The organism is Paraburkholderia hiiakae (genome assembly GCF_904848665.1).
Taxonomy (GTDB): Bacteria; Pseudomonadota; Gammaproteobacteria; order Burkholderiales; family Burkholderiaceae; genus Paraburkholderia; species Paraburkholderia hiiakae.
Genome location: NZ_CAJHCQ010000016.1, coordinates 115343 through 172229 on the forward strand (window position 1 = coordinate 115343; position 56887 = coordinate 172229).

57 protein-coding genes, 2 pseudogenes and 2 riboswitches (2 of these 61 cut by a window edge) are annotated in these 56887 nt (G+C 60.2%); of the genes and pseudogenes, 41 read left to right on the forward strand and 18 right to left on the reverse strand.

Translation table 11 applies throughout. The annotated features are described in order from the left end of the window. Both JMY28_RS26825 and JMY28_RS26830 read left to right on the forward strand, forming a co-directional pair. On the forward strand, positions 1-371 hold the 3' portion of the coding sequence (locus tag JMY28_RS26825) for a LysR family transcriptional regulator (RefSeq protein ID WP_201698922.1). The gene continues 538 nt to the left of window position 1, outside the view; only the last 371 of its 909 coding nucleotides appear in the window; its start codon lies off the left edge, out of view; it ends in the stop codon at positions 369-371. Positions 372-545: 174 nt separating this feature from the next. Further along, on the forward strand, positions 546-1559 hold the full coding sequence (locus JMY28_RS26830) for an aldo/keto reductase (protein WP_201698923.1): 1014 nt from the start codon (positions 546-548) through the stop codon (positions 1557-1559). Between the two features lie 80 nt (positions 1560-1639). Here the strand turns inward: JMY28_RS26830 and JMY28_RS26835 are convergent, their stop codons facing one another. Then, positions 1640-2611 carry a LysR family transcriptional regulator gene (locus JMY28_RS26835; protein WP_201698924.1) on the reverse strand — a complete coding sequence of 324 codons (972 nt, stop codon included), beginning with the start codon at positions 2609-2611 and terminating at the stop codon, positions 1640-1642. A 208-nt stretch (positions 2612-2819) separates the two neighbouring features. Here JMY28_RS26835 and JMY28_RS26840 point away from each other — a divergent pair, with 208 nt between their 5' ends. The 11 genes from JMY28_RS26840 to JMY28_RS26885 all read left to right on the forward strand — a co-directional run bounded on the left by JMY28_RS26840 (position 2820) and on the right by JMY28_RS26885 (position 16089). Further along, on the forward strand, positions 2820-3671 hold the full coding sequence (locus tag JMY28_RS26840) for an aldo/keto reductase (protein ID WP_201698925.1): 852 nt from the start codon (positions 2820-2822) through the stop codon (positions 3669-3671). A gap of 108 nt (positions 3672-3779) precedes the next feature. Further along, positions 3780-3842, forward strand: a riboswitch (Fluoride riboswitch). A gap of 159 nt (positions 3843-4001) precedes the next feature. Continuing rightward, on the forward strand, positions 4002-5537 hold the full coding sequence (locus JMY28_RS26845) for a MutS-related protein (RefSeq protein WP_201698926.1): 1536 nt from the start codon (positions 4002-4004) through the stop codon (positions 5535-5537). Further along, positions 5534-7072: a MutS-related protein gene (locus tag JMY28_RS26850; RefSeq protein ID WP_201698927.1), complete on the forward strand. Its 1539-nt coding sequence runs from the start codon at positions 5534-5536 to the stop codon at positions 7070-7072. Before JMY28_RS26845 ends, JMY28_RS26850 begins: the two co-directional genes overlap by 4 nt. Before the next feature lie 204 nt (positions 7073-7276). Continuing rightward, the gene (locus JMY28_RS26855; RefSeq protein WP_201698928.1) at positions 7277-7606 is read left to right on the forward strand and encodes a DUF190 domain-containing protein; all 330 of its coding nucleotides are present in this window, start codon (positions 7277-7279) and stop codon (positions 7604-7606) included. A 316-nt stretch (positions 7607-7922) separates the two neighbouring features. After that, positions 7923-8291 (forward strand): DUF190 domain-containing protein, encoded by a 369-nt coding sequence (locus tag JMY28_RS26860; protein WP_201698929.1) that lies wholly within the window; start codon positions 7923-7925, stop codon positions 8289-8291. Positions 8292-8352: 61 nt separating this feature from the next. Beyond that, positions 8353-8423: riboswitch (Fluoride riboswitch) on the forward strand. 239 nt (positions 8424-8662) lie between these two features. Continuing rightward, entirely contained in the window at positions 8663-9610 is a 948-nt protein-coding gene (locus JMY28_RS26865) for a respiratory chain complex I subunit 1 family protein (protein ID WP_201698930.1), read from the forward strand. Positions 9611-9614: 4 nt separating this feature from the next. Further along, entirely contained in the window at positions 9615-10295 is a 681-nt protein-coding gene (locus JMY28_RS26870) for a hydrogenase (protein ID WP_201698931.1), read from the forward strand. Between the two features lie 2 nt (positions 10296-10297). Then, positions 10298-11776: a proton-conducting transporter transmembrane domain-containing protein gene (locus tag JMY28_RS39035; RefSeq protein ID WP_236597056.1), complete on the forward strand. Its 1479-nt coding sequence runs from the start codon at positions 10298-10300 to the stop codon at positions 11774-11776. Continuing rightward, a complete protein-coding gene (locus tag JMY28_RS26875) occupies positions 11773-13260 on the forward strand; it encodes a hydrogenase large subunit (protein WP_407945545.1) in 1488 nt (495 codons plus the stop codon). The genes JMY28_RS39035 and JMY28_RS26875 overlap by 4 nt, the downstream gene beginning before the upstream one ends. 35 nt (positions 13261-13295) lie before the next feature. Continuing rightward, complete coding sequence (gene nuoB, locus JMY28_RS26880; RefSeq protein WP_201698933.1) at positions 13296-14105, forward strand: NADH-quinone oxidoreductase subunit NuoB; 810 nt, start codon at positions 13296-13298, stop codon at positions 14103-14105. Between the two features lie 223 nt (positions 14106-14328). After that, positions 14329-16089: a proton-conducting transporter transmembrane domain-containing protein gene (locus JMY28_RS26885; protein ID WP_236597057.1), complete on the forward strand. Its 1761-nt coding sequence runs from the start codon at positions 14329-14331 to the stop codon at positions 16087-16089. A 126-nt stretch (positions 16090-16215) separates the two neighbouring features. Here the strand turns inward: JMY28_RS26885 and JMY28_RS39560 are convergent, their stop codons facing one another. Then, entirely contained in the window at positions 16216-16338 is a 123-nt protein-coding gene (locus JMY28_RS39560) for a hypothetical protein (RefSeq protein ID WP_407945544.1), read from the reverse strand. 50 nt (positions 16339-16388) lie between these two features. On the opposite strand from JMY28_RS39560, the gene JMY28_RS26890 reads away from it, so the two are divergent. After that, entirely contained in the window at positions 16389-17375 is a 987-nt protein-coding gene (locus JMY28_RS26890; protein ID WP_201698935.1) for an alpha/beta fold hydrolase, read from the forward strand. A gap of 62 nt (positions 17376-17437) precedes the next feature. On the opposite strand, the pseudogene JMY28_RS26895 reads toward JMY28_RS26890, so the two are convergent. Beyond that, positions 17438-17627, reverse strand: a pseudogene (locus tag JMY28_RS26895) (hypothetical protein). A 231-nt stretch (positions 17628-17858) separates the two neighbouring features. Here JMY28_RS26895 and JMY28_RS26900 point away from each other — a divergent pair. The 3 genes and pseudogenes from JMY28_RS26900 to JMY28_RS26910 all read left to right on the forward strand — a co-directional run. Continuing rightward, positions 17859-18010: pseudogene (locus tag JMY28_RS26900) on the forward strand (IS3 family transposase); the annotation flags it as partial. Positions 18011-18072: 62 nt separating this feature from the next. Then, positions 18073-18309: a hypothetical protein gene (locus tag JMY28_RS26905; protein WP_201698936.1), complete on the forward strand. Its 237-nt coding sequence runs from the start codon at positions 18073-18075 to the stop codon at positions 18307-18309. Between the two features lie 358 nt (positions 18310-18667). Next, positions 18668-18928: a hypothetical protein gene (locus JMY28_RS26910; RefSeq protein ID WP_201698937.1), complete on the forward strand. Its 261-nt coding sequence runs from the start codon at positions 18668-18670 to the stop codon at positions 18926-18928. Here JMY28_RS26910 and JMY28_RS26915 read toward each other — a convergent pair. After that, on the reverse strand, positions 18915-19397 hold the full coding sequence (locus JMY28_RS26915; protein WP_201698938.1) for a hypothetical protein: 483 nt from the start codon (positions 19395-19397) through the stop codon (positions 18915-18917). The genes JMY28_RS26910 and JMY28_RS26915 overlap by 14 nt on opposite strands. A 195-nt stretch (positions 19398-19592) precedes the next feature. Between JMY28_RS26915 and JMY28_RS26920 the strand changes: the two genes are divergently transcribed. Further along, a complete protein-coding gene (locus tag JMY28_RS26920) occupies positions 19593-19847 on the forward strand; it encodes a hypothetical protein (protein ID WP_201698939.1) in 255 nt (84 codons plus the stop codon). A 111-nt stretch (positions 19848-19958) separates the two neighbouring features. After that, positions 19959-20192 carry a hypothetical protein gene (locus JMY28_RS26925; protein WP_201698940.1) on the forward strand — a complete coding sequence of 78 codons (234 nt, stop codon included), beginning with the start codon at positions 19959-19961 and terminating at the stop codon, positions 20190-20192. 907 nt (positions 20193-21099) lie between these two features. On the opposite strand, the gene JMY28_RS26930 is transcribed toward JMY28_RS26925, so the two are convergent. Next, entirely contained in the window at positions 21100-21351 is a 252-nt protein-coding gene (locus JMY28_RS26930) for a DUF1488 family protein (protein WP_201699005.1), read from the reverse strand. Positions 21352-22251: 900 nt separating this feature from the next. Here JMY28_RS26930 and JMY28_RS26935 point away from each other — a divergent pair. Next, on the forward strand, positions 22252-22455 hold the full coding sequence (locus tag JMY28_RS26935) for a cold-shock protein (RefSeq protein WP_201698941.1): 204 nt from the start codon (positions 22252-22254) through the stop codon (positions 22453-22455). Positions 22456-22620: 165 nt separating this feature from the next. Next, complete coding sequence (locus tag JMY28_RS26940; protein WP_236597058.1) at positions 22621-23649, forward strand: S1 family peptidase; 1029 nt, start codon at positions 22621-22623, stop codon at positions 23647-23649. Between the two features lie 70 nt (positions 23650-23719). Here the strand turns inward: JMY28_RS26940 and JMY28_RS26945 are convergent, their stop codons facing one another. Both JMY28_RS26945 and JMY28_RS26950 read right to left on the reverse strand, forming a co-directional pair. Next, positions 23720-24016 carry a hypothetical protein gene (locus JMY28_RS26945; RefSeq protein WP_201698942.1) on the reverse strand — a complete coding sequence of 99 codons (297 nt, stop codon included), beginning with the start codon at positions 24014-24016 and terminating at the stop codon, positions 23720-23722. Positions 24017-26121: 2105 nt separating this feature from the next. Continuing rightward, a complete protein-coding gene (locus JMY28_RS26950) occupies positions 26122-26595 on the reverse strand; it encodes a PRC-barrel domain-containing protein (protein ID WP_201698943.1) in 474 nt (157 codons plus the stop codon). 345 nt (positions 26596-26940) lie between these two features. Here JMY28_RS26950 and JMY28_RS26955 point away from each other — a divergent pair, with 345 nt between their 5' ends. Continuing rightward, on the forward strand, positions 26941-28233 hold the full coding sequence (locus tag JMY28_RS26955) for an NRAMP family divalent metal transporter (RefSeq protein WP_201698944.1): 1293 nt from the start codon (positions 26941-26943) through the stop codon (positions 28231-28233). Positions 28234-28316: 83 nt separating this feature from the next. Here JMY28_RS26955 and JMY28_RS26960 read toward each other — a convergent pair whose 3' ends face one another. Next, positions 28317-30260 carry an AI-2E family transporter gene (locus JMY28_RS26960; RefSeq protein WP_201698945.1) on the reverse strand — a complete coding sequence of 648 codons (1944 nt, stop codon included), beginning with the start codon at positions 30258-30260 and terminating at the stop codon, positions 28317-28319. 235 nt (positions 30261-30495) lie between these two features. Between JMY28_RS26960 and JMY28_RS26965 the strand changes: the two genes are divergently transcribed. Next, positions 30496-32307: an ABC transporter ATP-binding protein gene (locus tag JMY28_RS26965; protein ID WP_201698946.1), complete on the forward strand. Its 1812-nt coding sequence runs from the start codon at positions 30496-30498 to the stop codon at positions 32305-32307. A 952-nt stretch (positions 32308-33259) separates the two neighbouring features. On the opposite strand, the gene JMY28_RS39045 is transcribed toward JMY28_RS26965, so the two are convergent. Next, positions 33260-33478: a hypothetical protein gene (locus JMY28_RS39045; RefSeq protein ID WP_236597063.1), complete on the reverse strand. Its 219-nt coding sequence runs from the start codon at positions 33476-33478 to the stop codon at positions 33260-33262. Between the two features lie 187 nt (positions 33479-33665). Continuing rightward, a complete protein-coding gene (locus JMY28_RS26970) occupies positions 33666-33869 on the reverse strand; it encodes a cold-shock protein (RefSeq protein ID WP_028207638.1) in 204 nt (67 codons plus the stop codon). A gap of 536 nt (positions 33870-34405) precedes the next feature. Here JMY28_RS26970 and rpoD point away from each other — a divergent pair. The 3 genes from rpoD (at position 34406) to JMY28_RS26985 (ending at position 37504) form a co-directional block, all read left to right on the forward strand. Continuing rightward, positions 34406-36394, forward strand: a complete 1989-nt coding sequence (gene rpoD / locus JMY28_RS26975) for an RNA polymerase sigma factor RpoD (RefSeq protein WP_201698947.1) — start codon at positions 34406-34408, stop codon at positions 36392-36394. Between the two features lie 332 nt (positions 36395-36726). Further along, the gene (locus JMY28_RS26980) at positions 36727-37014 is read left to right on the forward strand and encodes a type 2 periplasmic-binding domain-containing protein (protein WP_201698948.1); all 288 of its coding nucleotides are present in this window, start codon (positions 36727-36729) and stop codon (positions 37012-37014) included. Positions 37015-37219: 205 nt separating this feature from the next. Then, positions 37220-37504 carry a hypothetical protein gene (locus tag JMY28_RS26985; RefSeq protein WP_201698949.1) on the forward strand — a complete coding sequence of 95 codons (285 nt, stop codon included), beginning with the start codon at positions 37220-37222 and terminating at the stop codon, positions 37502-37504. Positions 37505-37595: 91 nt separating this feature from the next. Here the strand turns inward: JMY28_RS26985 and rpsU are convergent, their stop codons facing one another. From rpsU to JMY28_RS27015, 6 genes are all read right to left on the reverse strand, one after another. Then, positions 37596-37808, reverse strand: coding sequence for a 30S ribosomal protein S21 (rpsU, locus tag JMY28_RS26990; protein ID WP_201698950.1), 213 nt, complete (start codon positions 37806-37808; stop codon positions 37596-37598). Between the two features lie 189 nt (positions 37809-37997). Then, positions 37998-38213, reverse strand: coding sequence for a hypothetical protein (locus JMY28_RS26995; protein ID WP_201698951.1), 216 nt, complete (start codon positions 38211-38213; stop codon positions 37998-38000). Positions 38214-38445: 232 nt separating this feature from the next. Then, positions 38446-38736, reverse strand: coding sequence for a hypothetical protein (locus JMY28_RS27000; protein WP_201698952.1), 291 nt, complete (start codon positions 38734-38736; stop codon positions 38446-38448). 309 nt (positions 38737-39045) lie between these two features. Further along, positions 39046-39312, reverse strand: coding sequence for a translation initiation factor IF-1 (gene infA, locus JMY28_RS27005; protein WP_201698953.1), 267 nt, complete (start codon positions 39310-39312; stop codon positions 39046-39048). 478 nt (positions 39313-39790) lie between these two features. Continuing rightward, entirely contained in the window at positions 39791-40036 is a 246-nt protein-coding gene (locus JMY28_RS27010; protein WP_201698954.1) for a hypothetical protein, read from the reverse strand. A 49-nt stretch (positions 40037-40085) separates the two neighbouring features. Continuing rightward, positions 40086-40313 carry a hypothetical protein gene (locus JMY28_RS27015; RefSeq protein ID WP_201698955.1) on the reverse strand — a complete coding sequence of 76 codons (228 nt, stop codon included), beginning with the start codon at positions 40311-40313 and terminating at the stop codon, positions 40086-40088. Positions 40314-41443: 1130 nt separating this feature from the next. Here JMY28_RS27015 and JMY28_RS27020 point away from each other — a divergent pair. From JMY28_RS27020 to JMY28_RS27035, 4 genes are all read left to right on the forward strand, one after another. Beyond that, positions 41444-41734, forward strand: coding sequence for a hypothetical protein (locus JMY28_RS27020; RefSeq protein ID WP_201698956.1), 291 nt, complete (start codon positions 41444-41446; stop codon positions 41732-41734). Between the two features lie 116 nt (positions 41735-41850). After that, entirely contained in the window at positions 41851-42090 is a 240-nt protein-coding gene (locus JMY28_RS27025; protein ID WP_201698957.1) for a hypothetical protein, read from the forward strand. A gap of 455 nt (positions 42091-42545) precedes the next feature. Next, a complete protein-coding gene (locus tag JMY28_RS27030) occupies positions 42546-42794 on the forward strand; it encodes a hypothetical protein (RefSeq protein ID WP_201698958.1) in 249 nt (82 codons plus the stop codon). A gap of 60 nt (positions 42795-42854) precedes the next feature. Continuing rightward, positions 42855-43127, forward strand: a complete 273-nt coding sequence (locus JMY28_RS27035; RefSeq protein ID WP_201698959.1) for a hypothetical protein — start codon at positions 42855-42857, stop codon at positions 43125-43127. A gap of 104 nt (positions 43128-43231) precedes the next feature. On the opposite strand, the gene JMY28_RS27040 is transcribed toward JMY28_RS27035, so the two are convergent. After that, complete coding sequence (locus tag JMY28_RS27040) at positions 43232-44134, reverse strand: LysR substrate-binding domain-containing protein (protein ID WP_201698960.1); 903 nt, start codon at positions 44132-44134, stop codon at positions 43232-43234. 282 nt (positions 44135-44416) lie between these two features. Here JMY28_RS27040 and JMY28_RS27045 point away from each other — a divergent pair, with 282 nt between their 5' ends. The 11 genes from JMY28_RS27045 (at position 44417) to denD (ending at position 55633) form a co-directional block, all read left to right on the forward strand. Continuing rightward, a complete protein-coding gene (locus JMY28_RS27045) occupies positions 44417-45208 on the forward strand; it encodes a transketolase (RefSeq protein WP_236597064.1) in 792 nt (263 codons plus the stop codon). Next, positions 45205-46206 (forward strand): transketolase family protein, encoded by a 1002-nt coding sequence (locus JMY28_RS27050; RefSeq protein WP_201698961.1) that lies wholly within the window; start codon positions 45205-45207, stop codon positions 46204-46206. Before JMY28_RS27045 ends, JMY28_RS27050 begins: the two co-directional genes overlap by 4 nt. A gap of 19 nt (positions 46207-46225) precedes the next feature. Next, a complete protein-coding gene (locus JMY28_RS27055; protein ID WP_201698962.1) occupies positions 46226-47071 on the forward strand; it encodes an NAD(P)-dependent oxidoreductase in 846 nt (281 codons plus the stop codon). A 113-nt stretch (positions 47072-47184) separates the two neighbouring features. Continuing rightward, entirely contained in the window at positions 47185-48492 is a 1308-nt protein-coding gene (locus JMY28_RS27060) for an MFS transporter (protein ID WP_201698963.1), read from the forward strand. A gap of 175 nt (positions 48493-48667) precedes the next feature. Continuing rightward, complete coding sequence (locus JMY28_RS27065; RefSeq protein ID WP_201698964.1) at positions 48668-49372, forward strand: FadR/GntR family transcriptional regulator; 705 nt, start codon at positions 48668-48670, stop codon at positions 49370-49372. A gap of 58 nt (positions 49373-49430) precedes the next feature. Beyond that, a complete protein-coding gene (ltnD, locus tag JMY28_RS27070; protein ID WP_268960665.1) occupies positions 49431-50339 on the forward strand; it encodes an L-threonate dehydrogenase in 909 nt (302 codons plus the stop codon). 27 nt (positions 50340-50366) lie between these two features. Then, entirely contained in the window at positions 50367-51683 is a 1317-nt protein-coding gene (gene otnK / locus JMY28_RS27075) for a 3-oxo-tetronate kinase (RefSeq protein WP_201699008.1), read from the forward strand. After that, positions 51680-52336 (forward strand): 3-oxo-tetronate 4-phosphate decarboxylase, encoded by a 657-nt coding sequence (gene otnC, locus JMY28_RS27080; protein ID WP_201698966.1) that lies wholly within the window; start codon positions 51680-51682, stop codon positions 52334-52336. Before otnK ends, otnC begins: the two co-directional genes overlap by 4 nt. 118 nt (positions 52337-52454) lie before the next feature. Beyond that, positions 52455-53792 (forward strand): MFS transporter, encoded by a 1338-nt coding sequence (locus tag JMY28_RS27085; RefSeq protein ID WP_201698967.1) that lies wholly within the window; start codon positions 52455-52457, stop codon positions 53790-53792. A 26-nt stretch (positions 53793-53818) separates the two neighbouring features. Beyond that, complete coding sequence (otnI, locus tag JMY28_RS27090) at positions 53819-54607, forward strand: 2-oxo-tetronate isomerase (protein ID WP_201698968.1); 789 nt, start codon at positions 53819-53821, stop codon at positions 54605-54607. A 36-nt stretch (positions 54608-54643) separates the two neighbouring features. After that, positions 54644-55633 carry a D-erythronate dehydrogenase gene (gene denD / locus JMY28_RS27095; RefSeq protein WP_201698969.1) on the forward strand — a complete coding sequence of 330 codons (990 nt, stop codon included), beginning with the start codon at positions 54644-54646 and terminating at the stop codon, positions 55631-55633. 103 nt (positions 55634-55736) lie between these two features. On the opposite strand, the gene JMY28_RS27100 is transcribed toward denD, so the two are convergent. Continuing rightward, positions 55737-56887, reverse strand: the 3' portion of a protein-coding gene (locus tag JMY28_RS27100; RefSeq protein WP_201698970.1) for an alpha-keto acid decarboxylase family protein. 544 nt of this gene lie beyond the right edge of the window; the window shows 1151 of its 1695 coding nt (coding positions 545-1695); its start codon lies off the right edge, out of view; it ends in the stop codon at positions 55737-55739.

Below are 56887 nucleotides of genomic sequence, written 5' to 3' on the forward strand. Positions count from 1 at the left end.
TTCCAAAAAAGCCTCAGGATCTGACCGCGCACAACTGCATCAATCTGCGTTTGCCGACGTTGGGCGGCTTTTACGCATGGGAGTTAAAAAAAGGCCGTCGCGAAGTGCAGGTGCGCGTTGACGGACAACTCGCTTTCAACGGGACCTACCCGATGCTGGCTGCAGCGTTGTCGGGATACGGCCTCGCTTACGTCCCGGCAGACCTCGCCCAGTCTCATGTCGCAGCAGGTCGCCTTGTTACGGTTCTGGATGACTGGTGCCCCACCTTTCCAGGGCTGCACGCCTGCTATGCGACCCGACGTGAGTTCTCGCGAGCGATGACCGTGATCATCGATGCGATCCGCTACCGTGAAGAAAAGCCGAGGAGCTGAAATTCAATTCATGAATTCAGCTCATGTGGGTTTGCCGTTTTACTGGCTTTATCACTAGATACGATCGACTTATCATCTTCCATGCGGACGGCGATTGAAGCGCCGGCTGACGCGCCTTTTCTGGCGTGAATGTGCTGGTTAACCGCGGGCATGGCCTGCATGGAGATGATGAGAATGGATTACCGATATCTGGGGCGCAGCGCCCTCAAGGTTTCGTCCCTCTGCCTGGGTGCAATGATGTTTGGGGGCGAAACGGACGAAGCGACCTCGCGCCGGATTATCGACAAGGCTTTCGACCAGGGCGTTAATTTTCTCGACACCGCCGATGTCTATCACGCAGGCCGGTCTGAAGAAATCGTTGGTCGCGCCATCGCGGACCGACGCGACGACTGGATCGTCGCAACAAAGTTTGGCTACCCCGCATCGGCAACTGCCGGTCCAAACGAACAGGGGCAGTCACGCAAATGGATTTGCCAGACGGTCGACGCCAGCCTGAAGCGTCTGGGGACCGACTATATCGACGTTCTCTACTTTCACCGCTCCCTTGTTGGCGCGCCGCTCGAAGAAGGGCTTCGTGCCATCGGCGACCTCATTCGCCAGGGCAAGGTGCGTTACTTCGGTCTTTCCAACTTCCGCGCCTGGCGTATTGCCGAGATCGTGCGCCTGACCGATCAACTTGGCATGGATCGTCCGGTTGCAACCGAACCGGTGTACAACATGGTCGACCGCACGGCCGAGGTCGAACTGATGCCTGCGGCTGGGCACTACGGCATTGGCGTCGTGCCCTACAGCCCGCTCGCGCGCGGTGTATTGACCGGCAAATATGCACTCGACAGCGCACCGCCTGCCGACTCCCGTGTTGCGCGCGGCGACAAACGTATCCAGCAGACTGAGTGGCGTCCGGAATCCCTCGCCATCGCACAGAAAGTCGCGGCGTATGCCGCCGAGCGCGGCACCACCTCGATTGCATTCGCGATCGCATGGGTACTCCGGAACAAGCTTGTGAGTTCCGCCATCGCGGGGCCACGCACGCAAGCGCATTGGGACAGTTACATGGACGCGCTGTCGCTGCACTTGGGACCGGAAGACGAAAAATTTGTCGACAGTCTGGTTCCTCCGGGCCACGCATCGACGCCTGGTTATACGGATCCGAACTATCCCGTCGAAGGCCGACGCATAGACGATTGATCGGGCAGCACGTGCATCGCCCTCGCTCAGGAACGTACCCGTATGAGAGTGCAGGATTTGTTCTCGCTAAACCCGGGGCACTAGCGAACGCGGCTGGACCGCTTCGAGCGCGACCCAAACTGAACTAGCTCTTTGTCAGCAAGCACGTAGTCGCTGCAGTTGTGGAGACGAGAGAGCGCCAGGTCCAGGAACGCGCGTACTCGCTTGGGCTGAGCCGCTCGGCTTCCGTAGTACACGTGCAAGCCGATGTGCGCGCTCATGTGCTTCAGAAGCACGGGCTCCAGCTGTCCCGCCCGGATGTGGGGCGCCGCCGAGTAGCTCGCGAGCTGACCCATGACTTGCCCCGCGAGCACGGCTTGCAGCTCCAGTTCCGCGTCGTTCGTCGCGAACGCGGGGGACAGATGCCGATGTTCGAGCTTGCCGTCCACGGTCAAGTACCAGGGCGCCACCTTGCCGGTGGCCGAATGCCGGAACACGCTGCAGCGATGCGCGGCCAGCTCATCGAGTGTCGATGGCGTTCCGTACGCTTTCAGGTAGCTGGGCGCGGCGCACACGATCATCTGGATCGGGAAGAGTTGTCGACCGATGACGCCCTCGCCGGGCGACGCCCCGATCCGGAAGCCGACATCGACGCGATCCAGCACCCAGTTGCCGATACCGTCATCGAGCTGGACATCCGGCTGGATACCCGGGTGCTCCCTGCAGAATTCGTCGAGCAGCGGCATGAGGATGGCAGCGAACGACGATTTTGGCCCAACGATCCGCAGTGGCCCCGCAATCTCATCCTTGGACTCTCGCGCCGAGGCCAGGGCCCTGTCCAGCGCTGCCAGGGCGGGCTGCGTGTGCTCGAGGAACCGTTGGCCTTCCTCGGTAAGGGCGAGACTGCGCGTCGTCCGATGCAACAGGCGGACTCCAAGATGCTGCTCCAACTGCGCAATGGCCTGACTGGCGGCCTGGGGCGTGACGCCCTGGGCCAGCGCGGCCTGCCGCATGCTGCCGAGTTCCACGGCTTTGGCAAACGTCGCGATGGCCTTGAAGTCATTGATGGGCATGGTGAACTCTTCTGTTGAAGCGCGGACGCAATCGTTGCGCCGACCATCCAGTATCAACTAAAAATTGATACTGCTGTAAGACGAAATCGGCTATTCACTTGAAACTGAGGCGCATAGAGTTACGGACTTCGGGCGATTGCCCTTGTCATCTATGCGGTGTGTCAGTAGACCTCATGCCGCCATCCATTCTCATCACCAAGGATTGACCATGCATGACGTGACCCTGAACAATGGAATCAAGATGCCGATCGTCGGGTATGGCGTATTCCAGATCGTCGACGCGGCAGAATGCGAACGCTGCGTCGTGGACGCGGTGCAGGCGGGCTATCGCCTGATCGACACGGCTGCGTCATACAAGAACGAGGAGGCCGTCGGACGAGGCCTCAAACGTTGCGGAGTACCGCGTGACCAGCTTTTCGTCACCAGCAAGCTGTGGGTCGAGGATGCTGGTTATGAACGCGCTCGCGTGGCCATTGACAAATCGCTGAAGCGACTCGATCTGGATTACCTCGACCTGTTCCTGATTCATCAGCCGTTCTCGGACGTCCATGGGGCATGGCGAGCGATGGAGGAGGCGCATCGCGCTGGCAAGCTGCGTGCGATCGGAGTGAGCAACTTTCACACGGATCGCCTCATGGACATCACGGCGTTCAACGAAGTGACGCCAGCCGTCAATCAGATCGAAGTCAATCCTTTCCACCAGCAGGCTGAAAGCGTCGAATTCATGCGTGAGCTTGGCGTGCAGCCGGAGGCTTGGGCGCCATTTGCCGAAGGACGGAACAACCTGTTTCAGAATGAGCATCTGGTGGCCATTGCTCAGCGCTATGGCAAAACCGTAGGGCAGATCGTGCTGCGATGGCTGGTTCAACGCGGCATTGTCGCTCTCGCGAAGTCCGTGCGTAAGGAGCGCATGGTGGAAAACCTGGCTGTCTTCGACTTCGAACTTTCCGAGGCAGACATGCAGGCCGTCGCAATGCTGGAAACAGGTAAAAGCAGCTTCTTCTCGCATCGCGATCCAGCGATCGTGAAGTGGATGAGTGAACGAAAACTCGGCTTGTGACACGCAATCGGCGTAACCGCCCGACAAGTCGGGCAGGTCGCCTTAGGGGCCTGCTTGGGCCTACTTGGGCCTTCCGGGGGCTTGTAGCGTTGCTGTCAGGAGCGTAGAGTTCCCACAGGAGATGGCATTCTCCTGAAACCGCCCCGATGGGCTAATGATGCCTACAGGCCTGGGAACAGGCACTGTTGGTGCATGCGGTTTCTTCGCTGGCCCCACTTGTGTCTGTGCCGTCAAGACGGCGACTCCCGGTTCACATCGTCACGGCCCAACCTTCGTTTGGGCTCGGGCTTCGTTGCGCTCTGTTAAAGGCGCAGCGACGAGAGGTTGAAAATGGGATTTCACAGCATCCTGTTCGAGACGCACGAAGACGGGCCGCCTCCTGGCGAGGTGCACGAACCTGAGTTTTTTAGCGACCTGAATCTTGACCAGATTGAGCGAGAGGTTACACAAGGGTACGACGAGTACAACCTGACGCCATTCTTTCGCGCAGCGCTCAATCGTGAGGGTGCTATACGGTACCGGCACGACGTTATGCGCGACATAGGGAGCTACGAGGTTTCCCGGTGTATCCAAGCCTTCGCGCAGTCAATGCGCAGGATGCGCACAGCTCTGGCACAAGCAGAAAAGCTTTACTATCCGAGACAAAAGCAGTGGTGGTTCCTCGAGGCGGCTTCCCGGTATTGCGATGCGCTTGAGACGTTGGACGTAACGCTACGTGATGCTCATCCCAGGTCGACAGGCTTATGCGAGTTCAGCGCATGGCTTGCAGAGTATCTTGGCAGTGAGCTATTCACTGAAATCAGGCGAGACGTGGCGGACTTGCATACCGCGCTGGAAGCCGTTAGATACGCGATCCACATTCACGGTAGTGCGGTGACCGTGTTGAACTACGGCGGTGAGAGCGACTACAGCTCATATGTCCTCGGCATATTCGAGCGATTCAAGCAGGGCGATGTAAAAGACCACAGCGTTGAGGTCAAAGAATGGCCGGAAATGAATCACGTCGAGGCCCAGATACTGGACTACGTTGCAGAACTCCAGCCTCAACCGTTTGCGATGCTCGCCAGCTTCCAGATGAATCACGCTGCCTTTCTTGACACCACCGTAGCTTCATTCGACCGTGAGGTCCAGTTTTACACCGCGTACGACGCCTACATTCAGATCTGCCGGGAGCAGGGCCTTCCATTCTGCTTCCCCCTGGTTTCATCTTCCAGCAAGGCCGAGCGTTGTGACGATACGTTCGATCTCGCGCTTGCACATAAGCTGTGTGCAGACACACTTCCTGTCGTGCGCAACGACTTCCGGCTAGAACGAGCTGAACGCATCATCGTTCTCTCTGGCCCCAACAACGGCGGCAAGACTACCTTCGCGAGAACGTTCGGACAACTTCACTATCTCGCCCGCCTCGGCTGTCCGGTGCCTGGCAGCCAGGCAAGCCTGTATCTCTGCGACCAGCTTTTTGCACATTTTGAGCGAGAAGAAAATACGAAGGACATGCGCGGCAAGCTGCAGGACGATCTCACCCGGATGCACAACATCCTGGCTAGAGCCACACCACGCAGCGTCATCGTGATGAATGAGATTTTTAGCTCCACGACGCTTGCCGATGCGCAGTTTCTGTGCCGTGAAATCATCAGCCAGATTATGGAGCGTGACGCACTCTGTGTTTGCGTAACCTTTATCGAAGAGCTGGCCCGGCTCGGCGCGCAGACTGTGAGCATGGTCAGTGAAATTTGCCCCTCGAAGCCGGCGGAGCGAACGTTCCGTATCCGCCGAAAGCCCGCCGATGGACGCGCATACGCCATCTCTGTGGCCGAGCAGTACGGGCTAACCTATGAACGTCTGAAGGAGCGCCTTGCATCATGAAAGCCTGGTTGCTCTATGCGGAACGCGATTTCGACTGGCATCGCAATGAACAATGGAACGAGCGGACGCTGACGCAGGACCTCGAACTAACAATCATTTATGGTTCGATGGGCGCGGGCGACGATTTCCTCGAGGGCGTGGCAAAGAAGGTAGTGCCATTCAGTCTGAATGAGCTCGACGACATTCTTTATCGACAGGCCGTCCTCAAGGATTGCCTCGGCCACGAGGCGACGATACGGCGCCTGTATGAGATTGCAGTGGACGCACAAGAGACCGAGCGCAAGAGCTTCTACTGGGGACTCACGGCTTCGGCGACCAGTGTCTTGCATTCGGCCCGAGACCTCGTGCAGGCGTATCTCGTCACGCTGGAGAAATTGCGCCAGCTCGCGGATGACGACGCGTCGTCATTCGAGTCACCCGGATTCAGACGGTTCTTCGCGATGGTGCGCGACGAGTTGCCGGACGAGTATTTTGCGACGGTGAAGCATTGCCTGAAGGATCTCAGGTTAAACGGTGGCGTGCTGATTAGTGCGCAGCCAGGTCGCGGCAATAAAGGCACCCACTACGTTCTGCGCAAGCCGCACGAGCCAGACCCAAATCTGATTCACCGTCTACTTGCAAGGCGGCCACACTCGCGCACGTTCCGCATTGCCGAGCGAGATGAGAACGGTGCCCGTGCAGTCTCCGAACTTGAGGCACGTGGTATCAACCATGTTGCGAACGCGCTTGCTCAGTCGGCTGACCACATAAAAAGCTTCTTCGCGATGCTGCGCGCGGAGCTTGGCCTCTATCTGGGTTTCATAAATCTACGAAATAGTCTGGTAAAACGGGGTTTGCCCGTTTGTTTTCCTTTGCCTTTTCCGATTGAGCAGCGAAGGCAAAAATTCTCGGAGTTGTACGACGTTAGCCTCGCGCTACGTATGGATCGCGCACCGGTCGGAAACGACGCAGACGCGAACGGGAAGGAGGCTATCGTCGTGACAGGTGCGAACCAGGGCGGGAAGTCTACTTTTCTGCGTAGTATTGGAATCGCGCAGGTGCTGCTTCAGGCGGGTGGCGTCGTCGGCGCCTCGGCGTTTGAAGCGAACGTCGCGACTGGAATCATCACGCACTACAAGCGAGAGGAAGACGTCACGATGAAAGGCGGAAAGTTTGACGAGGAGCTGAGTCGCATGAGCGAAATTATCGACCATATCCGGCCACACGCGTTCCTTCTTTCAAATGAGTCGTTTGCGTCGACCAACGAACGTGAGGGCTCGGAGGTCGGCAGAGTGATTATCGACGCTCTGCTTGAGGCGCACGTAAAGGTATGCCTTGTCACGCATCTGTTCACGTTGGCGAAAGGTCTCTCGAATGATTGTGCGTTTCCAATACTCTTTCTACGGGCCGAACGCCGGGAAGGTGGCGAGCGCACCTTCCGCCTGACTCATGGAGAGCCGCTGCAGACGAGCTTCGGTCAAGATTTGTACCGCGGCATATTCAGCGAAGACATAGAGGAGTCTGGCGGCGCTGGGCGTTTAACGGTGCCGTCTTAATGCAGACACGTTCCAGTGTCATGGGTTGGGACGTCGTAGCCGTTGCCCTGGCGTTCTGACACCGAGATTTTTCGCCAAGGAAGTCTGGTTTCGCATGCAAGCAACCATGTTTTTGCGCACCCCGGAGAGCCAAGGTAACGGCGCTTTGTCTCTTCTCGGACACTGAGCCAAACACGATCATCTAGTCGATGACAGGAGGCATTCATGCGAGGCAGTCAACTGACCATATATGCGGCCAATCAGAGCCATCGCGTCCGGCACCTGTCGGTTGTGGACTGGATACTTGAGGAAGCCAAACACGCTGGCATTCAAGGCGCAACGGTCATCGAGATAGCGGAAGGCGTCGATGCGAAGGGCAAATATCATGCGGTTCGTTTCTTCGAGCTTGCGGAACAGTCGGTTGCCGTCACACTTATTGCCGAAGATGCCCGGATTGACGACCTGCTTGAAAAGCTCAACGTGGGCGCCGCCTGCCTCTTTTATACGCGTGCGCGAATCGAATATGACACGCTTGGAACGAATGGAGCGAGCTGATGGACTTTAGTCGGCCAGATCTAGTTTTTCTTCGAGAACTAAAAACGTTGGAGCCTCGTAAATGGGTGCGGTTCGAGGGATGTGCCGACGTTGATGTTGAGTAGGACGCCATCAAAAGTGCTGCTGCGGCGTTTCGGGGTGTGCACCCAAGCTAAGAAGGACATGTCACGTGCGGGTGCTGCGGCGCAACATATGTGGGCGGTTGAATGATGCACTAGAATTAACTGAAGGCTCTTCGGTGGCTCGCCGGCCACCGGGTCTTTCTACAGGCCGCGGCATCCGCTCAGCGGCCGGATGCGCAGCGGTGGAGGAAAACATGAACGGTTATCAGCTTACGTTCTACACAGAACATAACCGCCATCATGGCCATCGCACGATTTGTGAGTGGCTGCTTCATGAAGCGAAGCACCTGGGCATCCATGGCGCGACCGTCATCAATTGTGTCGAGGGTACTGGGCATGCAGGAGCCCATCACGCAGCGCATGTCCTGAAGCTAGCCGATCAGCCCGTGCAGATCATTCTCGCTTGCACTGAGGACGAGGCCCAGCGCATGCTTGACACCGTTGAAGCTGAACACGTTCACGTTTTCTACACCCGGTCACCCATCGAATTCGGACTGCTGGGTGCGCAGGAGCATCGTCCGGAGCACAAGCATTTTTCGATATTCGGACATAAACCTCACTGAAGCTGGTGCGGCTGCGCCTGGAGCCTTGCATGTGACGCGACGTTGCCTATACTCGAAGGCGACATTGCGTGGAGATGGCATTCTCCCTTAACCGCCGTGTTTTTCCTCACGGCTGATGATGCCTACCAGACCCCGGACGCCGGGGCCGGTAGGCATGTTCAGCCGGCTCGCATTCACGAGCATCCCGGGCATATTGACGCCTGAAAAGAAGCCTGAAACATGGGATGCTGCTGCGAGTCATCATCGCGTGATCCTCACCGCCTGAATCACCATTTTCTCAAGGCCGTCTGCTGCTTTCGCCCGGCAGGCGTGCCTGCGCCTGTGCGTGTGAGGCTTGCGGCCGCCGCGCGCGACCTTGCGGGAAGCCGGCCATGAGCGCACGGGACATCCTTCTGCAAATTGCGCAGGTGCTCACGGTGCTGGCGCTATCACCGCTACTGCAGGGTGTCATTCTCCAATGGGAGGAGCGCATTCAGCGAGCGCGCGGTCCCGGAATTCTCCAGCCTTACCGCGACCTGCGCAAACTGTTTCGCAAAGAGATTGTTGTGCCGGAAACGGCGTCCTGGGTTTACTGGTGTGCACCGGTGGTCGCATTTACGTGCATGCTTACCGTGCCGATTCTGATTCCGGTACTCACCGACTTTCCGCTTCCACTCTCTGATATGGGAGACATCCTTGGAGGCGGACTCATCCTTACCCTCGGGTCCTTTGTGGGTTTACTCGCTGGTCTGGATTCCGGCAGTGCCTTCGGTGGTATCGGCTCGAGCCGTTCGGTGATGCTCGGAATCCTGGCCGAACCCACGCTCATTCTTGTCCTTGTAGGCATCACATTGCTCGCCAAAGCGATGCTGCCGTTCGTCGTCAATCATCTGCTTGTGCAGCAGCCCTCGGTCTACTGGAGCCCCGCGCATCTGTTTCTGGTATTCGCTTTCTTCGTTCTGCTGCTGGTCGAGACAGACCGTCTCCCAATCCATTCGAGCACGCACATCGAGGTCTACATGATTGAGGAGGCACGCATTCTCGAGTATTCCGGGCCGTTGCTCGCGCTGCTCAAATGGGCGTCGATGATGAAGCAGTTCATTCTTTACACGATTTTCTGCAACGTGCTGACTCTGCCATGGGGTCTTTCGCAGCACGGCACCGTAATCGGCGCACTGGCAGCGGCGGCGGGGCTATTCGTGCGAATGCTTATCGTCGCACTGGCTGTCGTTCTCGTGGAGACGGCGCAATCGCGGTTGCGCTTCTTCCGTTACCAGGAGCCACTTGCGGCTTCCTTCATGCTTGCGGTGCTTGCCATCGCAGCTAATCAGCTACGGTGAAGCCATGCTGCTCGCGCATCTGACACCGCTTGCAGCGTCGTTGTTCAGTCTGCTTGCTATCGGCAGTTTGCTGCTCGCGTTCGTGATGCTGGGTTCGCGCTGGTTGAAAGACTATCTGCTTGCTTTTACCGCGGAGTCGTGGCTCATCGCGGCGCTATCGGGTGCCGTGGGTTACTACGGCAACTATCACGAGCTTTATCTGGTCGCCTTGTTGACGGCGCTGTTCCGCGGGTTGATTCTTCCTTACCTTATCTGGCGCATCATCGCGAGACTCGAGGTTGAGCGCGAATTGCATGTGAGCCTGCAACCCAGTTCGAGCCTCGTCCTGGGCGCATTGCTCGTGCTCTTCGCCTTCGTGGTCTCGAATCATCTGGGAAATGCGCTCGGCCTCGAAGGGACCGTTGTTGTGCTCGCGCTTACGGTCATGTTTTCGATGAAACTTATCGGGTTTCTCATGCTGACCGTTCGCCAGGAGGCGATCAGCCAGGTGCTCGGTCTACTGATTCTCGAGAACGGCATTTTTCTTGGTTCGCAGATTCTCGTGCCGGGTATGCCGCTGCTCATTGAACTCGTACTGTTGTTTGACCTGCTTGTGATTGTGGTCTGCTTCGGCGTGTTGGTGCGCTATCTCGTTGCCCACGTGGGCAGCACGAGTAGCCGCGAATTGCGACGCCTGGTGGGGTGACCATGGTCGAAGCATGGCTCATTCTCGTGACCGCCGTGCCACTCATGGCTGCATCGATTGCGGTGGTGACTCAAAATGTCCGCGCGGCCGAGTACGCGAACCTCGTCGCAGCGTTCGTGTGCCTGGTTGCGGCGATTTGGCTTGCGATACATGTCGATGGAGCGCGCACGTTCGTCGCAGGCTACGTCCTCTTCGATGCGCTCGGCGCCTGGACCCTTGTCTGCACCTGCGCCGTCTATTTTCTCGCATCGATTTACGCGGTGGGTTACATGCGTCTGCTAAAGGAGGAGATTGCGCGATTGCCAAGCTTCTACGCGCTCTTTGCGCTCTTTGCGGCGACGATGATCTCGGGTCCGCTGATGAACAATATCGGCGTCTACTGGATTGCAATCGAGCTGACCACACTGGTAAGCACGTTTCTCGTGGGATTCGAGCGCGGGCAGGAATCCACTGAAGCCGCCTGGAAGTACATCATTGTCGTTTCGGCGGGCATCAGCCTCGCGCTTCTCGGCACAATCCTCTTCTACTGGGCTGGCAGCCTCGTTATCGGCCCGACTTACGACATGACGTGGGACACGTTACGGCGCGCCGCGCCGCGCATGAATCCAGCGCTTACGAAGATGGCTTTTTTCCTAGTACTTGTCGGCTACGGTACAAAAGCTGGCCTGGCACCGATGCACACGTGGTTACCCGATGCACATAGCGAAGGGCCCGCACCTGTTTCGGCGATGCTCTCAGGAGCATTGCTGAATACGGCGATGCTGGGCATCGCGCGCTTTCTCACGATCACGGACGCGGCAAGTCCGTCACGGCTGCCGCGCATGGTGCTCGTGGCGTTCGGCGCATTTTCACTCCTTGTCGCAGCGCTTTTCATTGTCCGCCAGCAAGGCATCAAGCGGCTGATGGCGTATTCGAGCGTGGAGCATATGGGTGTACTCGCACTTGGTTTCGGCTTCGGCGGACCTCTCGCAATCGCGGCGGTCCTCTATCACATGCTCAATCATTCGTTGAACAAGTCGCTCATGTTCTTCGGCGCGGGCAATGCAATGCGTCTCTATGGCACGAAGGATGTCGACGGAATTCGCAACGTCTGGCAGCGCTTGCCGGTTTCTGGCGCCCTGTGGCTGGCTGGTGCCGTCGCTATTACAGGTGCGCCTCCGTTTGGTCTTTTCCTCAGTGAACTGACACTGATGCGCGCGGGGTTTGCGACGTCTTTTGCATGGGCAGTCATCGTGTTACTGGTCTTGTTGATTGTCATCTTCATCGGCTTTATCAATCACTTTCGCAAGATGTACCTCGAGTCTCGCGGAGCTGAGAGGAGCGACGTCGATGGTACAACACCGGGAACTGTCGGCGCGTGGATGACGCTTCCGATGTGGCTGGCGTTGGTGCCCGTATTCGTCTTCGGAATCTGGTGGCCGCAGACGCTATGGCACTTCTTTGCAATGGTGGCAAGCGACCTTGGCGGAGGGCCCCGATGAAAAATTGCGAATTGACGACGGTGGAGCCTGGCGAACTGCCAGCACGGGCACGAGACCTGGTCGCGCAGGGCGCCCGTATGCAGGGTGTCTATGCATGGTTCCCAGCGCCCAATCGCGGGCAGCTTCGCTATGTGGCGACGTTGCCCGGCCACCGTGCGTTCGAGTGCTGGTCGGTGGACGTCGGTAGCGCGGCGGTGCCAAGTCTTGCGGCAATCTGTCCTTTGCTCGGCTGGCACGAGCGTGAGGTCATGGAGATGAGTGGCATCGCATTCTCTGGACATCCGGAAGCTGAGCGGCTCGTTACCGCATTCTTGCAACCTGGCGCGAGAGGGCCGTTGGAGCCCGAAGACACGAACGGTATAAGCGCCGCTGTCAGCTTGCCCGCGCCCGCTCTGCCTGCGGTGTCCGGCAAGCACGTTCAGCTCTTGCCGTTCGGGCCCGTACGGGCCGACGTGGTCGAGTCGGCACAGTTCATCTTTTACTACCTGGGTGAGGCGATTCTCCATTACCACCCCAATCTGTTTCTCAAACATCGCGGCGTGGAGAAGCAGTTCGAAAACATGGACAGCGGAACGGGCATACTGCTCGCCGAGCGCGTTTCGGGTGTCGATAGCCTGGCTCACGCTCTTGCGTGTGCCCAGGCCGTCGAGGACGCGGCCGGTTGCGAAGTCGCCGCGCGCGCGTGCTGGCATCGTCTCGTCGCAGCCGAACTGGAGCGAATCTACAACCATCTTCACTACCTTGGCCACTTATGCCACACGACAACGCTCAAGGTTGGCGAAGCACAAGGCAAATTACTCGAAGAGATTGCGAAGCAGATAAACGGGCGAGCGTGCGGGAGCCGCTTTCTGCGCGGCATCATCTGGCCCGGAGGGGTGCGGCGCGAACTGGACATTCATGCGGTCGCCGACGGGCTCGCGAAGCTCAAACCCGAAGTGGAACGCTACGTCGGACTTATCGAACGCACCACCAGTCATCTGGACCGGCTAATCTCGACCGCACCGCTCGGCCAGCAACTGGCTTTCGACCAGGGGGCCACCGGCCCTGTCGAGCGAGCATCGGGCATCGACCGTGACTTGCGTCGGGACCATCCGTACGCCGCCTACGCGCTCCTCAAACCCGACGTTTCCATTGCGATTGAGGGCGACGCTTGTGCGCGCATGCGTGTGCGTATCGCAGAGCTGCGAGCCAGCATCGCACTGATTGAGCTAGCCATCGGACAGGGTGTGCCCGATGGCCCCCTGAGCGTAGCGTGCCACGCGCCAGAACTCGCGGAAGGATTGGGGTGGACGGAATCGTCCCGCGGCACGGTGCTGTATGCGGTCCATTTCGATGACAAAGGGCGCTTCGCCCGCGTAAAAGTGAAGTCGCCTTCGTTTTCGAACTGGCGCGTTTTCCCGTCGACGGTCCACGACAGCAACATGATGGACTACGCAATCAATGAGGCGAGTTTCGGTCTGACGATTTCGGGCTGCGCACGCTAGTCGCGCTCGCGGCGCCGCAGGGGAGGATTGCTCTCATGTCGCTATGGACGTGGTTCGGGTTGAAGGAGGGTAGCGCGAGCACGGGCTGGCCCTTGACGGGCGATGAGGACGGCCAGGAAGCTGTGCTCGGCATGCCCCGCTATGAGCCGGCGAAATGTAAGCCGGACTGCGAAGCATGCGTTGAAGTCTGTCCGACGCGCGCCATTGTATTCGCACGCTCGCAGGGCTCGCACGCCGAACCACGAGTGGACTGGGGGCGCTGCGTCGTCTGCCAGCGGTGCACTGAGGTTTGTCCGAGTGGCGCGTTCTCGCCATCCGAAGACTGGGCGCTCGGTGTGCGCGAGCGTTCTGACCTCGAATGGGACGAGGCGATGAGCAAACGCGTTGTGCGCGAGGTGGTGGAGCACGACCGTAGGGCATTCGGGCGCAGCGTCCATATTCGTCATGTCGACGCAGGGTCGTGCAACGGTTGCGAGTCGGAATTGCAGGCGCTCAACAATCCGTTCTACAACCTGCACCGTCTCGGAATCTTTTTCACGCCGTCCCCGCGATTCGCCGACGTGTTACTCGTGACGGGGCCAGTAACGAAAGCAATGCACGAGCCTCTGCTTTCGACGTGGGATGCGATGCCGACGCCGAAGTGGGTCATTGCAACTGGCACGTGCGCTGTCTCTGGTGGCATGACCGGCGGAAACTACGCATGCGGGACTGGGCTCGACGGCATATTGCCCGTGGACGTCTACCTGCCGGGCTGTCCACCCAATCCGGCAGCCCTGATCCACGCGCTGCTGCTGATTGTTGGCAGGACTGAACAGCGGGTACGGGGAGGCAAAATTGAGCGCTAATGTGCTGTTCGGTGTTGCGGCAACCACGTGGACACTAGCCGCGTGCCTCGCACCGCTGCGCACCGGCCACGGTGCCGCTCGTGCGTTGCTGGGGCTGGGCTGCGCGCTGGGGGTTGTCGCGTGCGTGACAGCTTTGCCAAATGGCACACCGCTTTATTGTCTCCCGGTGGAACTCGCCGGTCACCCAGTGGAATTTGGCATTGAGCCAGCGGGATTGTGGTTAATGGGCTTTGGTCTCGTGCCGGCGGCGTTCGCCTGCGGGTTGGGCTCACCGCTCGCCGGGCGCTCCGGGCGTTGGCACGCTGGCGCCGCATTCAGCCTGCTGGGGGCGTTGGGCGTGTTCGGACTCCAGGATGGTGCCGCGCTTCTGGTGGCGTGGGAGAGCATGAGCCTGGGCGGTGCACTGATGCTCATGGGTGAGCGAGCCGCAGAGAATGACGGCCGGCCAGTCCTGCTCATGCTCGCGTTGCTGGAGGTCGGTGCAGTGGCGCTCATGTTCGCCGTCGTCATGCTCGGCGAGGCAACGGGAGGAATCGGCTTTGCGCGCTTCGCAGCGGGTTCTGAGTCGTTGAGCAGCCCCGTTTCGTGGCTCGCGGGCGTCGCCTTATTGATTGGCTTCGGTGCGAAGCTCGGCCTGTTGCCCTTTTACGAATGGTTTCCACGTGCTTACGCGAGTGGGAGCGGTGCAACCGGGGCGGTGTTTTCAGGCGTTGTACTCAACGCTGCGTATTTCGCTTTGAGCCGCGCGTGGAATGACTGGCTAAACGTGTCGGTTCAGGGCGACACGGCGTTTGGACTTGGTGTGATTGCGATTGCACTCGGCGTCGTCAGTGCGATTCTCGCTGTGCTTTTCGCGTTTCAACAGGACGACTGGCGCTCACTACTCAGCTATTCGTCGGCAGAGAACGCGTCGGTGGCGGTCGTCATGTTGGGCGTGACGCAACTGTTCCGCTCCAACCAGTTCGGCGACCTCGCCGGCCTCGCGTGGACCGTCGCATTGTTGCATCTTGCGGGGCACGCGCTTGCCAAGGGAGCGTTGTTTCTCACGGCGGACGGTATCTTCGCAGCGTGCGGTAGCTACGACATCGTTGCGCGTGGATGGCTGCGGCGCAGTGGTTTCCTTCTTGGACTTGGCGCTGTCTTCTCGGTGATGAGTCTCTCTTCGGTACCACCACAGGCGGGGTTCGTCAGCGAATGGTACGTGTTCCAGACGGTCTTCCAGGGGTTCCACCTTGCCTCGTTCATCGGGCGACTTATGCTCGTGCTGGCAGGCGCTGGCCTCGCGCTTGCGGCTGCCGTTGCGCTTGCAACGTTCGTCAAACTGTTCGGACTGGGCCTGCAGGGCTTGCCCGACGTCGACGTCATGCCGCCCGTGCCGCGAACGAACGCAGCCGCGGTCGGGGTTCTCGGGCTTTGCGTCCTGGCTGTCGCGGTGGGTGCGCCACTCTGGCTCAACGCGCTCGCCAGCGGAGCGCAGGCGCTCTTTCACGTCGACATTCCGCATGCGATGGTGGCAGGATGGCTGCTCGTGCCGCTCACCGACAAATTCGCCTTCATATCGCCATCGAAGCTGATTCTAGCGATGCCGCTGCTTGCATTGCTACCGCTGGCGCTCCTTTGGCTGACGAGGCGGCGCGGAGTTCGTCGTGTGCCGGTATGGTATGGGGGCATGACGGCGCATGGCCGCGACGCCATGACAACTGCATTGACGTTCTCCAACGCCATGCGGACCTTCTACAGCTTCGTCTATCAACCGACGAACAGCGCCATGCGCGAACATGAGCAGCGCGAGTATTTCGTCAAGCGATTGGTGTTTTCGTCCGGGGTGACAGACTTGTTCGAGCGCCACCTGTTCGAGCCGGCTATTCGATTTGTGAACGTTTGCGCCCAGCGCCTGCGCGCGCTTCAATCTGGCAACCTCAATTTCTATCTCGCGCTAATCGGCGCTTTGCTGGTCGCAATTCTCTTTCTTACGCTTCTGTAGCGCCTTAATGGCGGTACCGCACCTCGCGCGCTGCCTGCTGCTCTCGGGCATACTGGGTTCACTGGCGGGTAGCGCATCCGCCTTGGTCCCCTATGCGCTTAACCGCACGACCGGCATCCGCGCTGCTCATGTCTGGCTGCTCTGGCTTTTGCCGCCGGTTTTATGACCGGTTGTTTTTTTCACCGTGTGGGCGAACCGGTCGAAGGCGGAAACAACGACCGGTGTGGTTGAAGCATTGCCGTGCTGCATTCACAACGATCGCCAGGCGTTTCCCCATCGTTTGAGACGAGGTCGACTCCATGATGAACGGGCTGCAACAGCAATTCGCGTACGTCAACGGCATCCGGATGCACTATGTCGAAAAAGGCACGGGCCCACTCGTGCTGCTTTGCCACGGCTGGCCGGAGTCCTGGTACGTGTGGCGCTGGCAAATAGAGGCGCTAGCGGCTGCAGGTTATCGCACGGTTGCGCCGGACCAGCGCGGATATGGGCTCACCGATGCCCCCGATTCCATCGAGGCTTACGATATTCTGAACCTGGTCGGTGACGTGGTTGGCCTCGTCAAGTCTCTGGGTGAAGAGCAGGCGATTCTGATCGGGCATGACTGGGGTGCTGCCGTCGCTGCTTACGCTGCGCTGCTGCGTCCCGACCTGTTTCCCGTTCTCGGCCTACTGAGCGTTCCTTACATGCCCCGACGTCCGGTGCGTCCATCGGTGCGCTTTGCGCAGATCACGCAGGAGTGTCACTTCTATCAGGACTATTTTCAGTTGCCGGGACGCGTCGAGCGTGAGCTGGAAGAAGATATCCGCCGTTCGATGCTTGGCATTCTGTACACGGCGTCGGGAGACGCGGCGGTGAAAGGGCAGTTGGCCAATTTCGCGACCTTTCCCAAATCGACAAGACTCGTGGACAACCTCACGTTACCTGATGAGCTCCCGGCATGGCTGACCGAGACGGATCTGCAATATTTCGTCGGTCAATTCGAGCGGAGCGGGTTTCGTGGGCCCATCAACTGGTATCGAAATATTGATCGAAACTGGGAGCTGACGAGTTTCCTTGACGGCGCCCGTATTGTGCAGCCGACGCTCTTTCTCGCGGGGGAGTTAGACGCAGTCGTGAAGATGGCGGCGAAGGACTACGACGCACTGGAACTCAACGTTCCAAACCTTTGGAAGAAGCATCTCATTCCGAAAGCGGGTCATTGGGTGCAACAAGAGTGCCCGGACGAGGTGAACGAGGTCATCTTGAACTTCCTTGCCGGGAGGGCGGCAAGTTCGAGTAAGTAGATACAAAAGAGCTCGCGCCGCTAGCGCCCCTTTTCGCCGGGCGCCCAGCGGCGAACTCCGCGTTAGTGTGTCGTAACGCTGACGGCGACGATTTCGTATCCGGGGTCGGCGTGCTCGTTCGCCGCCTTTTCAGCTTCCTCATAGGAGAGAAAGGATTTGGCCCCTTCAATCTCCGGTGCCATGCCAATGTCGCCGTCCTCCGCGCCAGCAGAGGAACTGTTCACCGGTCTTCACCACGTAGACTGTCGTCATGTTTCCCTCCATGGTTGTCGGGGGAATTCACAGTCTAGCAGGGCGGATGCCGCTGGGTCAGGCCGTTTTTCCTGCGTCAAAGTTAAATCAATAAATATGTGCCTTGTGATAAGAATAGTTATCTTTATAACCACATTGCGCGTTAGATCTTCGTGAAAAACTGAAGCCTGCTTGACGCCCTGATAGACCTAACAATGCTGCGGCTCATGACTATTAACGTGACAAAGCCAGAAGAACGAATCTTTCAACGGACGCTTCCGGGAAGCATGCCTCAACGCGCATGGGTTCTTGTCACTGGAGGGAGGTGCGCCCACTCTGCATTGCAGTGGGTTACACCGGCTGTATTCGCCCGCCTTTGCGGGACGGAGTTTGGGCTAGCCTGAATCATTTCTCTGTACGTAGTCACTGGCGGAGCGCATGATGGGACCTCAACGAGGAGCCCTGCATGCCATTTCACATCCACCGGATCGCGCTGTATGAGGGCTATGAGACCGATGTCGCGGTTCGGGAAGTCAATAGCGACGACTTCATCATCTCTTGCCAGCGAGCGCGAAAGCGAAACGGCGGCACGTGGGCGTTTGTCATCGTCAGAAACGCTGGGGGCTACTTCCCTAGTATCGAAGCCGCTTTTCATGCCGGAAACGCCGCAGTTCGAGCACGCATCGATGAGTGGCGCGCCTAGCATCACGTGCCCCCACTCGCCGGATTGCCAATGCGCTGCTCGTAGGGAGGGTGTGAACACGTCGCGCTCTGCGCCGCTCATTCTTTGCAGCGGTCGACCGGTGTACCCTAATCCACGTAGCAATCTCCGTCGCGGCCGAATGTGATGTCCCCAATGTCGGCTTCGGTTTGATGAGCTAAATCTCGCAGCAACGCTTTTCTGACGCACAGACCAGGCTGTTCAAAGGGAGCAGGTAGAATCTCGTACTCGTCTAACGATTGAGGGTCACGGTCAGGTGTTATGTGCGTTACCGCACATAAGAGAATTCGGAGCTCGTCGACGCTGCTAGGATGAACTGAACGTGTTCGAGGAGGTCGCCATGACAAGCCATCTTTCCGAGTTCAAACCGGGTATCGAAATACACGCTAACGTGCCGAATAATCCAGGCCAAACGAGTTTCACAGGCTGGATCGTGATCACAGATAAAACGCACGGCGCGCAGGTCAAAGAGTCCCGCGTGACGCCAGCCTGGGCGAAGCCTGCAAACTCCGTCGAAGAAGCCTGTCGGATCCTGGTTCAATTCGGGAGGGAAGTGCTCGAAGGCCGCGCCACTGGTGGCGATTTCGTCAACAACGGCTGAGGTCATATTCAGGCTGCCCCAGACAAGTCGTCGCGCACTTCATCGCCAAGGTGAATTGCCACCTTCGAGTGCACCGATTGAGTGGTTGAGGGGTTAAGCTGCCTGCGAAAACCCGCAGCACGCGCCTGAGGTAGCCCAGGAATTTGCGGGTCTCGGTCAGGGTCGCGCGCAGCGTTCCCGCGGCGGCGGCCGTGACTCGCTTCACATCGTCGGCCTGCTGAACGACCGGCAACTGAAGCATCGAGCCCGGCTGGGCGGCGGCCGTCATTGCCAGCTGCGCGGCCGCCCCTTGTATGGCGGGCGTTAGCGCGATTTCGATCACGACGGCAGGGCGCAGCGCGAGCAGCCAGGCGAAGCAGGCGAAGGCTTCGAACAGGGCGGCGAAGACGAACCCGGTTACAAACACTACGCGTACGGCGATCCAGAGCACGCACTCGGCGAGCAGGTCGCCACGCTGCCAGCTTGCCACGGCGCATAGACACACGCTGCAGTCACCGTAGCCGCGACCACGAGAGTAACGCCGGTCGCGTTCCTGGCATGGCGAGGCCCCTGCAATCGCGTCGACATATATGCCTTGTGACCGGCCCGGATTAAGCGCACCATGGACTTGGGAATCGTACTTTCGATCTCGCGATGGTCTTCCCAACTCTCGAGGGGAGGATCTATGGAAACGCGCCTCGACACCTTTAATGGCTGGCAAATGACAGCATCTGTCGAAAGTAGGCCTGCGACAGGTAAATCGCGCTACTACATCGTGCCACCCCTTGCCTACAAAGAATTTTCGATGGCAGAACTTCTTCATCCGGCGAGATTTCGCTACACCAGCGCATCGTTCGAAAATGCGGATGACGCGTTTGAGGTTGCATTCGGGGCTTGCAAGCGTGCCATCATGGATTCGATCAAAGCGCGCGGTCTGTAAAGTTTCAGCTAGCGCGGTATTACCCATAGATCCCCACAAATTCGATGGCTCACACAGGCGGCATTCGATATACGCCTCGCCCATCGCTTTACCATTGACGTGGACGCAACCATGAATCGAGTGGTCTCCTATCGCGGTTTCGAGATTCACGTGGCGTTGACTCTGGTTGCCGAGGATCTGTACAGCGTGACATTCCAGATCTCGGGCCACAATATCAGTCGCACCGGTCTGGACGGTGCAATCATTCCAGTCCGTCATGGCCCCTTCACCCAGCGCTGGGCATACCTGACTGCGGAAATTGCAGGTCAGGCCGCTATCGATGTGCTCATTGGGCCGGAAGCGTGATCCGGCCGTCTGGTGGTTATCCCGGTTAGAGAACGGTTCGATTGATCGCCATGCTGTCTCTGGAAAAAGGCGCTTGAGCCGTAAAATCGATTGATCAATATTCCAGGAATGGCTGTGGCGCAATTCAGCTACGGACACTACGGACACGTCATCTCCGTCGACGTTGACGAGGACGGCGATGGTGTGCGGTATTGGCGGTACACGATCGATGGGTACCATTGTTCGGAGCACCGCAATCCGGTATTCAAGAGTTACGAACTTATGCTCGCAGAGGCAAAACGCCACGCTGAGATCCAGGCAAATCGTCTCCCGCCTGCCGAATAAACGAGCCATCGCGGCTGCGAGTCATGCCGGTAGCGCCCTCATTGGCATTGAGAGACCTCTGCATCACGTTTGCATCTATGCCTTGTGACCGGCCGGGATTAGGCGCACCATGGGCTTGGGAATCGTACTTTCGACCTCGCGATGGTCTTCCCAACTCTCGAGGGGAGGATCTATGGAAACGCGCCTCGACACATTTAATGGTTGGCAAATGAGGGCAACGGTCGCAAGTAGACTCACCTCGAAGGGCGAGGCGAAGTACTACATCGTGGAGCCCGTGACATACAAGGAGTTCTCGGTGAGCGGCCCGCTGAATCAGGCAGTGGGGGCAAACGACGCTGGTCCGTTTGATAGCTCTGATGAAGCTTTCAGGACTGCCTTTAGAGGCTGCAGGCGTGCCATCGAGCATGTGATCAGATTCCGAAATCGGCGAAGCTCCAGGTAGATGTCAGCGCCGATGCAAACGTGACCCGAAGGGTGCCTTGGAATCGACCAGGTACCTTCGATCCATAACGGCGATACTTCGCGTTGACATGCTTCATCATCGGCTGAACGAGTTCCCTGGTTCCTCTGTTGACCTCATCACTCACGAAATCGTGTACCTGTTCTGGGGACCGCCGTTATAGACCGTTCGTGCGAGCTCCAGAATCCTGTCGCGGTTGCGGTCGAAGGTTGCGAGCACCGAGGGCTCGTCAGAAATCACCTCGGGGTTCAGCTTCATGAGCATCGCAGTGTCGATCAGAAAAGCAATCTCGCGAGCTTTGTCGTAGCCCCAGAAGCACACGCAGCGTCTGGAAGCGTCGTAGATTCGACTGGGATTGGGAAAGTTGAGCATCATTCCGCCTTTTTTCAATCTACCCTCCGGGACGGATTCAAATGAGTGAGGTAACCGACTGCCTGCGGTGGTGACGAGACAACCCGGGCCCTCACTATCGAACTGGCAGCCGTGGCACATACCTCATATTGAGCATGCGCTTTTTACCTCAGCGATACAAGCGGAATCGCGAAAGCGCCGTTTAGTCGTCTCCGGTCGCGCGACTGTCGACGCTCGCTACAAGCCTGAGATTCAGTGCGCCGTAGCGAGAGACCGTGCACTCCTCCACGCAGGTGGGCGGACTGCATTGGCACGCACCTGGAAGCACTGGATGAGACGACAATGCATTGAGATACACGCTTGCCTGAACCCTGCCGCACATTCGCTTGACTCAGAGCCCGTTGACGCGATCAAGCCTGGCGCCAGGATGGCATAAGCGATGAGCGAGAGAATAACGCCTGCGAGCACCGCGACCCACGAGACGCATGGTAATCCGGCTTGGTGGTGAGGGATTTTATGTGCAGGCTTTGATGATTAGAAATCCATAATATTTAACGCCAGATTATCGTGCAGGACACACAGCATCGCATTGTACGGAAAGGGACATGGTCATGGTAGAACGAACGTAAGTGGGCGAGCGTTACGCGCCATGGCAAGAGATCAGGCGGAATCTGCTTCATTTGGCTTTTATGAAAGGACACCGCTGGCGCTTGCATACTCGCGCGCCACGGCACTCAGGTCGCCGCTGTTACCAGAAATGTCTTGACCGTACCATGCGTGGTGCGTAGCTTGGACCAGGAACTCAGGAATCTGACTGCTGCTCATCAATAATCGCTCCCGGCGGTATTCGTTGTCCTCTCTCTTCCTTGATCTCATATCTGCGTTCGTTCGCGGACGGGTTTGTCTACTCATCAGGGAATCTCCATGGAAACCGGTACCGTCAAATGGTTTAACGACAACAAGGGGTTTGGCTTCATCACACCGGACGCTGGGGGCGATGACCTCTTCGCACACTTCTCCGAGGTGCGCGGAGAGGGCTTCAGGACGCTCGCAGAAAACCAGAAGGTCAGCTACAACACGAAGCGCGGCGAGAAGGGTTTGCAGGCGACCGATATCACGCCGCTTTGAGCGCCCCCCGATTGTTCGGGGACGCTGCGTCTGCAACCCCGCATTCTCTGCGTCCGCGCTTTTCGCGTCGCGGCAGTGCCAGTGAATGGCCGGCGGCGGTGCCCCTCGCGATTCCAGACAGCTTTCGCAGCGCATGCCGAAATCACCAGAAAGGCAGGGATGACAATGGCCACGATCGAACTCTATTGCAGTCCGAACGGCGATAAATGGTTGTATTGCGACGGCGCGAGTCAGACGGCCGTCGTCAGGCACGTGCCAAACGCCGCGTCGGGCGGAGCCGTCACGGACGTGGCCGTCGATGCGTTTTTTGCAGCAGGAGAATCGGGACCAAAGGGGCCGCAATACGATGCGTTGGAGGAAGTCCTCGCCCGGCCTGCGGCCGACCAGGCCCGGCGCGATACTACCGTACCGTCATCACCACCTCCTGCAAACGCTGTTGGCATCGTGCACAAGCCCGCCGCGGAAGCACTCTTGCTGAGCGCAGCCCGCGTGCGCACGTTCGCGCAACTGCGTCACATGACGAACGCGAGCGGTTTCTTTTTCACGCGCAACGATCGCCTCTTTTTTGTTACAAGTCGTCACGTTGTGATTGACTCGCCCAGCCAGCACTTTCCGGATCGTATCGAGGTGGAACTCCACATCGATCGTGACAACCTCGGCGCTTCGATCTGGTTTTCCCTGCCTCTGTACTCGGGGGGCAGAAGTCTTTGGCGCCAGGCGTCGGACGACGGTGGCGACGTCGACGTCGCGGTGCTGGAAGTCTGGAAAGACCGACTTCCGCCGGGCGCCGTCTTCGAGGCCTTTGGCCCGGAACATCTGCCGACGCCGGGCCACACGATGCCCGCTGGCGCTTCCGTACTCATCGTGGGCTTTCCGCTGGGTTTTCATGATTCCCTGCATCATCTGCCCATCGTCAGGCAGGGCGCCGTTGCGTCCGCGTTTGGACTGCGATTTGAAGGCAAGGGCTGTTTCATCACGGACGCGCGAACGCACCGCGGCACGAGCGGCGCGCCTGTGGTGACGAGCGCCGCGTCGATGCATGCGGACGGCTCGGCGTCATCGTTGCCGTGGATACTGCTTGGCATTCACTCGTCGACCGTCGACATGGGAGCACGTGATAGAGACCTCGATGAGAGCCTGGGTCTCAACCACGCCTGGTACGCCGACGTACTGATGACGCTGACTGCCAATTAGCCGGGTGGTAGCGCGAATCCGGTTGCACCGGTGGGTGAATCGGGTACAGGCGGGACGGTAAGATCAGGGGCTAGCTTGCGCTACTGGACGCAAGTTTCGTATCGGCCACGAGGCGGCGTATGACGTTCGCAGCGGCTGGGCGGTTTCGCCCTTCGAGTATTTGCGCCAGCAGCTCCATAAATACGGCGAGATCGTTATTTCCGTACCGACCACAAAATTCCCTCACAACGTCGAGGACAGCGGTTCGCTCGCTGGTGACGGACAGGGTGCTGGCGATGTACGAACCTCCGCGCGCGAGTTCGGCCATATAAAGTTGGCGACATGCGGCGCTAGCCACCCCCTTCGAATTTCCTTTCTTCATTTCCATTGTTCGCCCCCTTTCCTCTGGTCACTGCGCTCGGGCGTGGGCGCGGACTGTGTGTGAGCGAATCGTTCATCCTGATCTTTCGGGTAGAAGGACAAGCATCGGGTCGGTACAGTGTCCCTTGATGTCGCGAGCGACGCAGAAGGGTACGCGTTTTGGGGATAGCGGGCGCGCTCGCATCACGTCAGGCACACGGTCACGACAACCGTGCGGACGTCCAACTGGAGGGAGCGTCGTGCCGAGCTTGCGATTGTCGCTGCGCGGCACGCTTATTCATTATCCGATCATCGAACAAGTCGTTTCACAGCGCGTACGTACCACTCATGCCGGTTACCGGGGTACGAGATACGTTCGCGTTTGTGCCGCTAATTTTCCTGAGTTCAGCAATGAAATGAGACGCCCCTCATGTCTCTGCCACGAGTAAGCACGCGAAGCCGGCTATTTCTTTTTTTCTGGCTTGCTGGTTACAGTGGTTTTCGACGGTGTCGGCCATGCCCCCTCTACAGCAGGAGACAGCAATTTTTTGGGTTGCTTGGGCTTCTTTGCCTCGCGATTACCACGCAGTTGACTCTTTGCCATCATATTTCTCCTGTTTATTCAGTCGCGCAAGCAGCTGCTTGTGACCATTCTCGGCTTATCGGGGAGCGTTGTCGCGATTTATTTTCCGAGAAGGCAACGTGAGTGGATTGATCCAGTATCTGCGGACACGCGTCACGCCAAAGTCGATACGTGGGCCTGCGCGGGAACGCACACACGAGTGGGAATTTACTCCGTGGTGATAGAGCTTCCCATGAGAGCGCGTGGGAAACAATGTGAACAGGACGCGATTGCCTGAGTCTAGTTGCTGGTGCAGACATATCGCCACTTGCTGGCGTTGACATCGAGGCGGGCGTCACTATCACGGCGCCTTTGAGCTCTCTCGATTTCCGCCCTCTCCAGGGCAGCGGCGCGCGCCTTCTGCGTGCTGGCGAAGTCACTAGGACTGGTAGGTGAAACTGAGTACACTTTGGTTCGTACGCGCATGTCGATTCCAGAAGAATTAAAAAATGAGAGGCGAAATTGCGACCTTACGTCAGCGCCGTTACCGCGCGCCGAATGTCGGGCCGTCCTCAAGGCACAACCAAACTTCGTTATCCTGCAGATCACGGAGTGTCGCCGGGCCGATTGCTCATTAGAATCGTCCCTATCCGGCTAATTTTTAGAAAAACATCTCAACGGTCCGGCCAATTAATATAGGGCGAACGTGAACTGGATAGCGCAAGAAATGAATCGCCCCATTCTGCTGTCGGGGTCGTCATAGTGTTCTTTGGGAAGGCGTGCTAGCCAACAGGACTCGAACGACGTCGATGCGGATCCGGTGGCTACAAACACACCGACCACTGCCAGCGTGCGCTCTTTACTGCAGAAAAGCAAGTGCAATCGCAATGGTTAGCAGGTGATTCTCGGAAAAGCACTGCTCAGCGCCTGCATGTGTGTCGTTTCGGACTGAAGGCACGGCACATCGTCGCAATCTACCTCACTGTCATCGGGCTTCTTTTCCCTGGTCGTATTTGCTGAATCGGGCCGCGGCCGCCACCGATGTGTTGCGCGTTCAACTGCCACGAAGGTGACTCGGATGTGTGGTAGGAGTCCCCATCGATAAGAGGTGGCCGCGAAAATTAGGGCAGTCGGATAAGACGCTCGGGACCTGAGCCGACAATAATGTCGACGATGGGCCCTTGGAGATGACGAAGAGGACCCGAGCGGCCGAATCAATCGTGGTTGCGTACGCGAGCTCGGAGTCATCGGTCTAGGCGCAATGCAGAAATCAGCGTTACACGCAGGCAAATAGTTTCAAAGCGTCAAGGCGATTTACCGGTAAAAGAATATTGCCGACTCGATGTTGTCGAGTGCGGATGAATGAGTTCCTGACATGTCGGATCAACAGGTAAGTCTTCGCTCGCTACCGACGCCGGGACCAGCAGTTGGAATTGAACGGGCCAGCGCGTTTGCACGTGAAGTGTTGGAAGGGGGCGCAAGAGTCGCCGGCGCCGGGGTGAATGCAAAGAGCACCGGGCGAACCGGCGCTCCTGATGTTTTGAAAAGCAGGCGCGAGGGAATGACAACGCCTAGAGGTCCATCGGGTCGCGGGGAGGAACGGCACGGTCCTCGGGCAAGCCGGTGGCAGACCAGTATGGGCGGCGATGGTAGTAATCGTGCAACTGGGTTCCCCACGATACGTCAGCCATCGACGGCCAGTGGTCCTTGTCGAAACCCGGATCGTCCTTGATCGCCTGCGCCGACAGGTCGACCCGGAAGCACTTTTCGGCCGTGTCCAGCGTTAGCGCGCTCCACGGAATCGCATGAAGCGTGTTGCCCATGCCGAGAAAGCCGCCTTCGGAAAGAACGGCATAGGCGATGCGGCCGCTGCGCACATCGAGCATGATGTCGGAGATCTTGCCGATATGCTCATCGTCGGCCGAGATGACCTTGTCGCCGTCGAGGGTGGCTGCAGCCATGATTTCCGGGCCCGGGCCGGCACCCGCACCGCCGCCCATGATCTGGGCGCCCGTACCGGGTGATTGAGGATTGAAGGTGGTCATTGCATTGCTCCTTGGGGTTGGAGGAAACGTAAGCGCATTTGCCATGCCGTGAGCACCGCGGACGGCGGAAAGAAACATCAGGGCTGGGAGGCGATCACCAATAGCGGAGGGCGAATGCTTGATCATCCCGAACGGGTTTCGACGAGGTGAGCCGTCCTGCGATAAAGGAAGAATCGGCTTCGCGTTCGCCAATTGCAGAGTCGGGCATGCGCATTGCGTAGTGGGACTGGCAGCACGGACGCCGTGAGCGCGGGTCACTGTCGCGACAATCCACCCGCCCCCCTACGGCGCGGGCGGTACACCGATTGATGTGCATGGCCACCCGGCGAGGGGAGGGGAGTTCGCATGACAACCAACCTTACCTCGTCGTCCGCCCAGGTGCCCCCAGCCAGCCCTTGGCACGAGAAAATCGGTCCCGGGCTCATTACCGGCGCGGCGGACGATGATCCGAGCGGCATTGCCACCTATTCGCAGGCTGGTGCGGCATTCGGCTATGACATCCTGTGGACGATTCCGCTCACGTATCCGCTGATGGTTGCCATTCAGATCATCAGTGCCCGTATCGGGCGGGTCAGCGGCCACGGGCTGGCAACCAATATCCGGCGCCACTATCCTGTCTCGCTTCTCTATGGCGCAGTAGTCCTGCTGCTCGTCGCCAATACGATCAACATTGCCGCCGACCTGACCGCCATGGGCGCAGCCGTCAATCTGGTCGTGGGTGGACCCACACGCCTGTACACAGTCGGGTTCGCGTTGTTTTCGCTCGTCCTGCAGGTTTTCGTTCCGTACAAAAGCTACGTCAAGGTGCTCAAATGGCTGACACTCGCACTGTTTGCGTATGTGGGCGTCGTCTTCGCCGTAAAGATTCCATGGATAACCGTGGCGGCCCGCACTGTGTTCCCTCATCCGACATGGACTAGCGCGTATCTGACGACCATTGTTGCGGTGTTCGGCACGACCATCAGCCCGTACCTGTTCTTCTGGCAGGCCTCCCAGGAGGTCGAGGAACTGCGGGCGGCCGATGGGCAGCATGCGCTCAAGAAGGCGCCCTGGCTCGTTTTGACGAACCTGAGACGCATCGGCTCCGATACCTGGCTCGGCATGGGCTTCTCGAACCTGATCGCGTTTTTCATCATACTGACGACCGCCGCGACCCTTCACGCGCACAACGTGACCGATATACAGACCTCCGCGCAGGCCGCGACGGCACTCAAACCGATTGCGGGACAGTTCGCATTCCTGCTATTCAGTCTCGGCATCGTCGGAACGGGGTTGCTCGCCTTGCCGGTTCTCGCCGGCTCGGCCGCCTACGCGATGGCCGGCGCTTTCCGCTGGAAAAATAGTCTGGAACTAGAACCGCGTCTTGCGAAGCGGTTCTACGGGATCATCGTGCTGGCGACCGTCGTGGGCCTGGCGTTGGGCTTTACGTCAATCGACCCGATCAAGGCGCTTTTCTGGAGTGCCGTCATCAACGGCGTGACGTCGGTCCCGATCATGGTACTTGTGATGAAGATGGCGGCGCATCCGGGCGTGATGGGGGAACTCACCATTGCGGGTAGCGTCCGGGTTGTGGGCTGGCTTGCAACCGCTGTGATGGGCGTTGCGGTAGTGGCAATGTTTGTGCTTATGGCGGTCTAATGGACGACCCGCGCTCCCGTCAGTCCAATCCCGGACTCCAGGAGGCGTGCGGACCAAACCGGGGGCAGGTCATAGATGCGGCTTCAAATCAGATCGCGCGAAAGTCGGCCTGCGTTTGCAGGATCAGCTTCGACAGGTGCGTGAGAAGCCCATCCCTGGCGAGCGAGCGTTATCACCTGCCCGAATGATGATGCGGCCGTCGCGACGCCGGCGCGGCGTTCGGAGGTGTCTTGCGCATTATCAGACATGAAGCCGAGAACGAGCGTGGCTTCAGGTGCGCGCTGACGAAGTCGACGAAGCAGCACGCGAAGGTAAGCGGTCGACTCTTGCGCTTCGAGCGAAACGACGCAAATAGCCGTTGTGGCCGACAGGTCGACTTCCGCCATTCTTTGACGTGAGAATTGCGCGTAGCTCGACTGCCGGGCCGGAATGCCTTCCCTGCCAAGAAGCTGAATCATCGCTATTGCAACGATCTCATCCAGGTCACCTCTCCCGGCAATGCAAAGGACGTTTGTATCCGCGTATGTTTGGAATCCGAATGAAGCAGTCGCGGTAGGGGATTCTAGCTGCACCGCGGGTGACCGCGACACAGCTTTATTCCCGTCACCTGCCGTCGACGCCTTGACGGTCTCGTCGATGTCCTCAAGTCCGTCGATGATATCCGCCAGGGCTTCCTTGATACGACCTAACTGGTCGGGAAGGATAACGCCTCGCAACATGTCAGCGCGCGCCAGTTGCAGCCCTTCCAGCATGACCGTGTCGTAGTAGTCGACCAGCGACATTTCAGCCATGAGCGATTCCGCTTGCTTGAGTGCCTCGTCAGGATCGTCCGCGAGTATTCGTTGATAGAAGTTCGCCGAGGCAGCAAGCGGCGGCCGATCTCCGAGCAATACCTCGAAAAACTCCAGTTTTTCGACATGCCTTCCCAGTATGACAAGACACAAGGTGAGGGGCGTAGAAAGTACAAGGCCCAGTGGGCCCCAGATCCAGCTCCAGAAGATCGCAGCGACAATCACGGCAACCGGCGAAAGGCCCGAATGGTGTCCATAGAGCACCGGTTCGATCACCTGGCCGGCAACCAGATCCGTTACTCCGAACAACGCCACCGTCCATAGCAGCATCGACCAGTCGGGGCCGGTCGCCGCCAGGCTGAGGGCGAGAAGCGCTCCGATCCACGTGCCAACGTACGGTACGAATCGAAGCAGCGCGGTCAGTACGCCAAACAGGACTGCGCCAGGCACGCCAATGATTGCGAGTCCCAGCGAGACGACGAGGCCCACACCCAGGTTGACGCCGAACTGCGCCAGAAAATAGCGGCTCAGCCGGCTGGCTGCTTCGTCCATGGCCGTGGTCGTGCGGTGCAGGTCTCGCGAACCAAACAGTCTGATTAGCCGATCGCGCAGGTCCTCACGCTGCAACAGGATGAATATCGTGACGACAAGAACGATGCCCGCGGTCGCGACCGGACTCGCGACAGACGACAGGAATTGCGGAACCAGTGAAATGGACGACGTCGGGGACTGCTGAATCGCGACAGGGGTTGGCGCCCCATCAGACGGCTTCGATAAGCCATTAGCACTCGCCGTGTTTTTCTCGCGACGCGGCGCGCCCCGGTTGAGAAGTTTCGATGCGCTACCGAGCAACTCATCCGCGCGCCCGATCGTCGCCTCCTGTACGCGTTCGATCTTTTTCTCGATGGCAACCTGATATTGAGGCAATTCTCCCGCGAGCTGTGCGAGTTGCGCCCCGATGAGTGATCCTGTGCCGCCCATCGCAGCAAGCGCAATGGCAACCGCTATGGCAACGGAAAGAACCCGGCCCAGCCTGATCCGTCGTAACAGTTCGACCAGTGGCGCGAGCAGAAAGCTGAGCAGTACTGCCAGCGTGATCGGAATGAGTACCTCACGCCCAATGTCGAGCGCACCTACGACAACGACAGCGGTGATCAGCGAAGTGAGTTGCCGCACATTGGGAGAATCAGCAGGAGCCACCTTTGCAGCGGCCATGCGGGGCTGGTTGGCGGCCATCGTAGACTCCCGGGAAAGAAAAACGAAAATACTTCGCCCGAACAGTCGCAAGCGGCATACCTTCGTACAACCCGCTTCGGCTGCGTTCTGGAAACGGATGCCGGACGCGCTCAGGCAGCGCCGGGAATATGACTTGCGCCGCCACGGCAGTGAGCACCTACGCGAGAACGAAAGTCGGGCAGTCGTACACAGATGCGCGGATGCCCCTCGATCACCGTGAGCCGGAGTAGCCCCAATGAAAGACGTCGGTGCCTCGACCGCTGGTCGCGCTGGGTCACGCATGCGCGGGCGAAGGGCTGCCATCCTCGCAGGCTACGCTCGCAAGCCCCTGGTGTTGCTTTGGCAATATGTCGCCGGACACCCCGTGGCCCACGCGCTGGTATTGGTGGCCATCGTTGCGGCCGTCGGGTGTGCGCTGGCATCGCAGTACGCGCTCAGGAATCTCGTCGACGCTCTGCCTGGTGGGCGCGCACATCCAGAAGTTGTCCTCGAGGCTTTCCTGTCCATCGTTGCCTTGCTGATCGCTGACGGCCTCTTTTGGCGCCTCGCCGGCTGGTTGAGTGTGAGAACCTTCGTAGCGGTGACGGGCGACGTACGCCGCCAACTGTTCGGCTACGTAGCGGGACACTCGCCAGCCTATTTTTCCAATATCCAGCCGGGGACGCTGGCGAGCCGTATTTCAGCCGCGGCAAACGCGATCTATACAACCGAGAACACAGTCGCATGGAAGGCGCTACCGTCGTTCCTGACGATGTTGGGCGCCATCGGCATCCTGGGTTGCATCAGCGTCCGGATGGCGATGGCGCTCGTGCTTGTCTCGGGCTGCATGGCCGGGTTCCTGTTCTGGCGCGCGAGCAAGGGCAGCGCGAAACAGCAGCAATTCGCGTCGCTTGCCGCATCAGTCGACGGTGAACTCGTCGATGTGATCGGCAACATGTCTACGGTGAAAATGTTCGTGGGCGTCCAGTATGAAAGTGTGCGCTTCGGCTCGATCCTCGATCAAGAAATGACGTCGCGTCAAATCAGCCTGCGCTACCTGGAAAAGCTTCGCCTGGTCCATTCTGTCGCAACGCTACTGCTTTCCGCCGGGCTGCTTGCCTGGGTGATCTGGTTATGGACGCGGGGGCAAGCCACGACGGGAGATGTCGTTCTCGTCAGTTCACTTGGGTTTGCCATCCTTCATGGCGCCCGTGATCTCGCAGGTGCGCTCGTGGACACGACCCAGCATGTTGCGCGGCTCGCCGATGCCGCAAGTGCGTTGCTCGTGATGCGGGAGATGGACCAGCCGGCCGGCATGCGGGCACTCGAGCTTCGTGACGCAAACATCGATTTTGAGAACGTCACTTTTGCGTACCCTGGCCGCAGGCCTGTTCTCGACCATTTCAGTGTGCATATCGATGCCGGCCAGCGCGTCGGTCTAGTTGGGCCATCAGGCGCCGGCAAAAGCACGGTGCTCGCGCTTTTGCAACGCGCCTTCGACCCACCGCGCGGTTCTGGGGCGGTCTGCATTTCGGGGCAGCGCTTGTGCGACGTAAGCCTGGCGAGCCTGCACGAGGCGATTGGCGTGGTACCTCAGGAGATATCGCTTTTTAACCGCTCGCTGTTCGACAACCTCCGTTACGGTCGCCCGGACGCGACAGAAGACGACGTGCTGCGCGCGTGCGAGTTCGCAAACTGTCTTGATGTCGTTCGTTCGCTGCCGGAAGGTTTGCAAACGATGGTGGGCGAACGGGGCTCGCGCCTGTCGGGTGGACAACGACAGCGCATCGCGATCGCCCGGGCGTTCCTCAAGAATGCGCCAATACTGCTGCTTGATGAGGCGACGTCCGCGCTCGACAGTGAATCGGAGGCACTCGTTCAGGTGGGTCTGGACGCGCTGATGAAGGGGCGCACTGTCGTGGCCATCGCGCACCGGCTCTCGACTCTCCAGAATTTCGACCGCATTGTGATCATCCAGCACGGTCGGCTGGTTGATGACGGGGCGCCGCTCGAACTGGCGGGGCGCCCCGGCATCTATCGCGATGTGCTGCTAAGCGGCGAACGCTAGCCCGACGCTTCATCAGATATGGGGCGGTGATGGAATGTCGACGGATTCGATGGCATCCCGATCCCCAGGCTGATTCGAACACGTAACGGCGCATCGATAAGGGTGGCGCGGCGTGTTTAGCCAACGAGAATGACGGCAGCGCGCAGCATAAACAACGAAAGCGCGAATAGCGTTACTCCAAACGCGACGAGCAGACGGCTTCCTGGCTTCGCGCTCGCTGCTGTGCGCTGGAGACTTGTGCGCGGGCGCTCCGATAATCCATTGAACATTGCCGCAGGAATTCCGCCGAAGGGCGTGGGACGTTTACGCTCCGCGATTAGTGGCACCGCCCCAGATATTTGCTCACAACAAATTCTGCAGACACTTCGCGGTGTGTTTCGCTTATGGCGATTACGCCGTTGTGCGCCGTACGAGGCTCCCAGTCGACACCAATGGCGTCTTCACCCCGGCCGTTCCGCGGTACAAGAAATATGCGCAGGCCTGCACTGTAGCAATCGTGATCCGGGAGGCGCCGGTTGATCTCATCGACGAATTCCTCGGGACTTATGACTGGCTTTTGCACGACGCGCCTCCTTCGGAACTGCCCCATCGTAGCACGTTGAGTTAGTCTCGTCGCTGCGCAACGCGGGCCCGGATCGGCTGAAAGCGTGACTACGATAGTTGAGTATTACGCTGCGCATGTACCGCGGCGCTGGAAGACGAAACAGGCGGTGGGTAGGCGCGTGCCGACCGATTTGCAGGATCTCTTCTTTGTGGAATATACGGACTGCAAATTAATACACAAGACCGATTCTCGGCGGTCAAATTTGTAAGGAACGTGCGAACCGAAGCCACCGGTGATACGGTGGTCTGGCGGAACTCGATGCGCGTGCCGACGCGATTCCCTATGCGGTAGAGATGGCAGAGCAATGGGTCGGCGCCTGCCTGTCGAATGCCTGTTGCCGACACGCGACTAGCCCCGCGTGTCGATCCAGTCGCGGCCCCACTGATCTGAAAAGCGCAGGGCTTGACATTCTGCGGGGAAATAGCCGAACGAATAGAACTCGTAACGCGAACGTTCTTCGCGGTCGCCCGGGCGTGTAAGTGTGAGGTTCGAAGAAAAACGACCGTCGGGAAGACGGTGAGCCGAGGGCCTGATCGCGTAAACGCGGTAGCGCCTGGGCGACAGGATTCTGCGCTATTGGTTTTTAGAAAAGCGGGAACCGATCATCTCGCCTGAAGAGACTGGACGAACGGGATATTGGGCATCACAGGCGGGCGGCTGGCAGTTTCGCCAACCTGACACGAGATGACCAGCGGATCCCGTTTCGGCAGAGAGTCGGCGGTGCCGCCATCGCGGCGGCACAAGCGCAGGTGACTTACAGCGGGGTGATGTTGGATGCCTGCATGCCCTTGGGGCCGCGCTTCGTTTCGTAGCTGACCTTCTGGCCTTCTGCGAGGGTCTTGAAGCCGTCGCCGCGAATTTCCGAGAAATGCGCGAACAGATCATCGCCACCCGCGTCGGGTGTGATGAATCCAAAACCCTTACTGTCGTTAAACCACTTTACGGTACCAGTGTCCATGGAATTCTCCTGAATATGAACGGATATAGGTGCGCGCCCGAAGAACGCGTAGAAAAAGGATCAAGGAGGGAGAGGGCAACGAGTACCGCAACGTGCGGTGAATGATGATCAGCAATCGCGCTTCTTGAAGACTTCAACGGACGACAGTACCGGGGAAAGCGATCAAAGTCAAGGCATTTCCGTTTGAGGCTGCCGCCGGCCCGCGTCGTGAGGGCCACCCTGTACCCAATGCCCGCAGTGGGCCGGATGCTCGCGCACGCGCAGGATGGGGCGTCGGGCGTCCGTGACGTTGCGTCGTTTCCGCCCTTTTCGCTACCTATCCGTCCAGGTCGAAGTTCGTATTGCACGTTGCGTCGCATGACGACGTCCGGTATTATTTAGGATTCCCCCCATTCTTCGCGATCCGGATCCCGCCTGGGGCATCCCAGCCTCTTTTGTCCGAGCGTCATTTCACGATTGCGTTTGCACCCCGACAGTCAACTTGATCTGCCGTCCTGCCTGCGACGATCGTCAGCCAACCTGTCGAGGAGAACGTATTGGCAAATCCAGTTCGTGACGATTTAGCATCCCCCGTGATCGCGATTGCACCAAAGGCCAGCCGCCACGCGGCAAAGGGAAAGCCCCGGGCCGTCGAAGTGCCGCGAGACATCGAGGCAATCGCACGACAGGATGAAGAGCGACAAGGCCAGATGCGCGCACTGATCGTGCTTGGGCGCGAGCGCGGTTATCTCACGCACGTGGACATCAACGATCACCTGGGAGACGACTTCGCGCAGACTGCCGCGATGGAGGCGATTGTCAGCACGTTCTGCGACATGGGCGTGTCGGTGTACGAGCAGGTGCCGGATGCGGCGACGCTCCTGCTGAGCGGCGCCGCGTCCGCCGTGGCATCCGACGATCAGGCGGTCGAGGAAGCGGAAGCCACACTGTCCACGATCGATTCCGAATACGGACGCACGACGGACCCGGTGCGGATGTACATGCGAGAGATGGGAGCCAGGGAACTGCTGACCCGAGCCGGCGAAGTCGAGATCGCGAAGCGCATCGAGTGCGGCCTGCAGGACATGATTCAGGCGATTGCCGCATGTCCATGGGTCGTGGCCGCCATACTTGCCGATGTAGACCGCGTCATTGCCGGAGAAATGCGTATCGATGAACTGGTCGCTGGCGTCGGCGACGATGTGAGCGCAAGCGCAATAACGCTGGACTCCGAAGAAAATGAAGCGGAACCATCCGTCCGCGGCGATGACTCGGATGGTGACGAAGTCGGAGCGGACGACGGGAACCCGGAGGCAGCGAACGCGGCCCGTCTCGAGCAACTGACGAACGACAGCCTCGCGGTATTCGCTCGCGTGCGGGCATTGTTCGAGCAGATACCGAATGCGCCTGCTACCGGGAACACCCGATCCGCAGTCGATGCGCGAGTGCGCCTGGAGGTCCAGCGCGAACTGACGACAATTCGCTTTACGCCGAAAATCATTGATCGTCTGTGTGCCAGTGTGCAGGAACAGGTCGCGGAGGTACGCGCGATCGAGCGCAGTATCCTTGAGATCGCCGTTGGCCGCTGCGGCATGCCGCGCGAGTCGTTTGTCGAATCGTTCCCGGGCCACGAAACCGACCTTCAATGGGTGAGCCGAGTGGCCGCTCATTCACGCCAGTTTGGCGCGGCGCTCGAGCGACATCTGCCTGCCATTCAGGCAGGGCAACAGAAACTCACCGACATCGAAGCGAGGCTTTCGCTGCCGCTGCAGCAGCTCAAGCAGATCAACCGCACGATGGGTGCCGCGGAGTCGAGAATGCGGCAAGCCAGGCGGGAGATGATCGAAGCGAATCTTCGGCTCGTCATCGCCATTGCCAAGAAATACGTGAATCGCGGCTTGCCGTTCCTGGATCTCATCCAGGAAGGCAATATCGGTCTGATGAAGGCGGTGGACAAGTTCGAATACCGGCGCGGCTGGAAGTTTTCGACGTACGCCACCTGGTGGGTCCGTCAGGCTGTCGGGCGTGCGCTCGCCGATCAGGCGCGAACCATTCGCCTCCCGGTGCACGTGATCGAGATGATCAACAAGCTGAACCGCATGTCTCGCGAAATCAAGCAACAGACGGGACAGAATGCGCATCCCGCCGTCCTTGCCACGCGTATGGACATGTCCGAGGATAAAGTGCGAGGCCTTCTCAGGGCCGCGAGGCAACCCGTGTCGCTTGAAACTCCGGCGGGCGACGATGCAGACGCGACGCTCGGAGACATGATTGAGGATGTCGCCGCGGGCTCACCGGCCGAGGCAGCGATTCACGCGAGCATGCGCGCCGCAATCGATGAGGCGCTTGACGGACTTTCGCCCCGGGAGGCCAAGATCCTGCGGATGCGTTTCGGGCTCGATACGATCACTGGCCACACGCTCGGTGAGGTAGGCAAGCAGTTCAACGTGACCCGGGAGCGGATCCGCCAGATCGAGAGCCAGGCGATGCGCACGCTGAGGGATCCCGATAACGCTGACAAGTTGCGGCCCTTTCTTGAGCGCTGAAAAAGCCAGTTGCATCGGTCAACCCGTTCCTGTTCAAACTTCCGTTCGCCCTCGGGGCGGCCTTTGCGCTTAATGGCAAGCGCTTGCTCAGCCGGCATCCTGGGCCCGGTTCTTCGCGCGGCACGCAGGCAGTGAATGTTCGTGTAGAGGTCATCACGTCGCACGCGGAAGGAGCGAGGCCGCTAGCTATCGTCACGGGGCAGGGATGCGCGTTGTACATCTCGCGAATCAGGTTTGACTCGAGAATTGAATCCGCATAGGGGTGTAGTCTACGCGTCCCCTACGCTGATCGTTTCAGGGTATAGTGAGTCGTTCCCCGTGGAGTGAGCAAAATGTCGACACAGCCGCTTTTTCTCTACAAGGGGTATGAACTTCATCCCCTCGTCTTTGCCCGCACGTTCAGTCGTTTTGACGGACATTCCCGTTACGCCGAAGGGTATGACATTGCGGTACGGATATCTCGCCCTGGGGCGATAGCAACCTCCGCAGCAAGCCGTGTTTTCAGGGTAAACCAACCGGACGCGCTCTCCGACTTCGGCACGGCAAGGCGTGCCGCCTGGCAGCAGGGAAAGGACATCATCGACGGAAAGGTGAGCGGGGCTTCGGTCGCGGATATGTGAGAGAGCGTTGGTGTGGCATCCGCTGATTTTGTCGGGTAGCGAGTCGCGCGCTCATTGATGGCCGATTCGACTGCCATCGCTTCAAAAAATGGCCGCCGGCGGTGCATCCTTCGCGACGTTATTGCCCGTTCGTCGAGACGCATCGGTCGGCCGCAGCGGCGCGCGAAACTGAGCGCCTCCATTCTTCCGAACTGGTACCGCCTCCATGCAAAGTGATTGCAACGCGATTCCGTACTACCTCGTTTTCCGCGCTGGCTGTGCACCGTATGTTCTGAACGCTAACCGCCATGTTCTGCGCCGCGAGGCAAGCCTTCTCCTGCGAGCGTTCGCAAGAGCCCGCGGCGCGCCGACCTCAATCGCCGACGACGCGTGGAACGACTTCTCGGGCCTGGAATCCGTATCGAACCTTGAGCGCATGGACATGCGGGCCTACGCACTGGTTCAAGGCGCTGAAAGCGAACATCAGCTGCGCTTACTGTCCGCTCTCTGACTGCATCAACGTGCGCAGCCAATGCGGGCGGTGAACTCATCCATTAGTGCGTACGTTGACCGGTCATGTCTGGGTGTCCCGGCGGCTTGGGTCAGTACAGTTTGCTGGGCGGCAATGACCGCTTGATCTGTTTGCGCAGTCGAGCCACGGCTGCGGCCTTTTTTCGCTTACGCTCCGCAGTCGGTGTTTCATAAGCCATTCTGGCACGCAGTTCCTTTAACAGGCCGGTGCTCTCAATCGAACGGCGAAAGCGGCGCAACGCGACTTCCAGAGGTTCATTCAGCTTGGGGATTACAGTAGTCAATTCTTTTCCTGGTTGTGAGTTCGTTCCGCACGCAGCGGACATGGTTCGAACTCCAGATCAGTTCCCGTCTTTCGCCGGCCATTCGTACGGAGTTCGTAGTCCTCTTTCTCATCGAGAAAGGACTTGGGGTCATCACTCTCGACACAAGCGGCCCGGACGTGTTTGCATGATGCCCCCGCGAGAGCCTCCTCAGCCAAACCGCTCGTCCAGCCACTCCCGTGCCCAGTTCTTCGCGCAAGCGATCGCGTCGTCGCGTACGTCGAAGGTCGCCAGATCACCGCTCAGTTGAACGTCATATTCGCTGCCGTCGGCGCGGCTGCAACTGATGCGCGCATGGGCCATATACTCGCCACCGGCCCGACGCGGGGTGGGGTCAATGAGGAACCGCGTTGAATTGAAATGCATTGCTTTCTCGTGTGATTCCCGCGCGGCCGCGAATGTGGTGAAGCACCGGTGGGGGCGACAGGCCTTGTTACGCGTTCAGAAGGGCCACGACATAGCCGGCCTCGCGGTCCGACTCGCAACCCGGCCGAATCAGTTCCAGCAGCTCACTTCTGCCCATCTTCGTCTTCCTGTCTGGCAGCATGCCTCACTGCGAACGTTTGCCAGTGGACCACGACGCTGAAGGGGCCGCGAATCACGGCTGCAGATCGAGCACACTCGTGTTCTCTGGACAGGTGTCGATGAGGCGTACTGCATAGGCAGTCGATGCCCGGCGTGCGTCGCCAGCGTTCTGGAAGGGTGTTCCCTGGGCAAGCCTGAATACGCGGCTGCGCGACGTCCCCTCTGAACTTTCCGGCTCCTGAATACGCACGGCGGCATCGAAACCTTCTTCGTAGTTGCGGCCGCCCGTTGCCATGGTGGGGCGATGCGGATAGACCAGCGGGTAAATTTCGAGCCCACGGTAGAGACGGAAACCTGTTGTCATGGATTGCCTTTGCAGCCGCATCACGACGCGGCGGATTGGAGAGGGAGTGCGAGCGACTGAATCCAGTTTCTACACGGGTGGCCGCAACTGTTCGGCCTGCGAAGAAAGTGAACGGTTCGAATCCCACTGTAAAGGCGACTTGGGAGGCACCGGGAACGGCCGTGGTAACGAGTTCATGCTACGCCGAATGTCGCCTTTGTACAGCTAAATTCCCGGATTCTCATCCCGGTCGCGCAGTGCCTGAGGCCCGTCGACAACGGCCATGCGCCTGGCACCATGCCGCAGCCTGGGTGCTCGTCCGACAGGTCGTCAACGACGGCGAAACGCGGCCCTTTGCGTTGTACCGCCGCTGCGCTCGTCCTTGTGCCGAAAATTGATTCTTCCTTTCGTGAGGTCGTACACCGAGAGTTCCAGCGTGACCCTATCCCCGGCGAGGATGCGGATGTGATTCTTGCGGATACGTCCGGACGCGTACGCACCCACCACGACGCCATTGTCGAGCGTGACGCGGTAGCGGCTGTCCGGGAGCACTTCCTCAACGATACCGTCGAGTTCCAGCAGTTCTTCTTTTGCCATTCAAGGGTCCTGGTTAGTTCGCCGGACATCGATACGCGATGCCTCGTCGAGGAGCAAGCCACGAGCGTCGACAGACGCTCACGGAGCGGTAATGAGAAGCGCGCGGGCGGATGAGCGGCCTCGCGTCGGAAATGTCACGGCCGTCGCCCTGTCCGGGCGGCGAGTCCTGCAGATGAATGGATGCGTCAGGCGTGGGAGCCAGCTGTGCCGGCCCGATCGGGAAGGGGCACGTCCAACGAATACTGTTGTCGCCGGCCTCACCGGGCGATCAGTCGGAGGAGGATTCGCAGCGAGCCAACGGAGATCTTGTTGTGCGAGATACAGCGCGAATCAAGCTTGTATTGTAACCGAAGACGGTCATCTCCAACACTAGCGTTTAAATGGGACAGAATGATGAACCTTTGCGGCGAGACCTCGGTAAGCCGCAATAACCGGAAATCCAGTGCTGTGCGGCGACTGCACCGATGCGATCTCAGCGTTAGGAGCCGGTGCCGAGCGGCCCAAGGAGGACGTCGATGGACGCCTGTCCTGCGACTTCAGCGATCAGGTACGCCCATCGACGTGTGTAAGGACCGTTACGGAGGGAGATCCTGCCTCCATGTTTTCCAACAACGCGAAGGTTATGGCCGCCCTTGATCTGGAACGTCACGTTGTAGAGGTCTTCCGCAGAATGGCTGAGTTCGACATGGATCTCGAACCCACGATATTCGATCATCCGATACACACTTTTCTCCACTCGGTTGATGGTGCAATGGTTCAAGCCATCACGAGGATCAACGCGTCCGTGGGGAGCTTTCGTTGCGATCTCCGGCCCGATAGAGGACAGCGCCGATCTGCAGGAGGCCGTTCCAGTCGTTCGCGTTCATCGCACTGTGCTCGCGGGCGAGGTATTCGGTTAGCCAGGTTAGTGAATCGGTGGCGCTTGTCTGGTCGAGGCCCTTCTGCTCGATCTCCTTGAACATATCGAGAATCGCCTCCACGTTGATGTAGGGTTTGTTCATTGCAATCTCCTCATGGTTCCAGGGTGGATACGCCGCTTAAACCGTCATTGGAGCACACCGCCTTTTCGTCGATTTTCCGAATGGATTCCTGCGCAGTTGAGGGCCGTAAAGCTATGTAGAGTTGACGCAAAGCTGACCTCCGAGACGACAGACTGAACGGCGTGCCGAGCTTCCCCTGTGCCCTGTGCGCGCGACGGCGGGGACGAACGACATCAGTTCGTGTCTGCACGTTCAAGACGCTCAGGATCGCAAAGAAGCGCGGTGTCCCGGTCAGGCAGATAAAACGGCGCTACAGCCGCAGGCATCTCGGGAGCCGGCCTCAACAAAGGCCGAAGAAGGGCGGGAGAGGAGGGTGCCGGAGCACGCGGTCGACGACAAACTGCTATCAAACAGTGACGCAAACCAGGCTACGCCTTGCCAACCAGGCCGTCAAGCCGCTTCGGCCGCGTGGGAATACTGGCAAGACAAGCGGCCATCATACTATTGTCGCCAGCCGACATGTGATCGCCCTAGCTGTCACATCCACAGCGGTGGCCGGTGGCCAATGATGCGAAACGCGTGCATAACAGCTCGCACGCATTCTAAGCCAGCGGCTTACCGCGTACGCTCCGAGCCGCTGCCGCACAAGGCTGTCTCACTTCTGTCCCTATTCCACTGTCGCGTCCCCCGTGACCACGCGACACGCCGTCCACCTGGCAGGGAGTGGCGCAGCCCTCCCGGAGGTCACGCGCCGTTTCTTGATATCGTCAGTACCCCTGCTCGGGTGGAGAGACTACGTTTCGTACAGCCGCGTTTATTCAGGGCTTCGACGTCAGAGTTGGGTTTGTGACACCTATACGTTTTTTGTGTGGAGGTCACACGGGCGACGCTTCGCCCTTTCACGAGTTCGACAGCGTATAGGCTGCAAGTCTGAAACTTTCGCTGTACAAACGGCTAGAGGGGCGTAGCATGAAAAGATCAGTCGACCTGCGACCGATTCCAGCCCGCCTCCTGCACCGTTCTCACCAGGGATCGAGCCGCTCCCCTTCATCGCAGACCACGAAACGCGATCGACCGCCGTTCAGCTGTCGAGGCGGTCGCGTGCGTCCTTATCCGCTTTTGCCGCAAGCATGCGGCCAGAAGGTGACCTCATGACTGCCGCTGTCCGTTTCTACCGTGGACTTGAAATTTATCCTCTGGTTTATCCACACCGACCAACCGCCGCCGGATTCGGTCATAACTACGACGAGGGATTTGACGCTGCCGTACGAATACTGGAGCCGCAGGAGCCCGACGGCAGTCAACGTAGCCGGGTGTTCGGTGTCGTAGTCAGCAGGCCGTTCATCAATTCGGGGGATGCGCGTCGTGCATCGATCGAATATGCAGAGCACCTCATCGATACTTGTTCACCGGACGCGACTTTCCTCGATATGAAGTCCTGAACGTTTTTCTCGCCACGTAGCTATTGTTAATGGCTGGAAAAATGGTATTCGCGGGAAGCGCTCGAAATGTGCAAGCTTGATTGACCTGATTCCCGTCTCATTTTCGCGGGGCTTCCATGCATCGAGTTTTCTCGCATCGCGGTTTTGAAATTCATGTGAAGCTGACGGAGGCTTCTCCTGGCCTGTACGACGCCGTTTTTCAGATCAAGGGCGGCGTTAACGTCGGAGTCATTGACGAGCTTGGCGCCGAAACAAAGCTTCGCAAAGGGCCGTTTGATCTGCAAAAGGCGTTTCTAAGCGCACAGGAGGCTGGTCAAACGGCTATCGATGCCGTTATCGGCGAGGACGAGTCGTAAAACCATCGACGTTTCGCTCTAAAGCGGCGCTTCGGGACATACAGTTCAAAAAGGAAATGCGGCTCGAAACTCCCCCTGCACAAAAGGTGGATTCGGCGTAGGATGACAAGAACAGTCAACCTGTGATCGATCCCAGCGCCTCTCCTGCAGCCTTTTCTTCAGGGATCGAGCTGCCCCCCCTCCAGCGCAGACCACTTTACGCGGCCGACCGCGCGCCACAACGCCGGTGCGCACGTGTACGTCCAAATCCCGTACTGCCGCAGAGCTTGTGGCGCCATGAAGCAACGGTATGTCCGTCACCTGCCGCCTATCGGTTGCTTATGCCCAACATCTGATCGACGCATATTCGCCGAACCAGCCGGTGCTTGATATGAAATCCTGAATATTTTTATTCGATTACCGATGTGGCGATGCATGTTGGGCCAAAGGGTGACCGGTATCACTGGAGCGAAGGCATGAACAGACGTGACCTGCTCAGACGAATCAGAGTCAACGGTGTTGACGTTGTCGACGAATTTCTTCCCTCGGACGCCAACGCGGAGTTGGAAAGCCTTATCGGTGACCGCCGGCACGAGGTCAACGCGGAGGCATTCCTGATGTTCGTATCAGTTCGTGCAATGTTGCACGGAAGCGGTATGCCGAGTTGCGAGTCGGACTGCGAGGCGGGGCAGATCATGGCCCTGCTGAACAGGTCTGCGGCTTGAGGCTGAAGAAGAACTAATCCGCGGCAAACGGATGCCGTATGTCATTGATGAGGTAAGACCATGCGTTCCGATTCGACCCGATTCCAGATTGACCCGACACCGCGTCGGGCAGATGGCGAATACCTGGCGCACGCGCGCATTAGCAGCAGTCGTGCGGATGGCAGCGAGTACGATGTTCACGTGAGCGGCGATCTTGCAGGATTCGACGCGCGTGAGGATGCGATTGCCTATGCGAAATGCTGGGCGCAACAATGGCTGGATGGGCGCTTTGGCTTGAAACTTTCTGCCAACGCAGCTGTTGATCTCAGTGATTCCTGCTTCGCAGGAGGTTAGGGAAACCGACTTCATCCGCGTTGGCACGTCGACATGCAGAAAGAGGTCTAGCTGAACGACCTTCCCGAATGAAACATCCGAAAGAGGCAAAAGTAGCCGGCGACTCAACGTTGCGCAGGCGCGTTCTCGCTGATTCCCAGCGCATTCAACAGCCATACCTTGAAGGTCTCGAAAGCTTCGTGCCGATGCTGCCTTCGCGGATGGACGAGATAGTGCCCAACGTATTCGACTTCGCGCGTCGAACCGGCGAGCGGCCTCACTAGCTCGCCGCGCTGCAGTTCGCGTTCCGAAAGAAGCGTGGATTCGAGGACGACCCCGAGGCCATCGACGGCAGCGGCAATCGCCATTGAGCTGCGATCGAAGCGCAGGCCATAGTGCGTGGGCGGGGGAAGCTGGTTCGTCTCGAACCAGCCTTTCCACTGGTACATCTGTACTTCGCACTGGATCAGAGGCAGATGGTACAGATCCTCCGGCTTGCGGATGCGCTCCGCGAGCGCCGGGTTGCATAGCGGCGCCAGGCCTTCGAGCGCAAGCGGAATCTTTTCGTGAGGGGAAGGCTTCGGCTCGCCGTAGACGATGTCGAGATCGAAGTCGTCGTCGAATCGTGCGTATTCCGTGCTGGCGGAGAAACGCAAGTCGATATCCGGATGGTCCCGTACGAAGCCCGCCAGCCGCGGCAACAGCCATTGCGTCGCAAAGCTCGGCGCGGTGTGAAGCCGCAGTGGCGTGCGCTCGTTGCCTGCAAGCAGCGCGAACCCGCGTTGTATTTCCTCCATCCCTCTCTGAATGTGCTCCATGAGCATCGCACCCTCGCGCGTCAGGCGCACCTCCCGTGTGCTGCGCTGGAATAGCCGTTGCCCGAGCTGATCCTCCAGCTTGCGCACGGAATGACTCACGGCGCTTGGGGATAGATTCAGGTCGCGTGCGGCATCGGCGAAGGAAAGGGTTCGACCTGCGGCCTCGAAGACCCGGATGTACGACAGAGGGATGCTGCGGAAGATGTCCATGCGGGGGAGATTCGTGAATGGAATTCATGAGCTAGTGTAATCTTTTCTTTTGTCAGGCGCTGTCTTGCCCGATACATTGTGTTCACCTCGTGCCCACACCGGTCCGATTGCTGAACAGGAGACAACTGCCGCAGTCGCCGGTCATCGAGGATTCCTCTCCCGTCTTCCGCTGGAAATGCCATGACAATGATTACGGAGGCCGAGCCGCAAACCGGCTCGACATCGGTGCAACTCTCGAAAATCGCCGATCACGCCTATCGCATTCGCCGCTTCGCGCTGCGCATGGGCGAAGTGCAGGGCCAGGGCTATATCGGCCAGGCGCTCGGACTCGCCGATGCGCTCGCCGTCACCTGGTGCCACGCAATGAACCTGCGGCCCGACGATCCCGAATGGGAAGGGCGCGACCGCTTTTTGCTCTCGCACGGCCACTACGCAATCGCGCTCTACGCCGCACTGATCGAAGCGGGAGTCATCCCGGAAGCGGAGCTGGAAACCTATGGCTCAGATGACAGCCGTCTGCCGATGTCGGGTATGGCGAGCTATACACCCGGGATGGAAATTTCGGGCGGCTCGCTCGGCCAGGGTCTGACGATCGCGGTCGGCATGGCGCTCGGCCTGCGTCTGAAGCGCAATCCGGCGTTCGTCTACAACTCGATGTCCGACGGCGAGCTCGACGAAGGCGCCACGTGGGAAGCCGCCCTCTCCGCGGCGCATCATGGTCTCGGCAATCTGATCGCACTCGTCGACATCAATCGCCAGCAAGCGGACGGCCCATCGCACGACGTGCTCGGCTTCGAGCCGCTCGCGGACAAGTTCGCGTCATTCGGCTGGCACGTCGAGCGTGTGAACGGCAACGATCTGCCCGCGCTCGTGCAAGCGTTTGATCGCGCCCGCGCACTGAAGGACGCAAAACCGCGTGTCGTTCTGCTCGATACGCTAATGGGCAAAGGTGTGCCGTTCCTCGAGACGCGCGAGAAGAACCACTTCATTCGTGTCGATGCGCCGGAGTGGCAGCAAGCCATCGCCGTGCTCGACCAGAATCAAAAGCAAGCACAGCAAGGAGACGCAGCATGAGCGCCGTCATCGAAAAGAAGCCGCGCCTGACGACGTCCGCCATGATCGCGTCGATCGCCTCGGAAGGCCAGAAGACGCGCCCGGCTCCGTTCGGCCATGCGCTGGTGGCAGAGGCCGGGAAGCGGCAGAACATCGTCGGCATGACGGCCGATCTGTCGAAGTACACCGACCTGCATCTCTTCAGCCAGGCGTTCCCTGAGCGCTACTTCCAGATGGGCATGGCCGAGCAGCTCTTGATGGGCGCTGCGGGCGGCATGGCGAAGGAAGGCTTTATTCCGTTCGCGACGACCTATGCTGTGTTCGCCACGCGCCGCGCGTATGACTTCATCCATCAGATCATCGCCGAGGAAAATCTCAACGTGAAGATCTGCGCTGCACTGCCGGGTCTCACGACAGGCTACGGTCCGAGCCACCAGGCGACCGAAGACCTGGCGCTCATGCGGGCCATTCCGGGCATGACCGTGATCGATCCGTGCGATGCGCTGGACACCGAACAGGCTGTCGCCGCGATCGCCGCGCACAACGGCCCGGTCTATATGCGCCTGCTGCGCGGCAAGGTGCCCGTCGTGCTCGAGGACTACGATTACCACTTCGAACTTGGCAAGGCGAAGATGCTGCGTGACGGCACCGATGTGCTGATTATTTCGTCAGGCATCCTCACCATGCGTGCGCTCGAAGCCGCGCAGGCGCTGGATGACGGTTCCGCGAGCGTGGGTGTGCTGCACGTGCCGACCATCAAGCCGCTCGACGAGGCAACCATCATCGAGCAATGCCGCAAGCCCGGACGCCTTGTGATCGTCGCGGAAAACCATAGCGTGATCGGCGGTCTGGGCGACGCCGTGACGAGCGCGCTGGTGCGTCATCGCGTGATGCCCGAGTTCCGGCAGATCGCGCTGCCCGACCAGTTCCTCGACGCGGGCGCGCTGCCCACGCTGCATGACCGCTACGGCATCTCAACGGCGTCGATCGTCGAAAACATCAAGACGTGGCTCAAGTGACCAAGAGGGCGCAGCAAAAATGAACGTGACATTTATCGGTATTGGCGCAATCGGTTTGCCGATGGCGTTGCAGGTCAAAGGCGCGGGCCACAACGTAACTGGTGTCGATCTTTCGAGCCACGCGCGCGAACTTGCGCAGGAAAACGGGCTCCCCGCCGTGGACACCTTCGCGGCCGCGCCTTCGCCCGACGTGGTCGTCGCGATGGTCGCGACGCCGCAGCAGCTTGCTTCGCTTGTCGCGAGTGTCGGTATGAACCTCGACGGTCAAACGTGGGTCATCATGTCCACAGTCGGCCCCGACGCCGTGCGTGAACAGGGCGAACGTCTCGCGGCGGCGGGCGCGCGCGTGGTCGATGCGCCCGTCACCGGCGGCACGGCGCGCGCCAAAACGGGGCAACTCGTGATTTTCGCGTCGGGCGCGCAAAGCGACATCGACTCGGTGCGCGTAGTGCTCGACGCGATGGGCAGCGTTCGCGTCACCGGCCCCAAGCTCGGTGACGGCCAGGCAATCAAGGTCGTCAATCAGCATCTGTGCTCGGTACACATCGTGGCAGCGGCCGAGGCGCTGAATCTCGCGCGCTCGCTCGGCCTGGATCCGGCAGCCGTGCTGGAACTGATCGAAAAAGGCGCAGCCGGGTCGTGGATGCTGTCGGATCGCGGTCCACGCATGTTGCAAGGCACCGACGTTACGGTGACGAGCTCAATCAACATCTTCGTGAAGGATAGCGATCTGGTGGCCGCAGCCGCGAAATCGTGCGATACCGACGTTCCGCTGCTGAACATTGCCAACGCTCGTTATCACGAGGCGGCGCAAGCCGGCCTCGGCCTGCGCGACGACAGCCGGGTGATCGAAACCTGGCGCTGAAAAACCGTCGCGGTAAAGACCTCTCAAGTCATGGAAGCGCTCGGCGAAAGCGCGACACGATCCGGCCGCCTTCAAGACAGGCGGCCGCGCACAAGCAGTGGAGACAACTCACGATGAGTACCAACAACGAAGGGCGCGCGGTCAAGGTTGCCGCTGCGTCGATGATCGGCTCTGCCGTTGAGAGCTACGACTTCTTTATCTATGGAACAGCGGCCGCGGCGTGGTTTGGCAAGATTTTCTTTCACGCCACCGAACCGATCATCGGCATTCTGGCTTCGTTCGCCACGCTCGCGATCGGCTTCCTGATGCGCCCACTCGGGGGCTATCTCGCCGGGCATTTTGGCGATAGCCTCGGCCGCAAGGCGGTGTTGTTCTGGTCTCTCGTCGGGATGGGAGGCGCGACTGTCCTGATTGGCGCATTGCCAACTTACCAGCAGGTGGGTGTGCTCGCACCGATCCTGCTGATTCTCCTGCGTATGGTGCAGGGCGTCGGCTTCGGTGCGGAATGGGGCGGCGCCGTGCTCATGGCCTGCGAACACGCGCCTGAAAAGCGACGCGGCTTCTTCGGCGCCGTGCCGCAGCTCGGCATTCCGTTCGGCCTCCTGCTCGCGAACGGCGCGTTCCTGCTCTCGGGCACCCTGTTCGAAGGCGACTGGATCTGGCGTGCGCCATTCCTGCTGTCGTTTGTGATGGTCGCGATCGGCATCTTCATCCGGATGAGCGTGTCGGAATCGCCGGAATTCGAGGCGGTCAAGGCTGAGAACAAGGTGGTGAAGCAACCCGCACTCGAAGTCATGAAGAGCGACTGGCGCAGCATCCTGAGGATTGTCGGCCTGCGCATGGCAGAAACGGGCGGCTATTACATCACAACGAGCTTCATGCTCTCGTATGTCGCGCTCGCGCATGTATCGACGACTCGCCACGTTCTGTGGGGCACGCTGATTGGCTCCGCGATCGGCCTTGGGAGCCATCTGTTCTACGGCGCACTCAGCGACAGGATTGGCCGCCGTCCGGTATTCATGCTGGGCGCAGTCTTCACCATCGTGTTCGGCGTGCCGATGTTCATGCTCATCAACACGGGAGCGATCATCATGGTGATCGTCGCGGTGGCGCTGTCGCTTCTGTTCAGCCACGATCCGATTTTCGCGGTCGAGGCGAGCTGGTTCTCCGAGCAGTTTCCGGCCAACGTGCGCACTTCGGGCATTTCGCTTGGCTACAACGGCGCATCGGTCATTGCCGGACTGCTGCCGATCATCGCGACGGGCATTTACGGGGTCTTCGGCTGGATCGGGCCTGCGCTGATGTTTTCCGCGCTCGGCGTGGTTTCGACCTGGTGCGCTCTCGCCATGAAGGAAACGGCGCCCGCGGTGCTTGAGAGAAACAAGAGAAATGCAGGCGCGGAGCGCCGCCTCGCCGCGTGAAGCGCGCTTGAGCATTGCCGGCTCGCCGGCAACTCCGGCGCTTTCACCGACAGGTCGGCGCCGGTAGCAACGCCCTTTGACGCGGTCTCCAACGAGTATTTTAAGGGTTCACCCTAATGTCTTCTCGCGGTCCAAAATTTGTATGATGACCCGATAACATGGTGAATCTGATGATATGTTCGAGAAAATTCCCACGAGGGCGCTGAGCGACACCGTCGCGCAACAGCTACTCGCACAGATCGACAAGGGCACGTTCGCGCGCGGCGGCAAGCTGCCGACGGAGGCCGTACTCGCTCAGGAGTTCGGCGTCAGCCGCACGGTGATCCGCGAGGCCATTTCGCGTTTGAAGAACGAAGGCGTGGTCGAGCCGCGCCAGGGCAGCGGCGTGTATGTGTCCGCGCACGGCGCGATCCGGCCGCTGCGCATCGACTACGCGGAAGCGATGGAAGGCGGCTCGGTGCTGCAGATTCTCGCGGTGCGCCGCGCCATCGAAGCCGAAGTCGCGGCGGAAGCCGCCATGCGTCGCACCGACGCCGACATGATGGCCATCGACGCCGCGCTCGGAAAGATCGATGAAGCCGTCGCCGAGGGCCGCGACGGCGTTGCCGAAGACGTCGCGTTTCACCGCGCGATTGCCACCGTGACCGGCAATCCCTACTTCCTGAAGACGCTGACGTTTCTCAATCAATACCTTGAAGCGGGCACGGTCGTCACGCGTCGCAACGAGTCGCTACGCGAAGACTTCTCGCGTCAGGTGCGCGACGAGCACGCGGCGATCGCCGCGGCGATCCGCGCAGGCGACCCCATGGCGGCGCGCAACGCCGCGCAGACCCACATGTACAACGCGGCGCGCCGTTTGGCCGAAGCCGGCATCTGCTGAATTTGCAGACACATTTTGCAGACGCATTCGCTCGCGCCATGCGCGGCGCGTCTGCACTATTCGTAGAGGAAGGGTTATGTCGAGAAATGTCGGAGTGATCGGTCTGGGCGCGATGGGCATGGGTGTCGCGCGTTCGCTGCTGCGCGGCGGTTTCAACGTCCATGCGTGCGACGTGCGCCGCGAAGTGCTCGACCAGTTCGTCGCCGATGGCGGTAGGGCTTGTGCGAATCCCGCCGAGCTTGGCGCGCAGTGCGATGTGGTCGTGACGCTCGTCGTCAATGCCGCGCAAACGGAAACGGTGCTGTTCGGCGAGCGGGGCGCGGTCAAGTCGATGAAGCCGGGCGGCGTCGTGATTGCGTGCGCGACGGTTGCGCCCGACTTCGCGATCGACCTCGGCCGTCGCGTCGAAGCGGCCGGCCAGCAATTGCTCGATGCGCCCGTGTCGGGCGGCGCGGCGCGCGCCGCGTCGGGCGAGATGACCATGATGACGTCCGGCCCCGCGGCCGCCTATGCCGCATGCGAAGACGTGCTCGCCGCAATGGCGGGCAAGGTGTATCGGCTGGGCGAGCAGCATGGCGCGGGCTCGAAGGTGAAGATCATCAACCAGTTGCTCGCGGGCGTGCACATCGCCGCCGCCGCCGAGGCGATGGCGCTCGGCCTTCGCGAAGGCGTCGATCCCGACGCCCTCTACGACGTGATTACGCACAGCGCGGGCAACTCGTGGATGTTCGAAAACCGCGTGCCGCACATTCTCAACGGCGACTACACGCCGCTGTCGGCCGTCGACATCTTCGTCAAGGATCTCGGCCTCGTGCTCGATACCGCGCGACGCTCGAAGTTTCCGCTGCCGCTATCGGCGGCTGCGCATCAGATGTTCATGATGGCCTCGACGGCAGGTCACGGCGGTGAAGACGATTCCGCCGTCATCAAGATTTTCCCGGGCATCGATGTGCCCGCGAAGCGGTAAGCGAGAGGGGCGCACGACATGACGAACATGAAGGCTTCTGCCAGCAAGCCGCTGCTTGGCTGCATCGCCGACGATTTCACGGGCGCGACCGATCTTGCGAACATGCTGGTGCGCGGCGGCATGCGCACCGTTCAGACGATCGGCGTGCCCGGCGCCGACACGCGCATCGAAGCCGACGCGCTCGTGGTCGCGCTGAAGTCGCGCACGATCGACGCCGCCGACGCCGTGGCGCAGTCGCTGGCCGCGCTCGAATGGCTGCGTGCGCAAGGCTGCCGCCAGTTCTTCTTCAAGTACTGCTCGACCTTCGATTCGACGGACAAAGGCAACATCGGGCCCGTTGCGGACGCGCTGCTCGACGCGCTGGCGCCCATCGACGGCGGCGCGCCGTTCGGAATCGCATGCCCCGCGTTTCCGGAGAACGGCCGCACGATTTATCGCGGGCACCTGTTCGTCGGCGACGTGCTGCTGAACGAGTCGGGCATGGAGCATCATCCCCTCACGCCGATGACGGACGCGAACCTCGTGCGCGTGCTGCAACGCCAGACGCGCTCGAAAGTCGGCCTCGTGCGCTATGACGCAGTGGCGCAGGGCGCGCAAGCCGTGCGCGCATCGATCGACGCGTTGCGCGCCGATGGCGTGCGCATGGCGATTGCCGATGCCGTCTCAGATGCCGATCTCTACACACTCGGGCAAGCGTGCGCGGACCTGCCGCTGATCACGGGCGGCTCGGGTGTCGCACTCGGTCTGCCCGCGAATTTCCGCCGCGCCGGTTTGCTCGCCGATGCCGCCGACGCAGGCGAGCTGCCGCGTATCGACGGCGCGTCGGCGGTGCTGGCGGGCAGCGCGTCGAAAGCGACGAATGCGCAGGTTGCCGCATGGCGCGAAACGCGTCCCGCGTTTCGCATCGATCCACTCGCGGCGGCGCGCGGCGAGCCCGTCGTCGAGCACGCGCTGGCCTTCGCGCGCGAGCACATGAACGCCGCGCAGCCGCAGCCCGTGCTGATCTACGCGACGGCATCGCCCGACGAAGTGAAGGCGACCCAGCGCGAACTCGGCGTGGCACATGCCGGCGAGCTGGTCGAACGCACGCTCGCATCGATTGCGCGCGGTCTGCGCGATCTCGGCGTGCGCAAGTTCGTCGTCGCCGGGGGCGAGACTTCGGGTGCGGTGGTGCAGGCGCTTGGCGTCGACATGCTGCGCATCGGCCGGCAAATCGATCCGGGCGTGCCCGCCACCGCCACCATTGGCGCTGAGCCGCTTGCGCTCGCGCTCAAGTCCGGCAACTTCGGCGCGGTCGACTTTTTCGCGAAGGCGCTGCGTCAGCTCGACGGTGACGCACAATGACAGCCGCCATTCACACGAGCGGCGAAGCCAAGGTCCGCGAAGAAATCTGCGTGACGGGCGCGAGCCTGTACGAGCGCGGTTACACGGTCGGCAGCGCGGGCAACATCAGCGCGCGGCTCGACGACGGCTGGCTCATTACGCCGACGGATGCGTGCCTCGGCCGCCTCGATCCCGCGGAGATCGCGAAGGTCGATCTCGACGGCAACGCGGTTTCGGGCGGCAAGCCGTCGAAAACGCTGGCGCTGCATCGCGGCGTGTACGAGCGCAACCGCGAAGCGCGCGGCATCGTGCACACGCATTCGACCCACCTCGTCGCGCTGACCCTCGCAGGCGTCTGGAGCGACGCCGACGTGCTACCGCCCATCACGCCGTACTACGTCATGAAGGTCGGCCACATTCCGCTGATTCGCTACCGGCGACCCGGCGATCCGCAAGTCGCGCAACAGATCGCCTCGCTCGCCGACAGCGTGCGCGGCGTACTGCTCGAACGGCTCGGGCCTGTCGTATGGGAGCGTTCCGTTTCACAGGCTTCGTACGTGATCGAAGAACTGGAAGAGACGGCGCGCTTGTGGCTGATGACGAACCCGCGTCCCGCGCCGCTCGACGACACCGCGCTCGAGGAGTTGCGCACGGTGTTTGGCGCGCGCTGGTAGGCCGTTCGAGCACATCGAGCTTTACGCGCAGTATCACCTACCTTGAACAGAAAGCCGGAGGGCTGTCCGACACGAAGCGGACGGCCCGCAACCGGCGCCACCACAAAGGAGACAACGCATGACAAGCTATCAGGCGGCATCCGTTCGCCCCGCAGCCACCGCCGACGCAGCCGGACAACCCGGTGCGGCCGAAATCGAACGCACCTACGGCAAGGTGTTTTGGCGCATCGTACCGTTTCTGATGCTGTGCTACGTGGTCGCCTATCTGGACCGCGTCAACGTGGGCTTTGCGAAGCTGCAAATGTCGCAGGACCTCGCGTTCAGCGAGACCGTATTCGGGCTCGGCGCGGGTGTATTCTTCGTCGGCTATTTTCTCTTCGAACTGCCCAGCAACATCCTGATGCATCGGCTCGGCGCGCGTATCTGGATTGCGCGCATCATGATCACGTGGGGCCTGCTCTCCGCTGTGTTCGTGTTCGTTAGGACACCCATGCAGTTCTACGCGCTGCGCTTCCTGCTCGGTCTCGCCGAAGCCGGTTTCTATCCGGGCGTCATTCTGTATCTGACGTACTGGTTCCCGTCGCATCGTCGCGCGAAGATCATCGCGGTGTTCATGTCGGCGATTCCGGTTTCAGGCATTTTCGGCAATCCGTTGTCGGGCTGGATCATGCAGACGTTCGACTCCCATCACGGCTTCGCAGGCTGGCAATGGATGTTCGTGATCGAAGCGGTGCCTGCCATCGCCATCGGCATCGCGACGATCCTGTACCTCGACAACGGCATCGCCGGCGCGAAATGGCTGACGCCGCGCGAAAAGAAACTGCTCGCCGACGAAATCGCCGCGCAACCGCAGGAAGAAGCGAAGTCGCATTCGGTGGGCGCGGTGTTCCGCGATCCGCGCACGTGGTGGATGTCGCTGATCTATTTCGCGTTCGTCACGGGCCAGTACGGACTCACGTTCTGGATGCCGACCCTCGTGAAGTCGACGGGCGTGACAGGCGCGTTCGAAATCGGCCTGCTGAGCGCGATCCCGTTTCTCGTCGCCATCGTCGTGATGAACGTGATGGGCCACAGCGCGGACAAACGCCGCGAGCGTCGCTGGCATCTGATCGGGCCGGCGCTCGCGGGCGCAGTCGGCTTCACGGTCGCGGCTTCGTTCGCGAACAACACGGCCGTCTCGATCGTGTTCCTGTCGATTGCGGCAGCGGGCGTGTTGACCTGCGCGCCGCTCTTCTGGTCGCTGCCCACGGCGTTCATGTCTGGCGCGACGGCCGCTGCGGGCATCGCGATCATCAATTCGATCGGCAATCTGGCGGGCTTCGCAAGCCCGTACATGATCGGCTATCTTAAGGATCTCACGCACAGCACGCAGTCCGGCATGTATGTGCTCGCCACGATGCTCGTGATCGGCGCGCTCGCCGTCTGGCTGACGCCCGCGCGGCTCGTGAACCGCTAAACACGCGTATTTTAGGAGTTGCTTCGATGCCACGCTTCGCCGCCAATCTGACAATGATGTACAACGAACACGCGTTCCTCGATCGTTTCGCCGCCGCGGCGCGCGACGGTTTCGAGGCGGTGGAGTTCCTGTTCCCTTATGAGCATCCCGCCGCCGACATCAAGGCGCGGCTGACTGAAAACGGCCTGACACAGGCGCTTTTCAACGCGCCGCCCGGTGACTGGGCGGCAGCCGAGCGCGGCATCGCGTCGTTGCCGGGCCGCGAAGACGAGTTTCGCCGCAGCGTCGAAACGGCACTCGAATACGCGCGCGTACTCGGCAACGACAAGCTGCACGTGATGGCCGGCTTGATCAAGCCGGAGCAATCGCGCGCCGCGCACCGCGACGTGTATCTGAAGAACCTCGAGTATGCGGCGAAGGCCGCCCAGGCGGACGGCATCACCGTTGTCATCGAACCAATCAACACGCGCGACATTCCCGGCTTCTTTCTGAACCGGCAAGACGACGCGCAGGCGATTTGCGCGGAAGTCGGTGCGCCGAACCTGAAAGTGCAGTTCGATCTCTACCATTGCCAGATCGTCGAAGGCGATCTCGCCGTGAAGCTCAAGCGGGACATGAAGGGCATCGGGCATATCCAGATTGCGGGCGTGCCCGAGCGGCACGAGCCGGATATCGGCGAAGTGAACTACCCGTATCTGTTCTCGCTGATCGACGAACTCGGCTACGACGGCTGGATCGGTTGCGAGTACCGGCCGCGCGCAGGCACGTCGCAGGGGCTGGGATGGATCAGGCCGTATGTGAAGGCGCGTGCCTGAGCGCATTCGACAGACACACTGAGGAACAACAGGAACATGAAAGTACTGATCACGGGCGGAGCGGGATTTCTTGGCCAGCGTCTCGCGCGCGAACTGCTCGCGCGCGGCGAACTGACGGGCGCGAATGGACAGCGCGAGCCGATCACCGAACTGGTGTTGCTCGACGTCGTCGCGGCGCCGGGTCCGAATGACGAACGCGTGCGTGTCGAAGTCGGCGACATTGCCGAGCGCAGCGTGCTCGAACGTCTGATCGACGACAGGACGGCAGCGATTTTCCACCTCGCTGCGATCGTCAGCGGCCAGGCGGAAGCGGACTTCGATCTTGGCATGCGCATCAATCTCGACGCGTCGCGCTTGCTGCTCGACGTGTGCCGTGAGCGTGGGCATCGGCCGCGCGTCGTGTTCACGAGTTCGGTCGCCGTCTATGGCGGCGATCTGCCCGATGTCGTGCTCGATGAAACCGCATTGAATCCGCAGTCTTCGTATGGCGCGCAGAAGGCCGTCGCCGAGTTGCTGCTCAATGACTTCTCGCGGCGCGGTTTCGTCGATGGCCGCGTGCTGCGCCTGCCGACCATCAGCGTGCGGCCGGGCAAGCCGAACGCGGCGGCGTCCTCGTTTGCCAGTGGCATCATTCGCGAGCCGCTGAACGGTCAGCCGGCCGTGTGCCCGGTGAGCGGTTCGACGCGGCTGTGGCTGCTATCGCCACGCAAGGCGATCGAATGTCTTATCGCGGGCTGCGAGATCGACGGCGCGGCGCTCGGCAACCGGCGCACGGTGAATCTGCCGGGCGTGTCGGTAACGGTCGACCAAATGATCGCCGCGCTGCGCGAAGTGGCGGGCGATGCCGTCGCGGGACGCATCGAATGGAAGGCGGACGAGCGTGTCGAGAAGATCGTCGGCAGTTGGCCCGCGCAGTGGGACGTCGCGCGCGCGACCCAGCTTGGCCTGCAAGGCGACGCGTCGTTCCTGGATATCGTCCGCGCGTTCGTCGACGATGAACTAAGTGGGAAGATTCCACAGCATTGATAGCGTGCACGCTAACCGGTCCGTCCGCGCCGGTTTGCTACGCAACAAATGACAGACGCCGCCGGCGCAGACAAAGAGTCTTTGCGAGGCGGCGTTTCCTTATTTAGATCTGCGCTGCGCCGGTTCGGAGCTGGAGATGCTCGCGGTGCTGCGGGCCGCGCGGACCGTAGTCGAGTTCGGCGCCCAGATTGCTGCTTCGCGTGATCGCCGCGGGCGCATCGCAGGGGTCCATGATCGATTCGACAAAAAGCAGTTTGTCGTTCGGCGCGGCGAGGGCGTGTTGCAGATCCCCGCAGGTCCTGGCCACGAAAGACTGCACGGATGCGCTGGGATGGAGCACTTTCGGCAGATCGGCGTAGGCCCAATTCGCAATGTCGTTGTAGGGTTCGGTCTTGCCGAGGTAGCCGCGTTCGATGGTGTAGCCGCCGTTGTTGATCAGCAGAATCGCTGGCTTGTGATCGTGGTGCAGAATGGTCGACAACTCCTGAGCCGTGACCTGGAACGAACCATCGCCTATGAGCAACACGTGGCGGCGCTCGGGCGCCGCAGTCAGCGCGCCAAGCAGGGCGCCGACCGAATAGCCAATCGATCCCCAGTTGATCGACCCGATGAAGGTGCAGCCGGGCGGAAGCTGCAGCCCGAGAATGGAAAACGACGTGCCATTGTCGACATACACGACATCTCCGGGACGCAGATAGTCCTGAACGGCCTGCCAGTAGGCGGCTTGAGTCAGCTTCGCGGCAGCCTCGACGTGCGTGCGAGCGGCTGGCGCGTCAACCGGGCGTTGAACGCGCGTCGCAACCTGCGGTGCGGTGTCGATCACGCCGCGTAGCACCTCCTTGAGCGCCACCGCCTGATAGTTGTCTTCGCCGATGTCCACGGCGTGCGCACGCGCGTGGATCGTGCCGGCGGGCAGCGTTGCGCTGAAATCGCCCGTGGTCACCTCGATCGGCCGGTAGCCGACGGCGAGCAAACAGTCGCTGCTCTCGATCGCTTCACATACCCCTGGCTCGCTGCCTTTGCCGGCATAGATGCCAAGGTACTGCGGGTGCGACGCGTCGATCACGCCCTTGGCCGCGTTGATCACCGCCAGCGGTGCCTGCAGCTTGTCCGCCAGCGCCACGAGTTCGGGGACGACGCCGAACCGGTCGGCATCCGTATCCACCAGAATCGCCGGTGATCTCGCGGCGGACAACTGTTGCGCGAGCGCCGCGATGCACGACTGCAGCCGTTCCGGATCGCTGGGAACGTGGG

Coding starts and splice junctions, on each gene's coding strand:
- JMY28_RS27015 (WP_201698955.1), bottom strand. CDS start 40,313: ATGAACAAACCCTACATCAACGTGGAGGCGATTCTCGATATGTTCAAG.
- JMY28_RS26850 (WP_201698927.1), top strand. CDS start 5,534: ATGAAAGCCTGGTTGCTCTATGCGGAACGCGATTTCGACTGGCATCGC.
- JMY28_RS27025 (WP_201698957.1), top strand. CDS start 41,851: ATGCATCGAGTTTTCTCGCATCGCGGTTTTGAAATTCATGTGAAGCTG.
- JMY28_RS27035 (WP_201698959.1), top strand. CDS start 42,855: ATGCGTTCCGATTCGACCCGATTCCAGATTGACCCGACACCGCGTCGG.
- JMY28_RS39035 (WP_236597056.1), top strand. CDS start 10,298: ATGGTCGAAGCATGGCTCATTCTCGTGACCGCCGTGCCACTCATGGCT.
- JMY28_RS26930 (WP_201699005.1), bottom strand. CDS start 21,351: ATGATGCTCAACTTTCCCAATCCCAGTCGAATCTACGACGCTTCCAGA.
- JMY28_RS27040 (WP_201698960.1), bottom strand. CDS start 44,134: ATGGACATCTTCCGCAGCATCCCTCTGTCGTACATCCGGGTCTTCGAG.
- JMY28_RS26995 (WP_201698951.1), bottom strand. CDS start 38,213: ATGCATTTCAATTCAACGCGGTTCCTCATTGACCCCACCCCGCGTCGG.
- JMY28_RS26860 (WP_201698929.1), top strand. CDS start 7,923: ATGAACGGTTATCAGCTTACGTTCTACACAGAACATAACCGCCATCAT.
- JMY28_RS26890 (WP_201698935.1), top strand. CDS start 16,389: ATGATGAACGGGCTGCAACAGCAATTCGCGTACGTCAACGGCATCCGG.
- JMY28_RS26905 (WP_201698936.1), top strand. CDS start 18,073: ATGCCATTTCACATCCACCGGATCGCGCTGTATGAGGGCTATGAGACC.
- JMY28_RS26835 (WP_201698924.1), bottom strand. CDS start 2,611: ATGCCCATCAATGACTTCAAGGCCATCGCGACGTTTGCCAAAGCCGTG.
- JMY28_RS26945 (WP_201698942.1), bottom strand. CDS start 24,016: ATGGAAATGAAGAAAGGAAATTCGAAGGGGGTGGCTAGCGCCGCATGT.
- JMY28_RS27000 (WP_201698952.1), bottom strand. CDS start 38,736: ATGACAACAGGTTTCCGTCTCTACCGTGGGCTCGAAATTTACCCGCTG.
- JMY28_RS26965 (WP_201698946.1), top strand. CDS start 30,496: ATGAAAGACGTCGGTGCCTCGACCGCTGGTCGCGCTGGGTCACGCATG.
- nuoB (WP_201698933.1), top strand. CDS start 13,296: ATGTCGCTATGGACGTGGTTCGGGTTGAAGGAGGGTAGCGCGAGCACG.
- JMY28_RS27050 (WP_201698961.1), top strand. CDS start 45,205: ATGAGCGCCGTCATCGAAAAGAAGCCGCGCCTGACGACGTCCGCCATG.
- otnI (WP_201698968.1), top strand. CDS start 53,819: ATGCCACGCTTCGCCGCCAATCTGACAATGATGTACAACGAACACGCG.
- JMY28_RS26920 (WP_201698939.1), top strand. CDS start 19,593: ATGGAAACGCGCCTCGACACCTTTAATGGCTGGCAAATGACAGCATCT.
- JMY28_RS26925 (WP_201698940.1), top strand. CDS start 19,959: ATGAATCGAGTGGTCTCCTATCGCGGTTTCGAGATTCACGTGGCGTTG.
- JMY28_RS27065 (WP_201698964.1), top strand. CDS start 48,668: ATGTTCGAGAAAATTCCCACGAGGGCGCTGAGCGACACCGTCGCGCAA.
- JMY28_RS26960 (WP_201698945.1), bottom strand. CDS start 30,260: ATGGCCGCCAACCAGCCCCGCATGGCCGCTGCAAAGGTGGCTCCTGCT.
- otnK (WP_201699008.1), top strand. CDS start 50,367: ATGAAGGCTTCTGCCAGCAAGCCGCTGCTTGGCTGCATCGCCGACGAT.
- JMY28_RS26845 (WP_201698926.1), top strand. CDS start 4,002: ATGGGATTTCACAGCATCCTGTTCGAGACGCACGAAGACGGGCCGCCT.
- denD (WP_201698969.1), top strand. CDS start 54,644: ATGAAAGTACTGATCACGGGCGGAGCGGGATTTCTTGGCCAGCGTCTC.
- JMY28_RS27020 (WP_201698956.1), top strand. CDS start 41,444: ATGACTGCCGCTGTCCGTTTCTACCGTGGACTTGAAATTTATCCTCTG.
- JMY28_RS26940 (WP_236597058.1), top strand. CDS start 22,621: ATGGCCACGATCGAACTCTATTGCAGTCCGAACGGCGATAAATGGTTG.
- JMY28_RS26870 (WP_201698931.1), top strand. CDS start 9,615: ATGCTGCTCGCGCATCTGACACCGCTTGCAGCGTCGTTGTTCAGTCTG.
- JMY28_RS27030 (WP_201698958.1), top strand. CDS start 42,546: ATGAACAGACGTGACCTGCTCAGACGAATCAGAGTCAACGGTGTTGAC.
- JMY28_RS26875 (WP_407945545.1), top strand. CDS start 11,773: ATGAAAAATTGCGAATTGACGACGGTGGAGCCTGGCGAACTGCCAGCA.
- JMY28_RS26955 (WP_201698944.1), top strand. CDS start 26,941: ATGACAACCAACCTTACCTCGTCGTCCGCCCAGGTGCCCCCAGCCAGC.
- JMY28_RS27045 (WP_236597064.1), top strand. CDS start 44,417: ATGGGCGAAGTGCAGGGCCAGGGCTATATCGGCCAGGCGCTCGGACTC.
- JMY28_RS27060 (WP_201698963.1), top strand. CDS start 47,185: ATGAGTACCAACAACGAAGGGCGCGCGGTCAAGGTTGCCGCTGCGTCG.
- otnC (WP_201698966.1), top strand. CDS start 51,680: ATGACAGCCGCCATTCACACGAGCGGCGAAGCCAAGGTCCGCGAAGAA.
- JMY28_RS26985 (WP_201698949.1), top strand. CDS start 37,220: ATGCAAAGTGATTGCAACGCGATTCCGTACTACCTCGTTTTCCGCGCT.
- JMY28_RS26830 (WP_201698923.1), top strand. CDS start 546: ATGGATTACCGATATCTGGGGCGCAGCGCCCTCAAGGTTTCGTCCCTC.
- JMY28_RS26935 (WP_201698941.1), top strand. CDS start 22,252: ATGGAAACCGGTACCGTCAAATGGTTTAACGACAACAAGGGGTTTGGC.
- JMY28_RS27085 (WP_201698967.1), top strand. CDS start 52,455: ATGACAAGCTATCAGGCGGCATCCGTTCGCCCCGCAGCCACCGCCGAC.
- JMY28_RS39560 (WP_407945544.1), bottom strand. CDS start 16,338: ATGCAGCACGGCAATGCTTCAACCACACCGGTCGTTGTTTCCGCCTTC.
- JMY28_RS26970 (WP_028207638.1), bottom strand. CDS start 33,869: ATGGACACTGGTACCGTAAAGTGGTTTAACGACAGTAAGGGTTTTGGA.
- JMY28_RS26840 (WP_201698925.1), top strand. CDS start 2,820: ATGCATGACGTGACCCTGAACAATGGAATCAAGATGCCGATCGTCGGG.
- JMY28_RS26855 (WP_201698928.1), top strand. CDS start 7,277: ATGCGAGGCAGTCAACTGACCATATATGCGGCCAATCAGAGCCATCGC.
- JMY28_RS26950 (WP_201698943.1), bottom strand. CDS start 26,595: ATGACCACCTTCAATCCTCAATCACCCGGTACGGGCGCCCAGATCATG.
- JMY28_RS26910 (WP_201698937.1), top strand. CDS start 18,668: ATGACAAGCCATCTTTCCGAGTTCAAACCGGGTATCGAAATACACGCT.
- infA (WP_201698953.1), bottom strand. CDS start 39,312: ATGGCAAAAGAAGAACTGCTGGAACTCGACGGTATCGTTGAGGAAGTG.
- JMY28_RS26980 (WP_201698948.1), top strand. CDS start 36,727: ATGTCGACACAGCCGCTTTTTCTCTACAAGGGGTATGAACTTCATCCC.
- JMY28_RS26865 (WP_201698930.1), top strand. CDS start 8,663: ATGAGCGCACGGGACATCCTTCTGCAAATTGCGCAGGTGCTCACGGTG.
- JMY28_RS26885 (WP_236597057.1), top strand. CDS start 14,329: ATGGGCTTTGGTCTCGTGCCGGCGGCGTTCGCCTGCGGGTTGGGCTCA.
- JMY28_RS27055 (WP_201698962.1), top strand. CDS start 46,226: ATGAACGTGACATTTATCGGTATTGGCGCAATCGGTTTGCCGATGGCG.